The organism is Mesorhizobium sp. B3-1-6 (assembly GCF_006439555.1).
Taxonomy (GTDB): Bacteria; Pseudomonadota; Alphaproteobacteria; order Rhizobiales; family Rhizobiaceae; genus Mesorhizobium.
In genome coordinates, this window is record NZ_VFTM01000032.1 from 1 (window position 1) to 57,671 (window position 57,671).

Here is a 57,671-nt window from a genome sequence, read left to right on the forward strand (position 1 = left end):
GCCGCCGATGCTGCCAAAGTCCCCATCAGCCATCGCATCAAGAAATGCGCCTGGAACGACGACTATCTCATCAATGCAATCACTCATATGCGATAGCCCTGGGCTGGCAGGTGATGAAGTCGCTCGGCCTGGCGGAAAAGCACGGCTACCCGCGCTATGTCGCGCATCAGGTCTACTATTCGCTGGTCGGCCGCGACTATGAGTGGGAGCTGATGCCGCTCGGCCTCGACCAGGGCGTCGGCGCGCTGGTATGGAGCCCGCTCGGCTGGGGCCGGCTCACCGGCAAGATCCGCCGCGGACAGCCCTTGCCGGAAAAGAGCCGGCTGCACGACACCGCCAGCTTCGGTCCGCCGGTCGAGGACGAGCATCTTTTCAAGGTGGTCGATGCGCTTGAAGCGGTCGCCGCCGAGACCGGCAAGACCGTGCCGCAGGTCGCCATCAACTGGCTCTTGCGGCGGCCGACCGTGTCGTCGGTCATCATCGGCGCGCGCAACGAGGAGCAGTTGCGGCAGAATCTCGGCGCCGTCGGCTGGGCGCTGACGCCTGAGCAGATCAAGGCGCTCGATGAAGCAAGCGCCGTGACCGCGCCCTATCCTTACTTCCCCTATCGGCGCCAGGAAGGCTTTGCCCGGCTGAACCCGCCAGCGGTTTGACCACGTGTCGACCCGTCCCTATTAGGGCGAGCGTGAACGCTTGCGATTAGCGGCCGCCCTCCGAGCTTCGTCATCCGCGGGCGAAGCAGCCGCGAAGCGGCGTCGCGAAGACCCGAGGATCCATGCCGTTACCTTGATCGCAGAGCGCGGCGGAGCAGAATTCTGGATCGCCGCAACGTTTCGAAGTCACGGAATGGATCCTCGGGTCTTCGCTACGCCGCTTCGCTCCTTGCTGCGCCCGTGGATGACGAAGCGACGGGCATTTCCGCCAATCACTGACGATCGATAAAACCTGCACCTAATGCACCAGGAACTCCCCATCCACCTTCCGCCATTCATTCGGCGCGATCAGCTTGTGATGCGTGTAGGTGACCGAGTGCAGCGGTCCGTCGAGCTTGGTTTTCCAGAATTCGATGAAGCGGATCAGCACCGGGAATTTCGGAGCTATGTCGTAATCCTGCCAGACAAAGCTTTGCAGCAGGTGCGGGTGGTCCGGGTAGTGGTAAAGGATCTTGGCCGTGGTCAGCCCATACCCCTTGAGCATCAGGTCCATTTCGGAATTGTCGCGCATTGCGTTTCCTTGGTTGATTCTCCTTCCTCCCAACGCTGAATTGTGCGCACGGTTGCTTAACTGTCTATGGATTTTTTCGAGCTTCTTAAAAATTTTTGCCGTTAAAACAGGCGGTTAGCAGCCGTGAAGCGAGAGTGCTAATAGCTTTAGCGCTTGACCCCGCGTCATCCCGCCGCGCGAATCCAACGTCTAATATTGCCGTCACGTCGGAACTGTTAATAATGCCTCGAATTCGCGGCCGCTTCGCCGCGATGCCGTCGGCGTTTCAAGGCGGCGGAACGGTCCCGGAGGAAAGCTGAAAAATGTCCGATGTGCATGTCCACCGCGTCCAGCCGGCGTGGAAGAAGAACGCGTTGATCGACAACGATACCTATCTCAAATGGTATGCCGACAGCGTGAAAAATCCGGACAAGTTCTGGGGCAAGCACGGCAAGCGCATCGACTGGTTCAAGCCTTTCACCAAGGTCAAGAACACCTCCTTCAACGGCAAGGTCTCGATCAAGTGGTTCGAGGACGGGCTGACCAACGTCTCCTACAATTGCATCGACCGGCACCTGAAGAAGCGCGGCGACCAGACCGCAATCATCTGGGAAGGCGACAACCCCTACGACGACAAGAAGATCACCTACAACGAGCTTCACGCGCATGTCTGCCGGCTCGCCAATGTGATGAAGAAGCACGGCGTCAAGAAAGGCGACCGCGTCACCATCTACATGCCAATGATCCCGGAAGCCGCCTATGCGATGCTTGCCTGCACGCGCATCGGCGCCATCCATTCGATTGTCTTCGGCGGCTTCTCGCCGGACGCGCTGGCCGGCCGCATCGTCGACTGCGAATCGACCTTCGTCATCACCGCCGACGAGGGCCTGCGCGGCGGCAAACCGATCCCGCTGAAAGAGAACACCGACAAGGCGATCGAAATCGCCGCCAAGCATCATGTGCGGGTGAAGAACGTGGTCGTCGTACGCCGCACCGGCGGCAAGGTCGGCTGGGCGCCCGGCCGCGACGTCTGGTACCACGACGAGATCGCCACGGTGAAGGCCGACTGCAAGCCGGAGAAAATGAAGGCGGAAGACCCGCTTTTCATCCTCTACACCTCCGGCTCGACCGGCAAGCCGAAGGGCGTGCTGCACACCACGGCCGGCTATCTCGTCTATGCCTCGATGACGCACCAATATGTCTTCGACTACCATGACGGCGACATCTACTGGTGCACGGCCGATGTCGGCTGGGTGACGGGCCACAGCTATATCGTCTACGGGCCCTTGGCCAACGGCGCCACGACGCTGATGTTCGAAGGCGTGCCGAACTATCCCTCGCAGTCGCGCTTCTGGGAAGTCATCGACAAGCACAAGGTCAACATCTTCTACACCGCGCCGACGGCGTTGCGCGCGCTGATGGGCGCCGGCGACAGCCATGTGAAGAAGACCTCGCGCAAATCGCTGCGCGTACTCGGCTCGGTCGGCGAGCCGATCAATCCGGAAGCCTGGGAGTGGTATTTCAAGGTCGTCGGCAACGGCAAGGTGCCGATCGTCGACACATGGTGGCAGACCGAGACCGGCGGCATCCTGATCACGCCGCTGCCCGGCGCCACCGATCTCAAGGCAGGCTCGGCGACTCGGCCCTTCTTCGGCGTCAAGCCGGAACTGGTCGACGGTGAGGGCAAGGTGCTCGAAGGAGCCGCCGACGGCAATCTCTGCATCACCGATTCCTGGCCCGGTCAGATGCGCACCGTCTATGGTGACCACGACCGCTTCGTGCAGACCTATTTCTCGACCTACAAGGGCAAGTACTTCACCGGCGACGGCTGCCGCCGCGACGAGGACGGCTACTACTGGATCACCGGCCGCGTCGACGACGTCATCAACGTCTCCGGCCACCGCATGGGCACGGCGGAAGTCGAATCGGCGCTGGTCAGCCACGAGAAAGTGTCGGAAGCCGCCGTCGTCGGCTACCCGCACGACATCAAGGGCCAGGGCATCTACAGCTACGTCACCCTGATGAAGGGCATGGAGCCGAGCGAGGAGCTGCGCAAGGAACTGATCGCGCATGTCCGCAAGGAGATCGGCGCCATTGCTTCGCCCGACAAGATCCAGTTCGCGCCCGGCCTGCCGAAAACCCGTTCCGGCAAGATCATGCGCCGCATTCTGCGCAAGATCGCCGAGGACGATTTCGGCGCGCTGGGCGACACCTCGACGCTCGCCGATCCGGCCGTGGTCGACGACCTGGTCGCCAACCGGCAGAACAAGAAGGGCTGATGACCGGCGATCTCGGCACCGTCAGCCAGCTCTGGCGCTACCCGGCGAGCTCGCTCGCCGGCGAGCGGCTCGATGCCATCTCCGTCGGGCTGAAGACCGTCGACGGCGACCGGCTGTTCGGACTGGTCGATGCATCCGACGGCGAGATCGCCAGGCCCGACCGCGAGGCCAGATGGCATAAGGTGCCGCTGATCCGCACCCGGTTGGGCGAGGACCCGATGAGCAAGGAATGGCGGCTCGAAGTGGCCGTGCCCGGCGGCGGCTGGCTGCCGGCGCCAGACCCTCGAAGCGACCGCGCGGTATCCGCCTTCCTCGGCTTCGAGGCCGCGATCCGACCATTCGGCGCGCAGAACGCGGCGCCCTCCTATGCCGGTCCGCTGACCGAGGCCCGCTACGCCAAGGCGCCGATCCATCTGCTCACCACCGCCTCGCTGTCCCGGCTGAAGGCGCTGCATCCCGAGGGCACACCCGATCCGCGCCGCTTCCGCCCCAACATCGTCGTCAATATGGACCCGGTCGAAGGCGCCTTTCCGGAGACGGAATGGATCGGCAGGAAACTCGCGGTCGGCGATCTCGAGCTCACCGTCTCCGAGCCCTGCCGCCGCTGCGGCTTCACCATCATCGCCCAGGACGGTTTCGACACCGATCCCGGCATCCTGCGCAACCTGGTGCGCCACAACGCCCACAATCTCGGCGTCTACTGCACCGTCGACCAGCCGGCGCGGATCGAACTCGGCGCGCCGATGCGCTTGATGGACTGAAGCGGGCCGGGTCTACCTGTACAAATCCGCCCGTGTCGGTGGCAGGCCGCTCGGGCCGCGGGCGCGCCTGGTGGCGACAGTCTGAAAAATCTGCGCCGAGGCGCGCTGGAAGGTGATCGAGCAACCCGTCAGATAGAGCAGCCACAGCCGCGCCTTGGGCTCGCCGACCTCGGCGACCGCCTCGTCGAAGCGCGCATGCAGACGCTCCGCCCACAGGCGGCAGGTTTGCGCATAATGCTCGCGCAGGTTCTCCACGTCATAGACGAGGAAGCCGTGCGCCTCGAGATTGCCAAGCGTCATGCCGATCGTATCGAGCTCGCCGCCAGGAAAGATGTATTTGATCAGGGCCTTGTATTCCGGCCCCTTGCGCAGCGTCTTGCGGATGTCGCCCTTGCTGCGCCTGGTGATGGCGTGATGCAGATAGATCCCGCCGGGTTTCAGCAGGCGATGGACGGTCGAGAAGTAGGCGTCGTGATTGGCGAGCCCCAGATGCTCGAACATGCCGATCGACGATATCTTGTCGAACGTGCCTGAGAGTTCGGCATAGGATTTTATCTCGATGGTGATGCGATCCTCCAGCCCCTCGGCGCGAATGCGCTCGCGGGCAAGGTCGGTCTGGGCTTGCGACAGCGAGACGCCATGGCCGAAGACGCCGTAATTCTTCGCCGCATGGATAAGCATCGCGCCCCAGCCGCAGCCGATGTCGAGCAGCCTTTCGCCGGACTCGAGCCTGAGCTTGCGGCAGATGTGGTCGAGCTTGTCGACTTGCGCCTGGTCGATGCCATGGCGAAATCGTGGAAATAGCCGCAACTGTAGACCATGCGCTCGTCGAGGAAGAGTCGGTAGAAATCATTCGAAATGTCGTAATGGTGCTGGATCGCCTCCTTGTTCGATCCGCTGACGAAAGGCTTGCGGCCGGAAAGGTCGCTGCGCGCCGTCATCTGCTTGCGCGAAAACAGCACAGCCGGCAGGTCGCGCAGGATCGCCAGCTTGGGCAGGGATTTGAGCTTCGTCTTGAGCTTGCCTTGCGAAGGCAGAGCATAGAAATCGAACAGCGTGCCCTCTTCGATATCGACGGTCTTGGAAATCCACATCTCGACCAGCGTCGAGAAGGTCGGCCGGCGAACCAGTTGCCAGACGATGTCCTGATCGTTGATGGCAAGCACCGGACCGCTGGCGGGTCCGATCCGCTCGCCGGTCCACAGCCGGACCGCAAAACCCGGCTTCAGCGTTTCGACGACCTTTCGTACGATCCGCGCGGCTCTGTCGGCGGCGTCCATTCCCACCTCCCGATATGTCGCCCCCAAAGCCGCACTGTCGTCCACCGACCTGTAGACCGCAATCCCGATCTGTTGCGCAAAAGCACCGCAAGAGCAGTTTCCCGGCTCGTGGCACGACCATTCCGTGGCGTCATCTTGTCTTTTGCCGCGGCGCACCCCATCATCTGAGTGTGTTCAACGAACTGAAAGGAGGTGATCCGATGTCGAGTGATTTCGTTTTCCATAACGTGAGCTCTGCGGATTGCACTTCCGGGAAGCAGTCTTCCCGTTAAGGCGCGAGACGCGCGGCGGGTAGCCCGATGGGGTTGCCGCCAGAAGCCGCGTCATGGACGGAAACACGGAAGGCCGCCGGCTTCGTCAAGAAGCGGCGGCCTTTTCCGTTTGGGGCATCGAGCAGAGGCTTCCAGCTACCTGGCGCTACATGGCGCCCGCTATTTGGTGATTGAGAGATTGTCGATGTTGCGCACGATATCCTGAAACGCCTGGTCGAGCTCGGTACCGTTGGCCGCCTGATAGAAATGCTTGTTGTTGCCGCTATCGGGGCTGGCGCAGGATTGCAGCGTCGACTTGGCGTTCTTCTCCGTAAGGGCAAAGCCGATGGTGAATATCTCGATGCCTTGGTCGCGCATCGCCGCGCAGAGCGTCGTCGCCGCCGTGCGTGTCTCAACCTTGCCGGCGTCGTTATAAACCTGATCCGGGCCGTCGGCGTCGAAATAGGACAGGTTGAATTCGCCATCCGTCATCAGGATCACGTATTTTGCGACCTTCTTCGGATCCATCTTCGCCGGCCGTTCCGAGGCCTTCATCACGCTGCCCCAGTTTTCGGAGAGCATGTACCAGGCCCACTGCACGCCGATATGGCCCGCCGTGCCGCCGGAGGCATCGAGGTCCTTGATGACGTTGTTCAGAGCCGAGGCATCCGTGGTCAGCGGCTGTATTGACGCGACCGGACAGGCTCGTGTGCGGGACTGCTTGGCGAAGTCGGACAAGTAGAGGTCGCGGTTGACCATGCTGACGTCCGGCCCGGCATCGGAATACTGGTAGGCGCCCTTGCGCTCGGTGGCGCAGTTGTCCGGCCGCGTCGACGCCGAGACATACTTCGGATCGTCATTGCCGGGCGCCTGCTTGCGCTCGCTGGCCTTGGTCTCGACAAAGACCGTGCTTGCGGCGAGCGGGCCGACATTGACCGAATTGGCATAAGGCACGATCGCCACCCGCACCCGCGGATTGGCGGCGTTCTGGCCGGTGAGGAAGGAATTGACCGCGTTGCTCGCCGCTGTCCTCAGGTCCTTGATCTTCTGGCCGGCCATCGAACCGGTGACGTCGAGCATCATCGCCACCTCGACCGTCTTGTCCGAATAGAGCGCCGTGGTCGAGGACGTCACCCGTTGCATGTCGCCGATGCTGAACAGGGGGAAATAGAGGCTGAGATCGGTGTGCACATCCGCCTTCACCGTGCTGGCCGTCCTGTCGACGGTGAGTTTGTCCAGCACGATCCGGTTGGCCTGCAGGATGCCGGCCGTGCTGTTGGCGTCGAGAAACGCCTGCACCGTTTTGTCGGCATCGGTTTCCGTGATGACGCCGAGAGTGAGATCGCGGGCCGTCGAGGTCACAGCGGCATCGACGACGCCCTGCAGGCTCGACCTCGCATTGTAGAGTTGCGAGATATTGACCGCGAATCCCACCCCCAGCGCGAGGACTGATGCGGCAGCTCCGAACAGAACCGCGAAATTGCCTTCGCGGTTGCGGGCAAAGCCGTCCACCTCACGAACGACGCCTCTGAACTGCCGCATCCTTCCGCCTCCACTGTCCTCGGCACCGTGCCGCTCGGCAGAGGCGTTGCAGGATTTCGGCCAGACCCGGCCGGTAGCCGCCGAAAGACGCTTAACAGGCAGTTAACCGATTGTTTTTGCTAGCTTTCGAAAAATTTGAAGGTGAACGCGAAGTAAACGAAAATGCCTTGGAAACGCGACCTTCATGAAGCGCTTACCATAGTCTTGAAGACTGTCGCGGTCGTTCTCTCTTCGGCACAATCGAACTGTGCCGAAGCGGGTCAGCGGCAGCCATGAAACAGGCGCAGCGCAGGGTCTGTTGAGATAGAGGTCAGGCCGGTATGAATATCAAAGGAGCATCTGCGCGCTGACCGTCCGATCGATGCCATGATGCGGAGGATTGAAGCGGTTGCCTTCCTGCTCGTAGGTCCAGACCTTGAACAGGCTGAGCTGGTGCGGACCGAAACTGTGCAGCAGCGGCACGTCGGTGGCGTCGCGGCCGCGCGCAATGACGACGCGGCCGATGCGCGGACAGTTGTGGCGCGGATCGAACGTGTACCATTTGCCGTCGAGAAAAACTTCCATCCAGGCCGAGAAGTCCATCGGTGCCGGATCGGCCGGCACGCCGATATCGCCGAGATAGCCGTTCACGTAGCGGGCCGGAATGTTGATGCATCGGCAAAGCGCGATCGCCAGATGCGCGAAGTCGCGGCACACGCCGACGCGCTCCTCATGCGCCTGGGCCGCCGTGCGCGTGGCGCGCGCATAGCCGTAGCCGAAGGAAAGCCTACTGTTGACATAATCGACGATCGCCTGCACCCGCGCCCAGCCAGGCGGCAAATGGCCGAAAAGCTGCCAGGCGATGTCGCTGAGGTGGTCGGTCTCGCAGTAGCGGCTGCCGAGCAGATAGACCAGCACGTCGTCGGGCAGTTCCGCGACCGGCGTTTCGCGCGCCAATGTATTGACTTCGTCGGTCTCGCCGCTGTCCTCGATCGCCGCATCGTAGAGGATGCGGAAGCTTCCGGCGGGCGCCGTGAAGCGACGGCAGATATTGCCGTGGCGGTCGCGATAGGTCCGGGTCGGCACCGAGGGCGAGGTCAGAACCCGCGTCTGCCGCTTGATGTCGGCATGCCGTTCGGCATGAATGTCGAGAAGCGAGATGATCGGCGTCACCGCCGCGCATTCGATGGCGATTTCATAGCCGAGCCGGATCAGCATCGCATGCCCCCCTTCGTGATTTTGGAAAGACTGCCTGTTCAACGCCGCGAGCCGGGGCTGGTTCCGGCGCCGAGTCGAAATGGCGGCGTCTGGAGCAATTCAGGAAAAGTGCGCAGGGGTCTTCCGTCCGCAATTGCGTAAAAACAAGGAGAAGGGAGCAGGTCAGCGTTCTATCAACGCTGACCTGCTCCCTTCTCAGGCGGTCCTGCCCAGTCTAAACTGCGCTTTGCGTTTCGCCCCTCCCCCAAAACGATTCTCCAGGACATCCGATGTTTGCAGGCTCAAAATTCGCCGCCTTTCTGTTCGACATGGACGGCACGGTGCTCAACTCGATCGCCGCGGCGGAACGGGTGTGGACGGCATGGGCAAACAGGCATGGCCTCGATGTGGCGGCTTTCCTGCCAACGATCCATGGCAGGCGCGCGCGCGAGACGATCGCCGCGCTGAGGCTTCCGGGTGTCGATCCGCTGGCGGAGGCGGATTTGCTGCTCAAGGCCGAGGCGGATGACCTCGAAGGCATCGTCCCGATCCCCGGCGCCGTTGCGTTTTTGCAATCGCTGCCGCTGGAGCGCTGGGCGATCGTCACCTCGGCGCCGCGCGAGCTGGCGCTGCTGCGCATCAAGGCGGCCGGCATCCCGGTTCCCGCCATGATGGTGACCGCCGAAGACGTCACCCATGGCAAGCCGGCGCCGGACTGCTTCCTTCTGGCGGCAAGGCGTCTCGGCGTCGAGGCGCGCGACTGCCTGGTCTTCGAGGATGCGCCGGCGGGCATAGCGGCGGGCGAGGCTTCCGGCGCCTCGGTGATGGTGATCAGCGCCACGCATGTCCACCCGCTCGTCACGTCGCACCCGACAATCCGTTCCTACGACGAAATCGCCATCGCGACGGACGACAATGGCTGGATCGCCTTCGCGCCCGAGCGTGCCGTTGCTTAAAAGTCGCTGGTGAGACCCTTGACTTCCCAGTCGCCGTAGCGGCCAGGTTCCTTGCCGCCGCGGCCGCCGATTTCCTTCGGCAACTGCGCTTCCGCCGCTCGATACTTTTGACGACGCGCTTCAGCCTCTGCTAACGCCCGCTGTGCTTCGGGCGTCAGCGCTTTTCGCAGCTCTTCGGTCGTTGCAACTGCTCCGGTTTTGCTTGGCTCTTCGGTCATGCGATACTCCCGCCGATTGAAACGAAGACCGGCCTCTCCCATCATATAGCCATGATACCAGAAGGATCGACCGCTATTAATGGGCATCGGAATACTCCGGAAACCGGATTCCACTTTTCGGTCCGATGCTCTGGCCCCCTCCGACATCACGTCAGACGGATGAAACGATGAACACGCTTCGCACCACCATGCTTCTTGCCGCGATGACGGCGCTGTTCATGGGCGTCGGCTATCTGATCGGCGGCTCGGGCGGCATGGTCATCGCGCTTCTGATCGCCGCGGGCACCAATCTGTTCAGCTATTGGAACGCCGACAAGATGGTGCTGTCGATGAACCGCGCCGTCGAGGTCGACGAGAAGAACGCGCCGGAATATTACGCGATCGTCCAGGCGCTGGCCAAGCAGGCCGGGCTGCCCATGCCGAAGACCTATCTGATCGACAACCCGCAGCCCAACGCCTTCGCCACTGGCCGCAACCCCGAGAATGCCGCGGTGGCGGCGTCCACGGGCCTGCTCGAGCGGCTCTCCCATGAAGAGGTCGCGGCGGTGATGGCGCATGAGCTTGCGCATGTGCAGCATCGCGACACGCTGACCATGACGATCGTGGCGACGCTCGCCGGCGCCATCTCGATGCTCGGCAATTTCGCCTTCTTCTTCGGCGGCAGCCGCGAGAACAACAATCCGTTTGGCTTTGTCGGCGTCCTTGTAGCGATGATCGTTGCGCCACTCGCCGCAATGATCGTGCAGATGGCGGTGAGCCGCACCCGCGAATACGAGGCCGACCGGCGCGGCGCCGAGATCTGCGGTAACCCGTTGTGGCTGGCTTCGGCGCTCAACAAGATTGCGCGCGGCGCCGAACAGATTCCCAATGAGGATGCCGAGCGCAATCCGGCGATGGCGCATCTTTTCATCATCAATCCTCTGCATGGCGAGCGCATGGACAATCTGTTCTCGACCCACCCGAGCACCGAGAACCGCATCGCCGCGCTGCAGGAGATGGCGCGCGCGATGGGTGGCGCATCGCCGGCCACCCGGCGCCAGGCTTCTCCGCCACCCATCCAGCCTGAGGAGCCGTCGGCGGGGCCGTGGGGCAAACCGGCAGACGCGGCCCCAGAGGCTGAGCCGGCGCCGCCAAAGCCCAATCCCTGGGGCCGCAACCCGACCGGACCGCGCAATGTCCGGCCGAAGGGTCCCTGGTCGTGACGCCGCCGAGGCGCGGACAGCCAGGCAATCCGCAACACAAGAATGGCGACGAGAACGTCGCCGGCCTTGCCGCGCGCAAGGCGGCCGCGCGCCTGCTTGCCGCCGTCATCGACGCGCATACGCCGCTCGATGGCCTGACCGACAACGAGCACGGCCACCCGCAATACAGGGCGCTGGACGGCCGCGACCGGGCGCTGGTGCGCGCCATCCTGGTCACCGCGCTGCGCTATCGCATGACCATTGCCGGGCTGCTGGCCAGGCGGCTGGAAAAGCCGCTGCCGGCCAATGCCACCGCGCTCTCGCATATCCTCACCGTCGCCGCCGCGCAGATCCTGTTCCTCGATGTTCCCGACAGCGCCGCCGTCGACCTTGCCGTGACCCACGCCAAGTCCGATCCGCGAGCACTGCGCTTCTCCGGCCTCGTCAACGGGGTGCTGCGCTCGCTGGCGCGCGCCAAGGAGGCCGAGCTTGCCCCGGCGCTCGCTGCGACCAGCGAGGCGCCGCAATGGTTTTCGCGGCGGCTGACCGCCGCCTACGGAGCCGACAAGGCGCGCGCCATTCTTGCCGCGCATCGTCATGAGGCGCCAGTCGATTTCACGGTCAAGGCCGATCCGGCGGTCTGGGCCGAGCGCCTGGGCGGCATCGTGCTGCCGACCGGCACGGTGCGTGTCGAAAAGCTCTCCGCCAATGTCATCGATCTGCCCGGTTTCGCCGACGGTGCATGGTGGGTGCAGGATACCGCGGCAAGCCTGCCGGCGCGCCTGTTCGGCGACATCCGCGGACAGCGCGTCGCCGACCTGTGCGCCGCGCCCGGCGGCAAGACGGCGCAGCTTATCCTGGCCGGCGCCGAGGTGACCGCGGTCGACACCTCGAGGAACCGGCTGGCGCGGCTCAGTCAGAATCTCGAGCGCCTCGGCCTGACCGCCGAACTCGTCCAGACCGACCTTCTGGATTGCCGGCCGGCGCAATTGTTCGACGCCGTGCTGCTCGACGCGCCCTGCTCCTCGACCGGCACGGTGCGCCGCCATCCCGACGTGCCCTGGACCAAGACCATGGCGGATGTCGAAAAGCTCGCCGATCTCCAGCGCCGGCTGCTTGCCCATGCCGTCGACCTCGTCAGGCCCGGCGGCCGCATCGTCTTTTCCAACTGCTCGCTCGACCCGATCGAAGGCGAGGAGCTCTATCGCGATTTCCTCGCCGGGAACCCCGGCGTGGACGCCGATCCGATCCGGCCTGGCGAAATTGCCGATATCGACCCATTCCTGACGCCGGAGGGCACTCTGCGCACCACGCCCGCGGACCTCGCGCTGGAATCGCCCGGGATTTCGGGCTTGGACGGCTTCTTTGCCGCGCGGATGAGACGGACCGATTGAAACGTTATCTCATAAAACTTGCTGACTTTTTTAGGGAAGACCCGGCCGCGGCCGCGTGAATTGGTTCACTTCGGCGAAATCCGCCTTCGCATAAGTTCTTGAATCGCATAAGCTTGTGCTCGGGTTATGGGGACATCAGGAGGGCTATTGGCACTTGTTGCCGGCAGCACGACGCGTCTATGGACGCTTGTCGCGAGGGAGTTCTGGCGCAAAACGCGCCGGCGCCTCCGCGCCGGTCCCGTCTATCGCTGGCGCTATTCCGGCCGCACGCCCGAACGTGTCCTGATCGCGCCTCCAGACCTGCGGCTCGCCGATCCGCAGATCGCGCTGGAGATCTATTACGGCCGCTACCCGCTGTCCGGCCATCTGGTCGAGACCGGCGGCACATCGCCCTTCCAGCTCGACGTGCCCAATCGCGGCTGGCAGAAATCGCTGCATGGCTTCCGCTGGCTGCGCCACATGCGCGCCACCGGAACCGAGCTTGCCGCCGCCAACGCCAGGGCGCTCGTCACCGACTGGATCGCCATGCACGGCAACCAGATATCCGGCATCGCCTGGGAGCCGGGCACGACGGCCAAACGGGTGATCGCCTGGCTGCAGCATTCCTCGGTGGTGCTGCAAGGCGCCGAATTCCCCTTCTATCGCGCCTTCCTGAAATCGCTCGCCGTGCAGATCCGCTATCTCCGCTCGATGGCGCGCGAGATGCCGGATGGCGAGGCCAGGCTGCGAGCCCGCATCGCGCTCGCCTTCGCCGCGCTGTCTCTGCCGGCGCCGGCCTCGGCGCTGCGCGCCGCGACACGCAACCTGGCCGAGGAGCTGGAACATCAGATCCTGCCCGATGGCGGCCATATCTCGCGCAAGCCGATGGCGGTGCTGGAGCTGCTGGCCGACCTTCTGCCGTTGCGCCAGACCTATGCCAACCAGGCCGAGGCGCCGCCGTCGGCCCTGATCGGCGCCATCGACCGCATGTTGCCGGCGCTGCGTTTCTTTCGCCACCAGGACGGCAGCCTCGCCCGCTTCAACGGCATGGGCGCCACCATCCACGACCGCATCGCCACCATCATGCGCCATGACGACACGGCGGGCGCGCCGCTGCTGCACGCGCCGCACTCCGGCTACGAGCGCCTGTCGATGGGCGGCGTGACGGTGATCGCCGACACCGGCCTGCCGCCGCCGGTCGACGTCTCCAACGCCGCGCACGCCGGCTGCCTCGCCTTCGAACTCTCCTCCGGGCGCCAGCACTTCATCGTCAATGCCGGCATCGACACCTACGGCGCCCCGGAATTCCGGCCGCTGGCGCGCGCCACCGCCGCGCATTCGACCGCTACGCTCAACGACACCTCGTCGGCGCGCTTCAGCCATTCGCTGCGCGTCAGCGACCTGCTGGGCTCGCCGCTGATCGGCGGCCCGCAGCACGTGCCCTGCAAGCGCCTCGACCAGAAGGGCGTGCACGGCTTCGTCGCCCGCCACGACGGCTATGCCCAGCAATTCGGTTTCCTGCATGAGCGCGAGCTGAAGCTGACCACGAACGGCAACGTGCTTGCCGGCCGCGACCGTTTCCTGCGCCCGGGCAATGCCGCGATCCGCAACAACGGCCGCGACTTCGTCACGGTGCGCTTCCACGTCCACCCCGACATCAGCCTGCTGCAGGACGACCACGACCGCCTGACGCTCGCAGCCGCGCAGGGCGACACCTGGGTCTTCACCTGCGCCGAAGTGGTGCCGGAGGTCGAGGAATCGATATACTTCGCCGGACTGAGCGGCCCGCGCCGCAGCCGGCAGATCGTGCTCTCCTTCAAGGCCTCGGAGGTTGCCGAAGTCCACTGGCAGCTGACCCGCACCGGCATTGCCGGCCATCCCGAGAACAACTGAATTCCCGACAAATCCGGCCGCGCGCTTGATTTCCGAGACTCACTTGATTTCCGGGGCTCATATGCTAGGGCCGGCCAACGTCCCGTCCAACAGCTCTGAAAGGCCGCCCGCCCATGGCCGTGCCCACGAAAAACATTCCGGCGCCCGATCTCGTTCCGGTGCGCCGTGCGCTGCTTTCCGTCTTCGACAAGACCGGGCTCATCGACTTTGCCAGGGCGCTCGCCGCCGCCGGCGTCGAGCTGGTTTCGACGGGCGGCACGGCGAAGGCCATCGCCGAGGCGGGCCTGGCGGTTCGCGACGTTTCCGAGCTCACCGGCTTTCCCGAGATCATGGACGGCCGGGTGAAGACCTTGCATCCGTCGGTGCATGGCGCGCTGCTCGGCATCCGCGACGATGCCGAGCATGCCAAGGCCATGCGCGACCATCGCATCGAGCCGATCGACCTTGTCGTCTCGAACCTCTACCCGTTTGAAGAGGTCCGCCACTCCGGCGCCGGCTATGCCTCGATCGTCGAGAACATCGACATCGGTGGACCGGCAATGATCCGCGCCTCGGCCAAGAACCACGCCTATGTCGCCATCGTCACCGATCCGGCCGACTATGCGCCCGTCGTCAACGCGCTGGAGATGAATCTTGGCTCGCTGTCGCTCGACTTCCGCAAGATGCTTGCGGCCAAGGCCTTTGCCCGCACCGCCACCTATGACGCCGCGATCTCCGGCTGGTTCGCCGAGGCGCTGCAGATCGAGCATCCGACCTGGCGCGCCTTCGGCGGCCATCTCGACCAGGTGATGCGCTATGGCGAGAACCCGCATCAGAACGCCGGCTTCTACCTGTCGGGCGACAAACGGCCGGGTGTGGCGACGGCAAAGCAGCTGCAGGGCAAGCAGCTCTCCTACAACAACATCAACGACACCGACGCGGCCTTCGAGCTGGTCGGCGAGTTCGATCCCGCCCGCTCGGCGGCGATCGCCATCATCAAGCATGCCAACCCTTGCGGCGTTGCGGAGGGTGAAACGCTCAAGGCGGCCTATGCCAAGGCGCTGGCCTGCGATCCAGTCTCGGCCTTTGGCGGCATCGTCGCCATGAACCGCATCCTCGACGCCGAGGCGGCGCGGGAGATCGTGAAAACCTTCACCGAGGTCATCATCGCGCCCAACGCGACCGACGAGGCAGCCGCGATCGTCGCCGCGAAGAAGAACCTGCGCCTGCTGGTCACCGGCGGCCTGCCCGACCCGCGCGCCGCCGGCACGATGGTCAAGTCCGTCGCGGGCGGGCTGCTGGCGCAGAGCCGCGACAACGCGGTGGTCGACGACCTCGAATTGAAGGTGGTGACGAAACGCGCGCCGACGCCGGCCGAACTGGCAGACCTCAAATTCGCCTTCCGCGTCGCCAAGCACGTCAAGTCGAACGCCATCGTTTATGCCAAGGACGGCGCCACGGTCGGCATCGGTGCTGGCCAGATGAGCCGCGTCGATTCCTCGCGCATCGCCGCCCGCAAGGCGCTCGACGCGGCGGAAGCCGCCGACCTCGCCGAACCGCTGACCAAGGGCTCCGTCGTTGCCTCCGACGCCTTCTTCCCCTTCGCCGACGGCCTTCTCTCGGCGATCGAGGCCGGCGCCACGGCCGTCATCCAGCCCGGCGGCTCGATGCGCGACGAGGACGTCATCGCCGCCGCCGACGAGCACGGCATCGCCATGGTGTTCACGGGCGTACGGCACTTCCGGCATTGATGCTCAGCGCGGAGATGCTTCAAGAATTCGCTCCGCTGAGTCGATTGGTGCGGTTTTCGAGAACCGGAGCGGAGCGGACATTCAGGTCCGTGAGCACCGGAAGCGCAGAAAACCGCGGCAAGCGGCCAGCGGAGTAGAATTATCGAAGCATCTCTTTCGGCTTGTCCGCCGGATAGGGCGTCCCCACCAGGATCGCCATGCCGATGCCGAGGAACAGGATGATCGCCGCCATGCCGAGCCGTGGTGAATCGCTCATTGTGGTGATGGTCGCCACCATGAACGGCGCCAGGAAGCTGGTCGCGCGTCCCGCAAGCGCGTAGATGCCGAAATAGCGGCCCGACTCGGCGGCAGTCACGCTGCGCGCCATGTAGGAACGCGACGATGCCTGCACCGGCCCGAAAGCGAGCCCGATCAGCAGGCCATAGAGGATATAGGCCTTTTCGGCCGCGGTGCCGAACAGGCCGCCGGAATCCGCGGTCGACAGCGGGATCAGGCCGAGCAGCGTGAAGCCCGGACCGGTCGAGACGACGCCGATCGTGGCGACCGACAGCATCACCAGCGCGATCATCACCACGTGCTTCGAGCCGAGCGCGGTATCGAGCCGCGCGGCGATCCAGCAGCCGAAGATGGCGACGACGTTGAGGATGATGCCGAACAGGCCGATCTCGGTGATCGACCAGCGGAACATGCCGGCCGCGAAGGTGCCGCCGAGTGCCAGCAGCGCATTGACGCCGTCCTGATAGATCATGCGCGCCAGCAGGAAGCGCAGGATGCCGCTGCGCTGGCGCACTTCCACCAGAGTAGACTTCAACTCGGACAGGCCCTCGCGCACCGCCGGGCCGATCGGGATTCCCTTGCTGGCGTCCGGCGTGAAGAAGAACATCGGCAGGATGAACAGGAAATACCAGCCGGCGGACATCGGCCCGGTGAAGCGCGCGTCCTCCCCGAGTTTCGGATCGAGTCCGAACAATGGATCGAGGCCGATGAGCGTCTTGCCGGTTTCGAGATTGCCCGCCAGGAACAGCACCACGAAGATCAGCGCGATCATGCCGCCGAGATAGCCGAGGCCCCAGGCCATGTTGGATATCCGGCCGATCTCTTGCTTCGGCACCAGCCGCGGCATCATGGAGTCGTTGAACACGGTGGAGAATTCGGCCGCGACCGAGGCCAGCGAGAACAAGAGCACGACCAGGAAGAGGTTCGAGCCGGGAGCGGCGAACCACAGCAGGCTGAGGCTGACGATCTTGATCGTCGCGAAGAAGGCGATCCACGGCTTGCGCGGCCCGGTCTGGTCGGCGATCGAGCCGAGCACCGGGGAGAGCACCGCGATGACCAGGCCCGCGGCGGCGATGCCATAGCCCCAGGCGGCCTGCCCGGCGGTCGGATCGCTGGCCATGCGCGAGACGAAATAGGGCCCGAAGATGAAGGTGGTGACGACGGTGAAGAAGGGCTGCGCCGCCCAGTCGAAGAACATCCAGCCCCAGATGCCGCGCCCCGATGCCCGCTGCACTGTCTCTACCGCCACCATGCTGATTCCCCTGGCACCGCTCGCGTCGGGCGCCATGTCTGCATGTTTTCAAGCAGCGATGCAAATGAACAAGCAGGCGCCAATTCCTCGCCCACAAAGGCGGCTACGCGATGCACGCATCTTCTGGCGTGACCGATCAGGCCGAGGCTTGATTGCCAGGTGGTTCCCCCAATCCGTCGCTGCTTCGCAGCGCCACCTTTCCCCCCTCCGGAGGGAAAGGAAGGGAGCGTTGCTGGACGAGCATTGACGGCAAAAAGCTTGGCGCCTTTCCACCCCGTCGATCGGGGGAGAGGTGGCTCGGCGAAGCCGAGACGGAGTGGGGTCGACCAGCGCAGCATAGGATAACGCAAGCGCCAAGCTGCCATGCGCGCTATCGCCAAAGACCAGCCGCTTTGGCAGGGGCGAGGAACTTCACATCCCCGTCAGGTCGCTCATCAGGCCCGACGCCACCGAGAGCCGCGACACGGTGATGTCGCCGCCTTCGGTCAGCGCCTGCAGCCGCTCGCGGATGCGCGCGACGCGTTCGCCGCCGGCCTCGAGCCATGCCCCGACCGGATCCGCCGCCGTGCCGTGCGCGGTAAGCGCCGCCACCGCGATGCCGCGCCGCGCCACGCCGATCGTGTCGGTCGCGCGCGACAGCGCCAGCTGGTCGTAATAGTCGGGCGGCATGATCGAGCGCGCGGCCTCCTCGACGCGCGGGATGCGGAAGGCATCGCTGACGGCGAAGAACGCCTTGGCCGCGCTGACGATGTCGGCATTGGCCGTGCGCGCGGTGAGCGCGACATCCGGGATCAGCTCGGCCACTTCGGCCAGGGCGAGCTGCCCGGCGAGTTTTTCCGGCGCGCCGCCCTTGAACAGGCCATGTCCCCGCTCCTCGATACGCTCGCGCGAGAAGGCCGGCAGCAGCGACGCCAGCTTCGGTTCGAGCGCCTTGCGCGCGTCCTGCAATTCGGCGATGCGCTGCCCCAGCGGCGCGGAGCCCGCTTCGTTCTTCAGGGACCAGCCGCTGGTCACGAAGATAAGCCGGCTGACCGACTGATAGAGATCGAGCTGGATCTGGCCGTCGATCTGGTTATCGAGCGCGTCGATCTCCTTGTAGAGCGCCGGCAGCGCGAAGCCATCGCGGATCACCGCGAAGGTGCGCACGACATCGGCCGCCGTGCGGCCGGTCGCTTCCTGCAGCCGGTTGACGAAGGACGGCCCCCCGCGATTGACCAGATCGTTGGCGACGACGCGCGCGATGATCTCGCGCCGCAGCCGGTGGTCGCGGATCTCTCCGGCGAATTTCTTCGCCATGCGTTCCGGGAAATAGCCCATCAGGTCGCGGTCGAAATGTTGCTCGTCCGGCACGTCGCTGGCGACGATGTCGGAGAACAGCACGATCTTGGCATAGGCGAGCAACACGCCGAGCTCGGCCCTGGTCAGCGGCTCGCCACGCGCCTCGCGTTCGGCAAGCGCCGCCGGCGAAGGCAGCGTCTCGACCGCGCGGTCGAGCAGGCCGCGCGATTCCAGCGCCGTCATGAAACGGGCCTGGTGCGCGATGTCGGCAAGGCCGCGCTTGCGCGCCAGCGAGAGCGCCAGCGTCTGCTGATAGTTGTTGGAGAGCACCAGCGCGCCCACCTCGTCGGTCATCTCGGCGAGCAGCTTGTTGCGCGCCGGCCGCGTCAGCGAGCCCTTGCGCATGGCGGAAGCCAGCGCGATCTTGATGTTGACCTCGACGTCGGAGCAGTTGACGCCGCCCGAATTGTCGATGGCGTCCGAATTGCAGCGGCCGCCATTCAGGCCGAACTCGATGCGCGCCCGCTGCGTGACGCCGAGATTGGCGCCCTCGCCGATGACTTTCGCCCGGACATCGAGCGCGGTGACGCGGACGGCGTCGTTTGCCCGGTCACCGACATCCTGGTTGCTCTCGCCCGAAGCCCGCACATAAGTGCCGATGCCGCCGAACCACAGAAGGTCGACCGGCGCCTTGAGGATGGCGTTCATGATCTCGACCGGCGTCGCCGTTGTCTTGGCGAGGCCGATGGCGGCGGCAGCCGCCGCCGGCAGCGTGATCGATTTCTGGTTGCGCGAGACGATGACGCCGCCTTCCGACAGCTTCGACTTGTCGTAGTCCTGCCAGGACGAGCGCGGCAGCGCGAACATGCGCACCCGCTCGGCCATCGATGCGGCCATGTCCGGATCGGGGTCGATGAAGATGTCGCGATGGTCGAAGGCGGCGATCAGCCTGGTCTGCGGCGACAACAGCATGCCGTTGCCGAACACGTCGCCCGACATGTCGCCGACGCCCACCACGGTGAAGGGCGAGGTCTGGATGTCGCGGTTGATCTCGCGGAAATGCCGCTTCACCGCTTCCCAGGCGCCCTTGGCGGTGATGCCCATCTTCTTGTGGTCGTAGCCGGCCGAACCGCCGCTGGCGAAAGCATCGTCCAGCCAGAAGTGGTGTTTTTCGGAAATGGCGTTGGCGGTATCGGAGAAGGTCGCGGTGCCTTTGTCGGCGGCGACGACGAAATAGGGATCGTCAGCATCGCGCCGCACCACGCCGGCCGGCGGGATGACGCCGTCGACGCCGATATTGTCGGTGATCGAGAGCAGGCTGGAGACGAAATTCTTGTAGGCCGAGGTGCCGGCTTCGAAGATCGCGTCGCGCCCGGCGCTCATCGGCAGCTTCTTCGGGTAGAAGCCACCCTTGGCGCCGACCGGCACGATGACCGCGTTCTTCACCTGCTGCGCCTTCACCAGGCCCAGCACCTCAGTGCGGTAATCCTGGGCGCGGTCCGACCAGCGCAGGCCGCCCCGCGCCACCGGACCGAAGCGCAGATGCACGCCCTCGACCTCGGAGCCGTAGACGAAGATTTCGCGCCATGGCCGCGGCGCCGGCAGGCCCTCGACCGCCTGGGAGTCGAGCTTGATCGCCAGCGACTGCCCTTTCTCTTTCGTATCGGTTGCGAAATGATCGGTGCGCAGCGAGGCTTCGATGAGGTTCAGATAGCGGCGGATGATCGTGTCGTCATCGATATTGGGCACCTCTTCCAGCGCGTCCTTGATCTTGGCCTTGAGGTGCTTGGCGGCGACCGCGCCATCGCCCTCCGCCGCCGGCCCGAGCCGTGCGACGAACAGCGCATGCAGGCCGCGCGCGATCTCCGGATAGCGGTTGAGTGCCGCGGCGATGAAATCCTGGCTCTGCGGAATGCCGGCCTGCTGCAGATAGCGGCCATAGGCGCGCAATATGGTGATCTCGCCCGACCACAGGCCGGCGGTCTGGGCCAAGCCGTTATAGCCGTCATTGTCGACATCGCCGCGCCAGACCGACAGGAACGCGTCCTCGAACAGCGCGCCGCCATCGGCAAGGTCTATTCGCGCGCCGTAGCTGTTCTCCAGCTCCATGTCGTGGATGAACACCCGGTCGGCCGGATCGTCGCCGACCTCGAAAGTGCGCTCGCTGATGACGCGGAAGCCGATGTTTTCCAGCACCGGCACGCGCCGCGACAGCGCCACCGGGCTGCCGAAATGATAGATTTTCAAAGCCGCCTGTTGCGGCTTCTGGTCGGCATGGCGGTAATAATCGATGGCGATCGGATTGACGGCGCTGATCTTCGCAATGCGCCCGGCATCGGCCAACGCCACGGCGGCCGAGAAGGAGTCGCGATAGCTTTCGGGGAACCGCGCCGCGATCGCCTTCAGCGCCGGATCGCTGCCGGCCGCTTCCGCGGCTTCGGAGAGCGCGTCCTCCCAGGTGCGCACGATGTCGCGGATCGCCGCCTCGATCGTCGACTGCTCGACCTTCGGCGTCTTGCCGCCGGAACGGCCGATGATGAAATGCACGCGCGCCAGTCCGCCTTCCGGAAAGGCCGGGTAATAGGCCGACAACCGGCCTTCGAACGCCGTCTTGAGATAGGTGCCGACCTTCTCGCGCACGACGCTGTCGTAGCGGTCGCGCGGCACGAAAACGATGATCGAGACGAAGCGATCGAACTGGTCGACGCGCACCAGCGCCCGCACGCGCGGCCGCTCGATCAGCCCGAGTATGGCGACCGCGTGCTTGCGCAGGATGGGAATGGGAACCTGGAACAGCTCGTCGCGCGGATAGCTTTCCAGGATGTTGATCAGCGCCTTGCCGGAATGATCGTGCGGATCGAAACCGGATTTCGAGATCACGGTCTCGGCCTTGGAGCGCAGATAGGGGATCTTCATCACCGAGCGCGTGTAGGCGGTCGAGGTGAACAGGCCGACGATGCGCAGCTCGCCCGCGAGCGCGCCTTTCGCCGTGTAGGTCTTGATGCCGATGTAATCGAGATAGATGCGGCGATGCACCGACGACTTGGCGTTGGCCTTGGTGACGATCAGCGGCTCCGGCCCGTGCAGGAAGGCGCGGATCTCCGGCGTCGTCGTCACCGCCTCGGTGCCGCGCCTCAACACCAGCACATCGGGATCCGAAAGGATGCCGAGCCCAGGCTTTTCGGCGCGCTCCAGCGAGCCGCTTTCCTCGCCGCCGGTATATTTGAACTCGCGCATGCCGAGGAAGGTGAAATTGTCGTCGCGCAGCCATTCGAGGAAGGCGATCGCCTCGGCGACGCTCTTCTTATCGAGCGGCACCGCCGAATAGCGGAATTCGGAAATCGCCTGGTCGAGGCGGGCGAGCATGCGCTTCCAGTCGGCGACGGCCGCCCGGACCTGCGAAAGCATCTTGCGCAGCCGCTCGGTGAGGCTCTTGGCCTGCTCGGCGTTCAGCCTTGGAATGTGGACATGGACGACACTCAGCCTGTCGTCATCCTCTTTGCCGCCATCGCCAAGCACCTCGACCACACCATCCTTGCCGTGGCGGACGGTGACGATCGGATGGGTAACCAACGTCGGCTCGCCGCTGATCTCGGTGATCTCGCCGAGGATGGAATCGAACAGGAACGGCATGTTGTCGTTGACGACGGTGATCACCGTGACCGGCCGGCCATCGCAGGCGACGCCCGAATCGGCCTCGACGGCGACGACGCTTTCGCCTTTCCGGTGGCTGGCGACCGCTTGCGCGGCGAGCTCGCCGGCGCGTTCGAGGTCGGTCACGTCATAGGACGCGATGTCCTCGGCGGGCGCCCGTGCCAGCAGATAGTCGGCAAGCCGTGCGGGTTTCTCCTCCGCTTTCGCGGCGGCGGCTTTCTTCTTCGGCTTGGATTTCACGCTGGCCATGACGCTTATTGCCTCCCGTGGCATGCTTTTGCGACTATGGTAGCCAGATGACTGCGGTTTGGCGACAAAGGTTTGACGACGCTTTAAAAAATTCGAACCGACGCCATCGCCGCGCGAGGAGAACGACCATGACCGGCAAAATAACCGCGCTCGACCTTGTCCAGGCGGAGCTCAGCGAGGCCACGAAAGCCTATTTCGACAAATGCCGGGAGAAGCTCGGCCTCGTACCCAACGTGCTCACCGCCTACGCCTTCGACGAGAAGAAGCTGCGCGCCTTCACCGACATGTACAACGATCTGATGCTGGGCGATTCCGGTCTTTCGAAGCTGGAGCGCGAGATGATCGCCGTGGTCGTCTCCTCAATCAACCACTGCTTCTATTGCCTGACCGCGCATGGCGCGGCAGTGCGCCAGCTGTCGGGCGAACCGGCGCTCGGCGAGATGATGGTGATGAATTTCCGCGCCGCCGAGCTGTCGCCGAAACAGACAGCGATGCTCGAATTCGCGGTCAAGCTGACCGAGGAGCCGGCCACGATCGTCGAGGCCGACCGCGCCGCCTTGCGCCAGGCCGGCTTCACCGATCGCGATATCTGGGACATCGCCTCGACCGCCGCCTTCTTCAACATGTCGAACCGGGTGGCCGCCGCGGTCGACATGCGGCCCAACCCCGAATACCACGCCATGGCGCGGTAGCGGCGGCTTTACATTAGCAATATCGAATTTTTCGTTGCCCATCCCGCCATTTGGTCCGATGATCAAGATTGCGGCATAGCCGCATATCCGACTGCGGCGCAGCCTCATATTGCAAGCGGCGTGGCCGCATGCCGGTTCGACGCCGCCGACAAGGGAGGAGAACATGGCGAAATTTCTCTATGTCTATCACGGCTCCGGCAAGATGCCGACCGACGAAGCCGAACGCAAAGCGGCTATGGATGCCTGGACCGGCTGGTACGACAAGCTCGGCACGGCCGTGGTCGACGGCGGCAATCCGGTCGGCATGTCGAAGACGGTGCTGCCGAGCGGCAAGATCGAGAACAATGGCGGCAGCAATCCGACCGCCGGCTACACCATCGTCGAAGCCAGGGACATCGACGACGCCGTCGCCAAGGCAAAGGATTGCCCGATCCTGATGGACCCAGCCTTCAGCGTCGAGATCGCGCCGATCATCGAGATGATGTAGCGCCTAAGCGTTTGATGCATGTCGTTATCCCAAAACCGCGGTGCACTTTTGGCCGACATGCATTAGGAACGCGCCGCGATTGCCGCGGCCGCGCCCGCCATGGTCGTGGCGCTGACGCGGTTGGCGATCTTCATGGCACGCTTGCTCTTCAGGAGCCGGCGCGCCTGCGATGCCGCCAGCACCCAGGCGAGGTCGATGACCACCAGCACGATAGCCATGGTCAGCGTCAGCTCGACCCAGCCGACAACGCTGACCGAGGCAAGATCGATGATGGTCGGCAGCAGCGCCAGATAGAACATCATGATCTTCGGGTTGCCGAGCGTCACCGCCATGCCGGCAAAGAACAGTTTCAAGGGCGAGTCCTCGCGCGGCATCTCGCCTTCCTTCGCCTCGACCGGCGCCGTCCACATCTTGAACGCCAGATAGGCGAGATAGGCGACGCCCACCCATTTCACGACGACGAAAGCGTAGTGGAAGGTCTGCGCCACGACGGCGAGCCCGAACACCGCCAGCGACAGCCAGACGGCTTCACCGATCCACATGGCCAGCAGGAACGGGAAGACATCGCGGAACCCCTTCGAGATCACCCGCGCCACGAGTGCTGCGATCGACGGGCCGGGCGAGCCGGCGGCGACGAACAAGGCGGCGGCGAAGATCAGCAGCGAGGCGAGATGCATGGCGGACCTCTTGTGGTGAAGAACTTGAGCCCACGAGACTAGCGCAACCGCCGGGATGGCGAAAGTCGGACGGCTTGCCGGCTGGACGCCATGCGGTTAGAAGACCCACCCCGATAGCCATTTTCGAGCATCACTTTGCCTCAGTAACCGCCGGTCGCGCCAACTCCTCTGAATGCACCGCAGGCGCAGCCATTGGCGCGTCTGCTTTCATCTCACGTGTTCTTCAGGCGGCGGTTCGAGACCGGTTTGGCATTGCTGAGCCGCCGCGTGTGACCCACGCCGACGCCTGACGCACGCAGCCTTCGCCACGCCGTGCCCGCACGAGCATGATGCCGAAAAGTGGTACCCGGTTTTCGGAAAAGATCATGCTCAACAAAAAGGGGCATCTCGGACATTGCCGGCCTGACGGACTTCCCGACGGGAAGGGCCTGCCGGCATGTCTACCTTGCGTGTCCACTGGACGATCGCGCCCGCAATCGCGCCTCGACCTCTGATCAACTGCAATCGCTGCGGTGGCGTCAAACCGTATCGATGCGGCGAAAAATTCCGCGTCAACGCCAACGGCAAGCGCATCGACGTCTGGCTGATTTATCGCTGCGTCGACTGCGACAACGCCTGGAACTTCGCCATCCTGGAGCGGCAAAACCGCCGCGAGATCGAGCCGGCGCGGCTTGCGGCGCTCGAAAGCAACGATCCGGCGCTTGTGCGCCGCTTTGCTTTCGATGCCGCCGCGCTGCGCGACAGAGCCGGCCGGATCGAGGAATCTCCCGATGTCACGGTCCGAAAGGAGTTTCTGGACGGCGAGCCGGAACGCGCGGTCGCGCTCGCGCTCGACCTTCGTCTCGATGGCACGACACCTTTGCGGCTTGACCGCCTGCTTGCCGGCGAACTCGGCCTTTCGCGGTCAAGGCTTCAGGCCCTGGACGACCGAAGGCGACTGACCATCGAACCGGATGGCGCCAAAGCCTTGCGCAAGCCGGTTCGCGACGGCTTGGCGGTGCGCATCGATCTGGCTGGAGAGGCGGATTGCAGCGCTATCCTGTCTGCCGCGTGCCGCTGAAACGAAAAGAGGGAGCACCGGCTCCCTCTTTGAACTTCATCTGGAAGCTTACGCCGCGCCCATCACCTTGGCGGCCTTTTCGAAACGCTTGCGCTCGTTCGGGTCGAGATAGAGCTTGCGGAGGCGAATGGTCTTCGGCGTCACCTCGACCAGCTCGTCGTCCTGGATCCAGGCCAGCGCCCGCTCCAGCGTCATGCGGATCGGTGGGGTCAGCTTCACCGCCTCGTCCTTGCCGGCGGCGCGGATGTTGGTGAGCTTCTTGCCCTTGAGCACGTTCACTTCGAGGTCGTTGTCGCGCGAATGGACGCCGATGATCATGCCCTGGTAGACCTTGACGCCCGGATCGATGATCATCGGGCCGCGGTCTTCGAGGTTCCACATCGCATAGGCGACCGATTCGCCCTGCTCGTTGGAGATCAGCACGCCGTTGGTGCGGCCGGGCAGCTCGCCCTTGTAAGGCTCATAGGCGAAGAACAGGCGGTTCATCACGGCGGTGCCGCGCGTGTCGGTCAACAATTCGGACTGGTAGCCGATCAGGCCGCGCGTCGGGGCGTGGAAGACAAGGCGCTGGCGGTTGCCGCCGGACGGGCGCAGCTCGACCATTTCGGCCTTGCGTTCCGACATCTTCTGCACGACGACGCCGGCATGCTCCTCGTCGACGTCGATGACGACTTCCTCGACCGGCTCCAGCAGCTGGCCGTCGTCGCCCTTCTGCATGACGACGCGCGGACGCGACACGGCAAGCTCGAAACCTTCGCGGCGCATCGTCTCGATCAGCACGGCGAGCTGCAACTCGCCGCGGCCGGAGACGAAGAAGGAGTCCTTCTCCGCCGATTCCTCGATCTTGAGCGCGACATTGCCCTCGGCCTCGCGCAGCAGGCGGTCGCGGATGACGCGGCTGGTCACCTTGTCGCCCTCGGTGCCGGCAAGCGGCGAGTCATTGACGAGGAAGGACATGGTGACGGTCGGCGGGTCGATCGGCTGCGCATGCAGCGGCTCGCTCACCGCCGGGTCGCAGAAAGTGTCGGCGACGGTGCCCTTCGACAGGCCGGCGATGGCCACGATGTCGCCCGCCTGGGCTTCGTCGATCGGCTGGCGCTCGAGACCGCGGAAGGCGAGGATCTTGGAGACGCGGCCGGTTTCGATCTGCGTGCCGTCATGGTGCAGCACCTTGACCGCCTGGTTGGCCTTCAGCGTGCCGGATTCGATGCGGCCGGTGATGATGCGGCCGAGGAACGGGTTGGCTTCGAGGATGGTGCCGATCATGCGGAATGGGCCGGGATGAACGGTCGGTGCCGGCACATGCTTGACGACCAGGTCGAACAGCGGGGCGAGACCCTGGTCCTTCGGGCCCTCGGGATTTTCCGAAACCCAGCCGTCACGGCCAGAACCATAGAGGATTGGGAAATCGAGCTGCTCGTCGGTGGCGTCAAGCGCCGCGAACAGGTCGAACACCTCGTTGACCACTTCGATGTGGCGGGCGTCCGGACGGTCGATCTTGTTGATGACGACGATCGGTCGCAGTCCGACCTTGAGCGCCTTGCCGACCACGAACTTGGTCTGCGGCATCGGGCCTTCGGCGGCGTCGACGAGCACGATCGCCGAATCCACCATAGACAGGATGCGCTCGACCTCGCCGCCGAAATCGGCGTGTCCGGGCGTGTCGACGATGTTGATGCGGGTGCCGTGCCAGTCGACCGAGGTCGCCTTGGCCAGGATCGTGATGCCGCGTTCCTTTTCGAGGTCGTTGGAATCCATGGCGCGCTCGGCGACGCGCTGGTTGTCGCGGAAGGCGCCGGACTGTTTCAGAAGTTGGTCGACCAGCGTGGTCTTGCCATGGTCGACGTGCGCGATGATCGCGATATTGCGGAGGTTCATTTTTCTGGTCTCGGGAACGTTGCAGGCAGCAGGCCCAAAAGCGCCGCCTTTTTCGGTTGCGCGGCTCATACAAGGTTTTTCGCAATTGCGAAAGGGGAGGCACGACCCCAAATAGATGGTCACTGATTCTTAAACGTCTTGGTGTGAAATGATTCTGTTAACCAAGGCGGAACCTTTGAGGGGCCGGACAGTTCGATGTTCATGACCGATCATATGCCCAGATTGCGTCCGGTTTTTGTGTGGGCGGCGCTTGGCGTGCTTGTAGCGGCAGGCGCCGCGCAGTCGGCGGCCGCGCTGCGGGAAGCCGACCCGATCACGCCGCCCGACGCCAGGACAGTACAGCAGATGTTCGCCGACGCCCCCGACGGCGTCGACCCGATCGTCACCGGCCCGGTCAGCGCCGCCTTCAAGCAGCGCCAGAAGGATGCCAACTGCGACACCGCGGTCTGGCCGAACGTTCCACGGGCTTGTTATCCCGACTGACGCTCTTCATTGCATTTCCGGATTGGTTCTGGACCGCCGCAGCGAGAACCGAAGCGGAGCGTACTTAAAGTACATGAGCACCGGAAGCGCGGGAAACCATCGTTCGCGGGCCGGCATCACCTGGATATCAACGCAGCCTAAGCCGACCGCACCGGATCGAGCGTCACCTTGTAAAGCTCGTTGTCGTCGCGATCCATCAGCCGCACGGTGAGCTGCTCGGTCGCGCCGGAAATATCGACCAGGCCGAAGAACTGCAGCCCGGCCGACGGCGGCAGGTTCTGGCCCTGTTCGGCGGTCGGCGCCTTGATGAATTTCAGCTCCGGCCCGAAGGTCATGTCGAGGTCGTTGGGGCCGAAGGTGCCGGCATGGATCGGGCCGGAGACGAATTCCCAGAACGGATTGAAATCCTGGAACTGCGCCTTGTCGGGGTTGTAGTAATGCGCCGCGGTGTAATGCACGTCCGCGGTCAGCCACACCGTGTTGGTGATGCCGGCATTCTTGATGAAGCGCAGCACGTCGGCGAATTCGAGCTCGCGGCCCTTCGGCGCGCCATTGTCGTTATTGCTGACGGCTTCGAAACCGACCTTCTTCGCCGCGTCGTCCCAGACGACGAGGCTGAGCGGCATGTCGGCGGCGATGACCTTCCAGGTCGCCCTGGAATTGGCCAGCTCGCGCTTCAGCCACTTGGACTGCTCCTCGCCGATCATGCGCGACTTCGGCGTCAGCGTTTCTTCCATGTCGGGGCCGTTCGGGCCGCGATAGGAGCGCATGTCGAGGAAGAACACGTCGAGCAGCGGCCCATGCGAAATCTTGCGGTAGACGCGGCCTGGCTCCGACGGCTCGTAGCGGATGGTCGTCATCTCATGGAAGGCACGCGCCGCCCGGGCCGCCAGCACATGGATCGACTTTTCCTTGTAACGGTCGTCGGCGGTCAGGTCCTTCGAATCCGACCAGTTGTTGAGCACCTCGTGGTCGTCCCACTGGTAGAAGGTCGGACAGATGGCCGACAGGCCAAGCACATGCTTGTCCATCATGTTGTATTTCCACTGGTCGCGGTACTCGTCCAGCGTCTCGGCGACCTTGCGCTTGCCGTCGAGCATGACGACGTTCTTCCACTTGCCGCCGCCGGGCAGGTCGACCTCGTCCTTCAAGGCGCCGTCGGCATAGATCGTGTCGCCGGAATGCAGGAAGAAGTCCGGCGTGTGCTTGGCGATGGTCGAATAGGTCTTCATGCCGGTCTCGTCGATGCCCCAGCCCTGGCCGGCCGTGTCGCCCGACCAGGCGAAGCGCACATCGCGCTTCGAAGATGGCGCGGTGCGGAAGCGGCCGACGATCGGCTCGGAGACGGCGTTGATATCGGAGAGATCGGCGGCCACCATGCGATAGAAAATGTCCTGGTCGGAGGCGAGATCGGTGAGCAGCCGCTTCACCGTGTAGTCGCTGGCCGGCGAGGTGTCGAGCGGCGCGAGCCGCGTCGCATTGGCGAAGCTTTCGGTCGTCGACACCTCATACATGACGCGCGCCGGACGGTCGGTGCGGGTCCACACCATGCCGGAGGTGGCGTCGACGTCACCGGACTGGACGCCATGCGTGAAGGCCGGGCGCTGGCTGGCGCGGGAATAATACGGCAGCGCGAGACCGGAGGCGCCGACAAGGCCGAAGGCGCTGGCCGAGGTGACGAAAGCGCGGCGGGTCAACGAAAGCTTGTTCATGGCTGTCTCCGGATGGCGTTGAACGGGACCGCCAAGCTCTCGCCTCAATGTTTCAGGCGCATTTCGGAACCATGAAGTTTTGATAACAGTTCATCTTTCCCCGTCTCCCTTTGTGGAGAACGGGAAACCTGCGCCGGGAGGCGTGTCGAGATTCGGGTCAGGACGAGCCGAAAACGGCGGTCTCCGAGAACCGGAGCGGAGCGTACTCAAAGTACGTGAGCACCGGAAGCGCAGGAGACTGCTGTTTGCAGGCCGGCCTCACCCGAATATCGACATGCCTCAAGCCGCCTGCGCCTCCGGCTCGAAAGCCGGCCTGTCGGTGTTGATCAGCAACGAAATACAAGCCGCCGCGATCCCGGTCATCCCGGCAATCAGGAACGCCAGCTCGTAATTGCCCTGCAGCTCGCGCATCGTGCCGCCGAAGGCGGCGGCCGCCGCGGCGCCCACCTGGTGGCCGGCGACGATCCAGCCGAACACGATCGGTCCGCTGCGATCGCCGAACGCCTCGTTCGCAAGCCTCAGCGTCGGCGGCACGGTGGCGATCCAGTCGAGCCCGTAGAGCACGGCGAAGATGACCAGGCTGGTCGCCGAGAAGCCTGAATAAGGCAGGTAGATCAGCGACAGGCCGCGCACCGCGTAATAGACGCCAAGGAGCTTGCGCGGATCGAAGCGGTCGGTGAGCCAGCCGGACAGCGTGGTGCCGATCAGGTCGAAAATGCCCATCATCGACAGCAGTCCGGCAGCCTGCACCTCGCCGATGCCCATGTCGCCGCAGAAGGCGATGAGATGCGTGCCGACGAGGCCGTTGGTGGTGAAACCGCAAACGAAGAAGGTGGCGAACAGATACCAGAACACCCGGGTGCCGGCAGCCCGCCGCAGCGTGTTCAGCGTATGCGCCAGGAAATTGCCTTGCGATGCGGGCGACACCGGCGGCACGTCATCGGCATCGGCGCCGTAGCGCACCTGGCCGATCGAAGCGGGGCGCTCGGGCACCAGCAGCAGGACGAACGGGATCAGCGCCGCCGTCGCGATCGCCACGGCGATCGCCACCGGCTTCCAGCCGCCGCTCTGCGCCAGCGAGGCGATCACCGGCAGGAAGATAAGCATGCCGGTGGCGCTGGAGGCCGACATCAGCCCCATCATCAGACCGCGATTGGTCTTGAACCAGCGGTTGACGATGGTGGCGCCCAGCACGCTCGCCACCGCGCCCGAACCGATGCCGGAAAACACGCCCCAGGTGAGGAAAAGATGCCAGGGCTCAGTCATCAACAGGCTGAGCGCGGTCGATCCCGACATCACCACTAGCGCGCCAAGCAGCGTGCGGCGCAGCCCGATGCGCTCCATCAGCGCCGCGGCGAACGGCCCGGTCAGGCCGTAGAGCAGGATGCCGACGCTGGCGGCCCAGGAGGTCACGTCACGGCGCCAGCCGAAGCTTTCTTCCAGCGGCACCATCATCACCGACGGCGCGGAGCGAAGCCCAGCCGCGATCAAAAGGCAGAAGAAGATGACGGCAACGACGACGAATGCGTAGCGCTGGCCAAACGGGCGGGACTGAGCTATCATGTTACTGACCGGTACGTTGCAATGGGATGAAGCCATACATACGTACCGGTCAGTAACATTGTCAAGCGAGTTGTTTGCATGCCATCGGACAATAAAATTGAAGCGTCGTTGAGCGATGCCCCCGCTCCCAGGGCGGCGGACAAGATCCTGGACGTCGCGCGCGACCTGTTTTATCGCGAGGGCATCCGGGCGATCGGCGTCGACGAGATCGTCAAGCGCGCCGGCGTCACCAAGCCGAGCCTCTACCGCAGCTTCCCGTCCAAGGACGAGCTTGCCGCCTCCTATCTGCGCAAATACGACCTTGAGTTCTGGGAGCGCTTCGACGAGGCCGTCGACGCGCATCCAGGCAAGCCGCGCGCGCAGATCATCGCTTTCCTGACCCGGGTCGGCAAACGCACCCAGAAGCCGGATTATCGCGGCTGCGGCATGACCAACGCGGCGGTCGAATATCCCGAGCGCGGGCATCCCGCGCGGGTGGTGAGCGAGAACAACAAAGTGGAGCTGCGCCGGCGCCTGCGTGCCATGGCCGCCGCGATGGGCGCCGCCGATTCCGATACGCTGGGTGACGGTCTGCTGCTCCTCATCGAGGGCGCCTATATCAGCGGCCAGCTGTTTGGCCTGGGCGGACCGGCGGCCGCCGTCGCCCGCAACGCCGACCTCCTGATCGAAGCCAGCTTGAAGAAATAGCAATTGAAGCTACGCTTTCGGCAACTCGAACGGAGTTGTCAGCCATGCGTGCTCTTCTGATCCCGCTTGCCCTCGCCGGTTTCTGCCAAACGGCCCAGGCCGGCGAAATCTCCAGCGCCTACACCGATCTCGACTGGAAGAAGGACTGCGTGACCTATGCCCAGGCCGCGGAAGGCGACGGCGACTGGGCGAGCCTGGTCTGCTCGGGCTATCGCGGCTACCCGGTGCTGATCGGCTACGACGACGCGCGAGAGTCTCTCTATTACGGCTTTCCATCCGACGACATGACCGCGGTCTGGGAGAGCTTCACCGCCTTCAACGGCTCGGGCCCGAAGGTCGAGTGGCGCATCGAAACCAATGGCGATGTCGCCATTCCCTTCGCCGCCATCCACCGCCGCTCGATCAGCGACCCGCAGGACGAGAAGAAATCGACCGACGTGCTGGTCGTCGCCAAGGTGGCGCAACCGGAAGAGCATCAGGGCTGCACCGTCGGCCTGGTTCTAGCCACCGGCAACCCGCAGGCCAACGACCAGGCGCGCAAGCTCGCCGACGACAAGGCGAAGACCTTCGCCTGCCGCAAGGACAAGCGCGAAGTGATCGGCGACGTGCCCGCGTTCGGCCGGGTGGACAACTAACCGCGACCGGGCTTGGTCAGCCTTTCCCGGCCTCCAGATGCCGGCTCAGCATCAGCCGCAATTCCTCCAGCACGCCGTCGCGCAGCCGCTTCTCGCCGATCAGCGTCAGCGGAATGCGCATCAGTTGCGGCACGATCACCGCCAGCCTTTCGGCCTGTCCTGCCGGCAGCGGCGGATCGGCCGCGGCGAACAGCGTCGCGATCTGGCTGCGACGGTGCCCTCGCATGGCGCGCCGCCAGCCGTCGTCACCCGGCAGGTCGAGCAGCGCCGAATAGGCCGGATGCCCGGCCATGAAGTTCCCGAGCCGCGCGAACAGCCGGTCGGCGATCGCCGCCGCGCTCATCCCCTGCGTCCGGTCGCGCAGGTCGTCGAGCTCGGCCGAAAGCGCCTCGGCATTCTGGGCCAGGATCGCTTGCGCCACCGCCTGCTTGGTCGGGAAGAACAGATAGAGCGTGCCGATGGCGGCGCCCGCCTTGGCGGCGATCTCGGTCATGGTCGTCGCGTCGAAGCCCTTCTCGACGAACAGCTCCGACGCCGCTGCCATCAGCGCGGCGACGCGGTCGCGGCCTCTTTTTTGCTGCGGTGCGCGCGGCTGCGGCACAGTTACGCTTGATTTTTCCGAGGCCATCCTCATACTCCAAACCTGAGACCATCCTCATATATAGCCTGCCGGCCCTCGACGCGCCAGCAGCGCCGGATTTGGACGCCATGACCAGACAGGACCGCCCGCAGAGCCACAAATGGATGGTTCTGAGCAACACCACGCTCGGCATGCTGGCCGCAGCCATCAACGGTTCGATCCTTTTGATAAGCCTGCCGGCGGTGTTTCGCGGCATCGGCCTCAAGGCGCTCGACCCCGGCAACATCAATTACCTGCTCTGGGCGATCATCGGCTACATGATCGCCACCGCCGTGCTGGTCGTCGCCTTCGGCCGGCTGGGCGATCAGTTCGGCCGGGCGAAGATGTACAATCTCGGCTTCGCCATCTTCACCGCCGCCTCCATCGCGCTCAGCCTTCTGCCGGGACAAGGCGATTTCGCCGTCATGTATCTGATCGGCGTCCGCATCATCCAAGGCATCGGCGGCGCGCTGATCATGGCCAATTCCACGGCGCTGCTCACCGACGCCTTCCCCGAGAACGAACGCGGCTTCGCGCTCGGCATCAATGTCGTGGCGGCGATCGGCGGCCAGTTCATCGGCCTTTTGATCGGCGGATTGCTCGCCGACACCGACTGGCGGCTGGTGTTCTGGATCAACGTGCCGTTCGGGCTTGTCGGCACCATCTGGGCCTATCTCAAGCTGCACGAAGCGCCGAACCGCTCCAGCCACACCATCGATTGGCTGGGCAATATCAGCTTCGGCCTCGGCCTGGTCATGATCCTCACCGCCATCACCTATGGCTTGCAGCCCTATGGCGACCAGGTGATGGCCTGGACCAGCCCGAAAGTGCTGACCTTGTTTGGCATCGGCATCGTCTCGCTGATCGCCTTCGTGATCGTCGAAAACCGTGTCGCCAAGCCGATGCTAGACCTGTCGCTGTTCCGCATTCCGGGCTTCGCCTATGGCAACATCGCCAATCTTGCGTCGGGCATCGCGCGCGGCGGCCTGCAATTCATGCTGATCGTCTGGCTGCAGGGCATCTGGCTGCCGCTGCACGGCTATTCCTTCGAGCAGACCCCGCTCTGGTCGGCGATTTTCATGCTGCCGCTTACAATCGGCTTCCTGATCGCCGGGCCGATCTCGGGCTATTTCTCCGACCGCATCGGCGGCGTGCCTTTCGCCGTTGGCGGCATGGTCGCGGGCGCGGCCAGCTTCGTCGCGCTGATGCTGCTGCCCGCCGACTTCTCCTACATCGCCTTTGCCGGCCTGCTCTTCCTCAACGGCCTCGGCTCCGGCCTGTTCGTGGCGCCGAACTCGACGCAGATCATGAATTCCGTGCCGGCGCGCGAGCGCGGCCAGGCGTCGGGCATGCGCGCCACCACCACCAATGCCGGGCAGGTGCTGTCGATCGGCCTGTTCTTCAGCCTGATGCTAGCCGGGCTCGCCGCCAGACTGCCGGCGACGATGGAAGCCGGCCTTCTGGCGCAACATGTGCCGGAGGCGATCGCGCACCAGGTCGCCAACATGCCGCCGGTCGCTAGCCTGTTCGCCGCCTTCCTCGGCTACAACCCGATGGGCGAACTGATCCCGGCCGACGTGCTTCACGCTTTGCCGCCGGCCAACGCCGCGACACTGACCGGCAACCAGTTCTTCCCCGAGCTGATGTCGGGGCCGTTCAAGCACGGGCTGGTCTTCGCCTTCACCTTCTCGGCGATCCTCTATCTGGTCGCCGCTTTCGCCTCCTGGCGCGGCGGCCGCGGCGCCGAGGCGGAGTTTTCAGAGAACCTGGCCGCCGAGGCAGCAAGTCGACGTTAAACGGTCAAGCGTTAGGCCAGCGCTGCATCGGGTTCCCATTCAGGTCGCTGCCTAGTAAACCCTTGCGCGATTGCAGCCGGTCTCGGGAGGTTCCGCTTGTCCAGTTTTGTCAGCGTCGCGAACGAAAACGGCGTGGCGGTGGTCACCATCGACAACCCGCCGGTCAATGCGCTGAGCTTTCACGTCCGCAAGCCTCTCCACGAGGCGCTCGCCGCTTTGCGCGACGATCCCGCCGCAAGCGCGATCGTCATCGCCTGCGCCGGGCGCACCTTTGTCGCCGGCGCCGACATCACCGAATTCGGCAAGCCGGTCCAGCAGCCGGAACTGCGCGCCATCATCGCCTTGCTTGAAACCATCGCCAAGCCGACGGTCGCCGCGATCCACGGCACCGCGCTCGGCGGCGGGCTGGAGCTGGCATTGGGCTGTCATTTCCGCGTCGCCGATCGCGGCGCCAAACTTGGCCTGCCCGAAGTGAAGCTCGGCCTTTTGCCGGGCGGCGGCGGCACCGTGCGACTGCCACGCCTTGTGGGTGCTGTGAAAGCGCTCGGCATGATCGTTTCCGGAACGCCGATTTCGGCCGACGAAGCCAAGGCCACCGGATTGGTGGATGCGGGTTTCGATGGCGATCTGATTGTTCAAGCAATTCGTTTCGCCAGCGAAATGGTCGAGCAGGGCGGCCAGTTCACACCGGTGCGCGACCGCAACGACCGCCTTGCCGGGACCGATTTCGCCGCCTTCGACGCCCAGAGGGTGGAACTGGCCAGGAAGGCCCGCGGACTTGAAGCGCCGCTTGCCTGCGCCGAAGCCGTCCGCAACGCGATCACGTTGCCGTTCGACGAGGCGCTCGCGGCCGAGCGGCAGCTTTTCCTGAAACTCGTTTCCGGCGACCAGTCCCGGGCGCAGCGGCATCTGTTCTTCGCCGAGCGCGAGGCGGCCAAGATTCCCGGCAAGGACCTGCGGAAGCGCCGGATAGAACGCATCGGCGTCATCGGCGCCGGCACGATGGGCGGCGGCATCGCCATGGCTTTCGCCAATGGCGGTCTGCCGGTGACTTTGGTCGAGACCAGCGAAGAAGCGCTGCGGCGCGGGCTGGCGACAATCGACAAGAACTATGCCGTTTCGGTCAGCCGCGGCTCGTTGACGGACGAGGCCAAGCAGAAGCGGCTCGGACTGTTCAAGGGCAGCACCGACTATGCCGATCTCGCCGATTGCGATCTGATCATCGAGGCCGTGTTCGAGGACATGGCGGTGAAGAAGGAGGTGTTCGGCAAGCTCGCCGCGGTCGCCAGGCCTGGCGCCATCCTCGCCACCAACACCTCCTATCTCGACGTGAACGAAATCGCCGCCTCGACATCGCGTCCAGGGCACATGCTCGGCATGCATTTCTTTTCGCCGGCAAACGTCATGAAGCTCCTGGAGATCGTGCGGGCCGAAAAGACCGCGCCCGACGTGCTGGCGACGGTCACCGATCTCGCCCGGCGCATCGGCAAGGTAGCGGTCGTCGTCGGCGTCTGCCACGGTTTTGTCGGCAACCGCATGCTGGCCGCGCGCGGCGCGGAGAACGAAGCGCTGTTGCTCGAAGGTGCAACGCCCGCCCAGGTCGACAAGGCGTTCACCGATTTCGGCTGGCCGATGGGGCCGTTCCAGATGGGCGATCTCGCCGGCCTCGACATCGGCTGGCGCAACCGCAAGGCGCGCGGCCAGACGGCGGTGATCGCCGATACGCTTTGCGAGCGGGGCCATTTCGGCCAGAAGACCGGGCGTGGCTGGTACCGCTATGAGAGCGGCGCGCGGGAGCCGGTTGCCGATCCGGAGGTCGAGGCGTTGATCCGCGCCAAGGCGAAAGAACTGAGCATAGCGCGGCGCCAGATCGGCGCCGACGAGATCATCGAGCGCACGCTTTATCCGCTGGTCAACGAGGGCGCGAAGATTCTCGAGGAAGGCATCGCCGCGCGGGCGTCCGATATCGATGTCCTCTGGGTCAACGGCTACGGCTTCCCGATCGGCAAGGGCGGACCGATGTTCTGGGCCGGACTGGAAGGTGCGGCGAAGATCGTCGAGCGGTTGGAGCATTGGCATGGGCGGACCGGCAGGGCGATCTTCGAGCCGGCGCCGGTGCTGAGAAAGTTTGCCGAGACTGGGGCTTGGGAAGGCGCGGGCGACGCCCCATAACTTCGTCATTCCAGGGCGAAGCGAAGCGTAGACCCGAGGATGACGAACGCGAGGCGGCACAACAAATTTGACCATGTGGACAAATCTCAACCACCGTTCCATAGTCTCTCGTCTGACATTTTTTTGAACGGCCGGCTCGACACGGCTGTCGAACAGAGGGGCACTTCAATGGAAAACGAACGTAGCAAGACGCAACGCGCCGGCCTGTCGCGGCGCAACGTGCTGGAACTCGGCGCGCTCGGCCTCGCGGCGACCATGCTGCCCGGCGCGGCCTTCGCCAAGGACAAGAAGCTGAAGGTGGCGGCGATCTTCGCCACGCCGATCGAGGAGCCGTGGGATAATCAGATCCATGTCGCCCTGCAGAAGGCCGAGAAGGAACTGGGCATCGAATACAAATGGTCGGAAAAGGTGCAGACCGCCGACTTCAGCCGCGTGATGCGCGAATATGCGCAGGGCGGCTACCAGTTGGTGCTGGGCGACGCTTTCGCCGCCGAGCGTGAATCGCGCCGCACGGCAAAACAATTCCCGAAGACGGCGTGGCTGTTCGGCTCGGGCGCTGGGCCCGCCGAGCCGAATTTCAGCGTCTTCGACAACTGGATCCACGAACCCGCCTATCTCTCCGGCATGATCGCGGGAAAGATGTCGAAGTCGGGCACGGTCGGCGCCGTCGCGGCCATGGGCATTCCGGAAGTCAACCGGCTGGTCAACGCCTTCTTCGCCGGCGCCAAGGAGGTCAATCCGAACGTCAAGAAGAAGGTCGCCTTCATCGGCTCCTTCTTCGATCCGCCCAAGGCCAAGGAAGCGGCCGTGGCGCAGATCGATGCCGGCGTCGACGTCATCTATGCCGAGCGCTTCGGCGTCATCGAGGCGGCGGTCGAGAAGAAGATTTTCGCCATCTCCAACATGTCCGACCAGTCGAGCCTCGGGCCCGATACGGTCATCACCGGCCCGGTCTGGGACATGTACCCGACGGTCGAGCAGGCGATCAAGCTGGTCAAGGCCAGCGTCTTCACCGCGCAGGACTATGGCGATTTCTCGCGCATGGCCAAGGGCGGCTCGTATCTGGCGCCCTTCCACAAGTTCGACAAGACGCTGCCAGCCGACGTCAAGGACCTGGTCGAGAAGAAGAAGGCCGAGATCCTCGAAGGCAATTTCCGCGTCGACGTCGACGAGAACACGCCGGTTTCGGATTGACGCCTGGTTGAGGGGCGGCGCTAGGCCCCCCTCTCTGTCCTGCCGGACATCTCCCCCTCGAGCGGGGAGATTGGCAGTTCCGTCGACGGCGCTCGATCTTTCAACATTGAAAGTTGGCGAAGGCCGCCGTGACATCTGATCTCCCCCGTGAGGGGAAGATTGCCGGCCGGCCAGAGAGGGGGTGCAGCGCTGCCCTCCATGGTTGGCCGGATCGCAAATCCAGGAGCACCCTTGTCCGCCCCACTCATCGAAATGCGCGGCATCACCAAGAGCTTCGGCGCCGTCAAGGCGAACGAGGCCGTCGACCTCAGCGTGGCGCCGGGCGAGATCCTCGGCCTGCTTGGCGAGAACGGCGCCGGCAAGACGACGCTGATGAACGTGCTGTTCGGCGCCTATGCGCCGGACGCCGGCGAGATCCTGGTCGAAGGCAGGCCCGTCGCCATCCACAATTCGGCCGATGCGCTCGCCGCCGGCATCGGCATGGTGCACCAGCATTTCCACCTCGCGCCGCGGCTGACGGTGCTGGAAAACCTCCTGATCGGCATTCCCGGCAAATCCGGCCGCATCGACCGTGCGCGCGGGCTTGCCCGCCTGGACGAAATCAGCCGGCAGTATGGGCTGAGCCTCGACCCAAGCCTGCCGGTCTCGGCGCTGTCGGTCGGCGAGCAGCAGCGGCTGGAGATCATCAAGGCGCTGTTTCGCGGCGCCAGGCTTTTGATCCTCGACGAACCGACGGCGGTGCTGGCGCCTTCTGAGGTCGATGGCCTGTTCGCCGCCCTGCGCTCGATGGCGGCGCAAGGGCTCGGCATCATCTTCATCTCGCACAAGCTGAATGAAGTTCGCGCCCTCACCCATCGCTGCGTGGTGCTGCGCCACGGCAAGGTCGCCGGCCGCGTCGACCGTCCGGCGCAAACGACCTCGGCCGAGATGGCGAAGCTGATGTGCGGCCACGAAATCGTGCCGCCGGTCAAGGAGGCTTCGGCGCCCGGCGCCGCCGCGCTGACGCTCGACGGCATTTCCACCTCCGGCCATGCCGGCACGCCGCTGCGCGACGTCTCACTTTTCGTCCGCGCGGGCGAGATCCTGGGCATCGCCGGTGTCTCCGGCAACGGCCAGCGGGCGCTCGCCGATGTGATTTCCGGCATGCTGCCGCCCAGGGCCGGCGCGATGACGATAGCCGGCAAAGCGGTTGCGCAGTTTTCGCCGCGCGAGTTGCAGGCGCTCGGCCTCGGCCGCATACCGGAAGACCGGATGACGACCGGCCTCGTCACCAATCTGCCTTTGGCCGACTCCATGGTGCTGCCGCGTATCGGCACCGAGGCCTTCAGCCGCCAGGGACTTCTCAATCCAACTGCGATCCGTGCCTTCGCTGAAGCGCAGATCAAGGCCTACGATATTCGCTGCCCCGGCCCGATGGTGCGTGCCGGCGCGCTGTCCGGCGGTAATCTGCAGAAGGCGCTGCTGGCCCGCGAGCTCGCCTTCGACCCGAAGGTGCTGATCGTCTCGCAGCCGACGCGCGGGCTCGATATCGGCGCCGCCCGCTTCATCCACGAGAAGTTCCTGGCCATGCGCGCCAAGGGCTGCGGCATCATCGTCATCGGCGAGGACCTTGAGGAATTGCTGATGCTCTCGGATCGCATCGCGGTGATGTATGAGGGCCGCATCGCCGGCACGCTTCCCAGCGCGCATGCCACCGTCGCAAGGCTCGGCCTGATGATGACCGGCGCAGGGCACACCGAGGAGGCGGCCTGATGTTTCGCCTCGAAGCCCGCACCTCGACACCGGCCTGGTTCAATCTCGCGCTGCCGCTCTTGGCCATCGCCGCGACGCTCATCCTGTGCAGCGGCCTGATTGCCATCGCCGGCGCCGGCGTGGTCGAAGCCTATGGCGTGATGCTGTCCGCCTCGCTCGGCGACAGCTACGCCATCACGGAAACCCTGGTGCGCGCTGCACCGATGATCTTCACCGGCCTTGCCGTGGCCATCGCCTTCCGCGCCAAATTCTGGAACATCGGCGCCGAGGGGCAGCTTCTCGCCGGCGCGGTGGCAAGCTGCTTCGTCGGCGCCATCCCGATGCCGGGCTATCTCGCCATGCTGTTGATGGCGCTGGCGGGCGCCGCGGCAGGTGCGCTCGTTGCGCTGGTTCCCGCCACTTTGCGCGTAAAATTCAAGGTCGACGACGTGGTGAGCTCGCTGCTGCTCAACTCGGTCATCTATTACGCGCTGATGGCGCTGATCGAGGGACCGTGGAAGGACACGTTCAGCGGCTACCCGATCTCGCCGCCGATCGAGGACGCGGCCAATTTCCCGGTGCTGATCGAAGGCACGCGCCTGCATCTCGGCGTCGTCGTGGCGTTGATCGCGGCACCGCTGTGCTGGTTCCTGATCGCGCGCACCACGCTCGGCTTCCGCATCCGCGTCACCGGCGAGAATCCTGAAGCCGCCCGCTATGCCGGCATCTACGTGCAGCGCGTGCTGCTGTCGACAGCTCTGCTCTCGGGCGCGCTGGCGGGACTCGCCGGCGTTGGCGAGGTCGGCGGCGTGCACTTCCAGGTGATGAGCGACATCTCGCCGGGCTATGGCTATTCCGGCATCGTCGTTGCGATGCTCGCCAGGCTCAATCCGCTCGGCGTGGTGCCGGCGGCGATCTTCCTTGCCGCTGTCATGACCGGCGCCGAGGCGATGTCGCGCGCGACCGGCGTGCCGGCCTTCCTCAGCGAGGTCATCCAGGGCACGGCGCTGCTTGCCATGCTGGTGGCGCTGCTCTTCACCGCCTACCGCATCCGCCGCGTGGGAGCGCAAACATGAGCGCGGTGTTCGAGCAGATTTTTCAGGTCGGCTTCCTCGCCGCCATCATCCGCATCGCCACGCCGCTCGCCTTCGCGACGCTGGGCGAAATGTTTTCCGAGCGCGCAGGCGTGCTCAATCTCGGCATCGAGGGCATCATGCTGCTCTCGGCGATGGCGGGCTTCACAGCTGCCAGCCTGAGCGGCAGCCTGTGGCTGGGCGTGCTTGTCGCGGTGTTGACCGGCATGCTGATGGGGGCGCTGCATGCGCTGTTCACGGTGGCCCTGGGCCTCAGCCAGCATGTCTGCGGCATCGGCGTGACATTGTTCTCATCCGGCCTTGCCTATTTCCTCTATCGGCTGATCTTCGGCCAGCAATCGGTGCCGCCGAGCATTACCGGCTTCAAGCCGGTGGCTATCCCGCTGCTCTCGGACATTCCGGTTCTCGGCCCGGCGGTGTTCAACCAGTTCACGCTCGTTTATCTCGCCATCATCGCCGTCCCGCTCGCTGCCTTCGTGCTCTACCGCACGCCATGGGGGCTGTCCGTGCGCATGGTCGGCGAGAACCCGCGCGCGGCGGACTCGGCCGGCGTCAGCGTGATCGCCAGGCGCTTTCAGGCGGTGATCCTCGGCGGCGCGCTGATGGGCCTTGCCGGCGCCTTCCTCACCATGGCGCAGTTCAACGCCTTCACCTTCGGCGTCGTCTCCGGTCGTGGCTGGGTGGCGATCGCGCTGGTGGTGTTCGGCCGCTGGGATCCCTGGCGCTCGGCGGGCGCCGCACTGCTCTTCGCCTTCGTCGACGCGCTGCAGCTCAGGATGCAAGCGAGCGGCCTCGGCCACGTCCCTTACGAAGCGTTCCTGATGCTGCCTTTCATCTTCACCATCGTTGCCATGGCCGTCATGTCGCGCAACGCTGTGGCGCCATCGGCGCTGCTGAAGCCGTTTCGACGGGAGGAGCGGTAGACGAGTAGGCGCCCTTTCCTCTCCCTCCGGAGGGGGGAGAGGTGGCGCTGCGAAGCAGCGACGGAGTGGGGGAACCACCTTGCAACCGTCGCCAACGAATATTGAAATGGGGCCCAGGCGCAAGAGTATTTCGGCACCGCGCCAAGGGTCGACCCCCACTCCGTCGAGCTACGCTCGACACCTCTCCCCCGATCGACGGGGGAGAGGAAGGCGCCAAGCTGGCCTCAGATCGCCGTAAACCCATTGTCCACGAACAGATGCGCGCCGTTGACGAAGCTCGATTCGTCGCTGGCCAAAAACAGCGCCGCCTTCGCCACTTCCTCCGGCTCGCCGATGCGGCCCTGCTGCGCGGCCATCGCCGCGTCCGAGACGTCGACGCCGAGCTTGCCGAGATCGGCCACTTCGCGCAAGCCATGCGGCGTGCGGATGAAGCCCGGGCAGACGGCGTTGCAGCGGATGTTGCGGTCGCGGAACTCCACCGCGATGGCGCGGGCAAACATGTGGCAGGCGCCCTTGGTGGTGTCGTAGAGCACTTCGTTCGGCGTCGCCGCCACCGCCGAGATCGACGAGGTGCAGACGATCGAGCCGCCGCCGGCGGCGATCATGCCCGGCAGCACCGCGCGCGTCATCAGGAACATCGAGCGCACGTTGACGGCATGCAGCCAGTCCCATTCCTGCAGCGTCGTTTCCAGGAAGGGCTTGATGACGATCGTGCCGGCGTGATTGAACAGCACCGTGACCGGGCCGAGTTTTTCCGTCGCCGCCTTCACCGCCGCCTCGACCTGTGCTTCGTCCGAAACGTCGGCCACGAAATGCTCGGCGACATGGCCCCGCGCCCGGATCGCCGCGGCGGTCTTGCCGGCCGCCTCGCCGTTGCGGTCGATGATCGCCACCTTTGCGCCTTCGGCGGCAAACAGCTCCGAAGCCGCCCCGCCCATGCCCGTCGCACCGCCCGAAACGATGGCGACCTTGCCCGCCAGCCTTCCACCCATTCTTATTGCTCCTTCAGTGCCGCCGATATCGGCCCAAGCGATGCTATCCGTCATGCGCGAGGCGGCCAAGGCCGTTCGAGCGATTGGATATTGTGCCTGTGAACGCCGCGAAAACGGCTGATTTTCAACCTGTTCGGCCAGATTGCCCATGTTCCGATATCGGCTACATCGCCTGCGCTGCGAGTATGAAAAACCACGATCCGCCCTCTTTTAAAAAATCATTCCAGGAATCGCTCGAAAATAACAATCGACAAAGTCTACTAACTTTATAGATTAATGGCCGTGACGGAGGTCGATATGTCCTATAGCCAGAATGCCCAGACCGCCCGCAAGGGGCAAAGGCTGACTGCCGATCAAAGCTGGAGGCCCGCCTATGGCGGCACCTTCGCCTATCTCGTCTTCGCGCTTGCGTTCGTGTTCACCGGCGCGGTGATCCTGGGGCTGATCCCCTGATCCAAGGCGGGCCGAGATCCGCCGTCAAACAATCTGAGTCGAGCAATCGGAGTGGAAAACTGGCCGGGCGCCAGGGCGTCGTCGCGCGCCAGCGTCTCAGGTCTGGTTAGAAGGCTTTTGAAGCGGGGCGACCCAACGTGATGGAGGAGATGGCAATGCCGATCGAGTTCACGCATGTTCCAGGCAAGCCTGCCAATGGCAGCTTCTTCTACGACTTCGCCGAAACCGCGACCAGACTGTCGCTGATCGAGGACGCCGGTTTCCGCAGGCTGGTGGTGGACGATCCGGCCGGGCTGCTCACCAATATGGACATCGCCGCGCAGACGCTCGACCGCACCGGTTCGCTCGAAGTCGTCTTGACGCATTGGGCCGGCGTGATCGAGCCGACGGTGGCGGCAAGGCAGCTCGCGGCGCTCGACCGCAAAAGCGGCGGCCGCTTGTCGCTTCGCATGCTGAGCGAACCGCTGGAAGACGGCGACGCCGAGGCCCGGCCCGTTGGTCACAGCGTGGTGTGGCAGCGCATCGACGAATATCTGGTGCTGTTGAAGCGCCTGTGGTCGAACGACAGGCCCTTCGACCATGAAGGCGCCTTCTACAGCGTCAAAGGCGGCTTCGTGCCGCGCAAGGCCCCGCATGGCGCCGACCTCGCCATCCGTCTCGGCGGGCAGTCCAGCACGGCCTTGAAGGTCGTCGGAAAGCATGCCGATGTCTTCGAGCTGGCCGGCGGCTCCCCGGATGAGGTCGCGCAACTGATGCAGCGCGCGCGCGGCGCCGCGGCGGAACATGGCCGCGCCGGCAGGTTGCGCTTCGCGCTGCCTGTCCGCATTCGCCCGGACGGCTGGACGGGCACTTCGGATCACAAGGCGATCGAGCTTGCCGGGCCGCCGGCGCGGATTGCCCTGGCACTGCTGCCCTACGCGGCGCTTGGCATCGAGGAATTCATGATCGGCGGCATCGACCGCCCAAGCGAGATCGCCCGCATCGGGCGCGAGACGATAACGCTGGTCGCGAATTCGCTGGCGCGGCGCGAGGTGGAGGTTCCGCAACCGGGGATGCTTGCGTCCCAGACCTTCCCTGAGATCCACCTTCGCTAACGCCGGCCTCCCTACGGCTGGGATGAGTAATCCAGGCCGTCCATGACGTAATCCGCGAACAGGAAATCGCGGATGCCGGCGATCCGGCCGTCCTCCCAATCGATGAGGATGAAGTAGCGCGGCGGCCCGCCCGGACGCTCCGGACTGGTGACCAGGATGGCGGGCCGGCCTTCGACAAGGCCGGTCGTGAAATGCCAATGCGTTTCGTCGGCATAGCGGCCGAAGTAATTGCCGACATATTCCTTGCCGTCGGCGTGCAGGCGGTTGACCAGCTCGAGCTTCACGTCCTCGGCCAGCAGCCCGCGCAAGGCATCGAAGTCCCTGGCGTTGAAGGCGGCCACATAGTCGCCGAGGCGTCGCACGTCCTGCCGGTCGAGCGCCGGGCGGGGCGGCGCCATGCGCGGCGCGGCCGCCAGCTTGCGCAGGCTCTCGCGGCCCCGCTGCAGCGCGCCCTTGATCGCCGTGTCGGAGGTTTCGAGGATTTCGCCGATCTCCTCCAGGCTGTGTCCCAGCACATCCTTCAGCACGACCGTGCATCTTTGCGCCGGCGGCAGTTGCATCAGCTCGGCTAGGCTCGCCTCGGCGGCCATGCGCGCATCCAGCGCCGAATTCTCGTCGGCGATCATGTCGAGCTCGACCTCGCTTTCGCGCCCCCGCAAGCGGGTCCGCTTGCGCAGGAAATCGAGGGCCGCGTTGTGCGCGATGCGAAACAGCCAAGGCTCTGTCTTGTCGGGCATGTCGCCATTCCTGATCGCCACGAAGCCTTTGGCCAAAGCCTCCTGGACGATGTCTTCGCCATCGATGACGGATCCGACCATGCGCGAACCGTAGCGGTGCAGCTTGGCCCTCAGGCCGGCGGCCTCGCGCTCGAAGGCGCGAAGCCTGGTTTCGGTCGCCGCAACGGACTGATCCTGCAAACCGGTCACGCGTCCTCCTAGTCTTCGATCCCGCCCGTATGGGAATAGATCGTGTGACCCATCATGCTCTCGCCGGCGGCCAGCTCGACGATGCTCTTCATGTAATCGGCGAAGCGGGGATCGCCGCGGAAGGCGGCGATGTCCTCCGCCGAACGCCATTGCGAGATATTGGCGACCTTGCTGCCGTCGTCGCCGACGACCACCGACGACGACAGCGAGCCCGGCTGCTTGCTGAAGAAGGCCCTCGTTCCCTCGGCAAGCGTGTTGGCGAGTTCCTGCTGCTTGCCCGGCTTGGCGGTGAAGACGTTGATCAGGGTCACTGTGGTCGACATGGCTTGGCTCCGTTTGTCCTGATGGCGGAGGCCGTCGCGGCTCCCGCATCTGTTACGACCCTCAAGACGAAGCCGGAATCGAAAACGGAACGGTGCGGGTGAAAAAAATTTCGATGGAACCACGAAATCCTCAGCCCATTGCGCCCGCGAGCTGCCGCAAGGCGGCAATGACCACCGCCGAATCCGCCAGCGCGCCGAAGACGCCGTCCTCGACCGTCACCATATGCAGCGCGGCTTCATGCGCATACTGGTCGCCGCTGGCGCAGGCGTCCGCAATCGTCAGGCACTGGAAGTTGCGGTCGCAGGCCTCGCGCAATGTGGTGTGCACGCAGACATCCGTCGTGCAGCCGGTGAACAGGAGATGCGTGATGCCACGCGCCCGCAAAACAAGCTCCAGATCCGTATAGGTGAAGGCGCTGTTGCAGGTCTTGTCGATGATGATGTCCTGCGGCGCCACGTCGATGTCCGCGGATATCTGGAAGCCCGGGCCGGAGCGCAGCAGGACATCGGTGCCGTCGAGGCCAGCCCGCTTGCGGCGCCATTTTTCGTAGGGCGTCATGTCGGCCATGTCGGCGCGATAGCCCTGCCTGGTGTGGATGATGGTTAGGCCGGCGGTTCGAGCGGCCTCGATCAGCCGGTTGACCGCCGGCAGGATGGCTCTCAGCGGCGATGGATCGTAGCCCTTCCTGGCGAAGTAGCCGGTCGGCGACAGGAAATCCTCCTGCAGGTCGATCACCAGCAGCGCCGTGTGCTGCGGCACCAGCCTGCCGTCATAGGGAAAGTCGAAGGGTATCGCCTTGATCATCGGCCGCCTGCCTTGGTTGTTGTGCGCGCATCGTGCCCAGCAACTGCCATGCCGTCCAGACCTTGCAGCGTGCCGAACCGATATTGGGGAACGCGTTGCAATTGTTGATAACCGCAGTCACCTTTATAGTTGACTTGCAAAGTCATGTTTCATAGTCAACCGGCATTGGCCGCCTGGCACCTGCCTTGGATGGCGGCCGCTGCGTTGGAGGCAGATGTTGGCCGGAGCGGGGACAGGCTTTCATGTCGACGCCGTGCGCTTCGCCGTCGACGGACGCACGCTGCTCGGTCCGGTCTCGCTTGAGCTGCGCCGTTCCCGCGTTTACGGCCTTGTCGGCCACAACGGCTCGGGCAAGTCCACCCGTCCAGCCGATCGGATATGTGCAATGATGAAGCAAGGACGAGCCTTGTCCCGAAACGGTCTTTTCGCGGCGCTGGCCGCGTCCCTCATTCTTTCGGCCGGCCTCGCCAAGGCGCAGGAACAGCCGGCGGCGCCCACCGTGCAGGCCCCCCTCGAGCAGGCTCCGGCAGCGCAAGCACCGGTCGCTCCGGCCCTGCAAATGCCGGCGGCGCCGGCGCCAGTCGCCACGCCGGTGGAACCGGGCATCCAGCCGGCCCCGAACAGCGCCACAGGCGAAGAGCGCTCCATCTCGCTGGCACTGCCGCATGACCTTTCGCCCTGGGGCATGTTCATGAATGCCGACATCGTCGTGAAGGCGGTGATGGTGGGGCTGGCCTTCGCTTCCCTCGTCACCTGGACGATCTGGCTCGCCAAGTCGCTGGAGGTCTTGGGCGGCAAGCTGAGGGCCCGCCGCGCCGCCGATGCGATCGGCAACGCCGCGACGCTGATGCAGGCCGGCCGGGAGCTTGGCCACAGCGGCGGCCCAGCCGCGCTTCTGGTGCGGGCGGCGGAAGAAGAAAGAGCGCTTTCGGCCGGCGCGCTCGACCATGCCTCCGGCGATGGCCTGAAGGAACGCGTCGCCTCGCGGCTTTCACGCATCGAGGCGGCGGCGGCCCGGCGCATGTCGCGCGGCACCGGCCTGCTCGCCACCATCGGCTCGACGGCGCCCTTCGTGGGCCTGTTCGGCACCGTCTGGGGCATCATGAACGCCTTCATCGGCATCTCGCAGGCGCAGACCACCAATCTGGCAGTCGTGGCGCCCGGCATCGCCGAGGCGCTGCTTGCCACCGCTATGGGCCTTGTCGCGGCCATTCCGGCAGTCGTCATCTACAACGTCTTCGCGCGCTCGATAGCCGGCTACAGGCAGATCCTGGCCGACGCCTCAGCCGGCGTCGAGCGGCTGGTCAGCCGCGACCTCGATTTCCGCACTGTGCCGCCGGCAACGGCCATGGCTGCGGAGTAACGGCGATGGCGGCGCGGATTCGCGAGACTGCCGGCGACGATCTCGAGGAAAGCCACGACATCAATGTCACGCCGTTCATCGACGTCATCCTGGTGCTGTTGATCATCTTCATGGTGGCGGCGCCGCTGGCGACCGTGGACGTCAATGTCGACCTGCCCGGATCGACGGCAACGCCGGCGCCGCGACCCGAGACACCGCTGTTCTTGACTTTGAAAACCGATCTCACGCTGGCGATCGGCAATGACGGCGTGCCCCGTCCAGCCTTTGCCGGCGTGCTCGACAACCGCACCAAGGGCGACAAGCAGACACGCATCTTCCTGCGCGCCGACAAGACGGTCGGCTATGGCGACCTGATGGAAGTCATGAACCTGCTGCGCCGCGCCGGCTATCTCAAGGTCGCGCTGGTCGGCCTCGAAACAGCTGGCGATGCCGGCGGGCGGGCCGTGCCCGAAATGCCCGCGGCCGGCGCGAACCTCGTCCCGGCGCCGGGCGGAAACTCGGCGCCATGACGGTCGCCGCCCTTTCCCGGATTTCCCAGCCGCGCTTCGGCGCGCGTGAGGCCGGCCTGTGGACGAGCGCCGCCGCGATCATTCTGGCCGCCCATGTGGCGGTTGCCTATGCGGTGCAGAACCTGAGTTTCGCCGAAATGCAGGATGGCGGTCCGCCGCCGGCGCTGGCGGTCGAGATGGCGCCGCTGGTCATCGCGCCCGCCGTGCCGGAAGAGGCGGCGATGCTGGACATGGTGACGCCGGAGCCGCCCGATGCGGCGGACACGGAAAAGCCCGTCGAGGTAAAACCGGTGACCGACCCGGCGCCGGCGGTGGAACAGGCCGAGCCGGTGACCGAACAGCCATCCGATGGCGACGATACGCAAGAAGCCGAGCAGACCGCGCCGGCGGAACAGGCCATTGCCGCGCTGAGCGAGCAGAAGCCGCTGGACGAGGCCGTGCCGGACCCTGTCGAGGCGATCGCCCCGGACGTCGTCATTCCGCTGCCGCAACCGAAACCGGTGGAAGCGGAGGTGAAGGTGCAAAAGCCGGCAGAACCCAGGAAGAAGGCCGAGAAGAAACCGGTCGGAAAACCGAAAGAACGAGTCAGGAAGGAAAGGGCGCCTCCACCCAGGGCGACGACCACCGCCAGCATCGACGCCAAGGCGGCGGCGAAGGCGGCAGCACCCCGGTCCTCGGATGCGGCGCCGCGCTCCAGCGTCAGCCCGTCGCGCTGGAATTCCACCCTGGCTGCATGGATCAGGCGGCACACCCGCTATCCGAGCGCGGCGCGCTCAAGGCGGGCCGAGGGCACGCCGAGCGTGACCTTCACGGTCGACACCTCCGGCAGGGTGGTCTCGGCCCGACTGGCGCGATCCTCGGGCGACGGCGATCTCGACCGCGCGGCGCTCGGCGCCTTACGGGGCGCCTCCGTGCCGGCCCCCCCGGCCGGACTCGGCGCGCGCGTCACCCGCACCGCGCCCTTCGTCTTCAGCCTGCGGGACTAGATGGCCTTCAACTTTCAGGCTTGACTGACGGACGGTAGGGAATAGGGTAGCTCGACGAAAATACCGGCTTTGGTCGCCGGGCGGCAAGAATGCCTCGTATGCCTCGCCCATCCGGCGCTGGCTGCGAGGCTTTTTCATTTTTGGGGCCTTGCTTGAAACGACGTATCGAGATCGGCATCCTCTATTCCCGGTCAGGCAGCTATCAGCTCGTCTCCGACGCCTGCCGGCTGGGGGCGATGCGCGCGATCGCCGACATCAACGCCGATCGCGCGCAAAGCATCGAGCTCGTCCCGATCGAGCGCGATCCGCAAAGCAACGCCGACCGCTACGCGACGCTCTGCGAAGACATCTTCCGCACCAGCAGCGCCCGCCATGTCGTCGGCTGCATCACCTCCTGGAGCCGCAAGGAGACCATTCCCGTGCTGGAGAAGGCGGGCGGCATGCTCTGGTATGCCTGCCCGTATGAAGGCTTCGAGGCCAACGAGCATGTCGTCTACATGCATGCCTGCCCGAACCAGCATCTGGTGCCGCTGATGGCTCATGTCGCGCCGCGTTTCGGCGCCAACGGCTTCCTGCTCGGCTCGAACTACATATGGGGCTGGGAGATGAACCGCGTCGCGCGCGACCTGATCGCCGACGCCGGCGGCAAGGTGCTCGGCGAACGCTATCTGCGCATCGGCGAGACCGGCGTTTCGCGCCTGATCGACGAAATCCGCGTCACGCGGCCGAATTTCATCCTCAACAACCTGATCGGCACCTCGTCCTATGCTTTCCTCGCTGCCTATCGCGACCTGGGACGAGAGGATGCGGCCTTCAAGCCTGGCGCCTGCCCGGTGATTTCGTGCAATCTCACCGAGGGCGAGCTGCCGGCAATCGGCGAAACGGGCAAGGGCCATCTGTCGGCCGGGCCTTATTTCGCGCCGCGCCCGGCCGCCTTCGCCTCGTCCTTCGAAGCCTCCGCCTATGCCTCGGTGCAGGTGATGGCGGACGTGCTTGCCGGCAACCCGGACGCCGGCCCGGCGGAATTCTCGAAAGCCTTCGCCGAGCGCCGCTTCGCGACCCGCCTCGGGCCGATCGCCATCGATCCGCACACCCAGCATGCGACCCTGCCGGTGATCATCGGGCGTATTGCCGACGGCTTCTTCGAGGTGGTGAGCCGCGAGGAAGAGGTGGCGCCCGACCCCTATCTTTCGCGCTACGATCCGGCCAAAGTCTTCGGCCGTCCGCGGCTCAGGGTGGTGTCGTGAGCCGCGCCGCGCGCATCCCCAATCTCGGCGGCGCCAAGGCCTTCGTGCTGCATCGTCCGCACACCACGGTGCAGGCGATCACCAGGCAGTTGTCGGCGATCGGCCTCGCGGCGGTCGAGTGCTGGCCGCATCTGCCGGCGGAGGCGCTGGCAGCGGATTTCGTGTTCTTCGACGCCGACCTCGGCTTCGACGAGCAGTTCCCGTGGAAGCCCGGCGAGGCGCCGATGCCGCTGGTGGCGCTGATCGGCTCGGAGGCGCCGGGCCGTATCGAATGGGCGCTGTCGCACAAGGCCGATGCGCAATTGCTGAAACCGGTCGGGACCGCCGGCGTCTACAGCGCGCTGCTGATCGCCCGGCAGAGTTTCGAGGCGCGCAGGCAGCTTGCCGGCGAGATCACGTCGTTGCGCCAGCGGGTCGGCGAGCGCCAGACCATCGTGCGTGCGGTCGCGGCTTTGTCGAAAGGCAGCGACGACGACCGCGCCTACGCGCAGCTCAGATCGCTGGCGATGAACTGGCAGATCAGCGTCGAGGAAGCGGCCCGGCGCATCGTGGCGATGACCGAAGCGGAGGGCGGCGATGACCAATCCCATCGCGCCTGACCTTTCGACGGGCCGGATGCCGGCAAAGCCGCGCGCTGGCGTCTGGCGCCGGCTGGTCAGGCGGCCGCTGGCGCTGCTCGGGCTGTTCATTATCGCCATCGTGCTCGCCGGCGCCATCCTCGCCCCATGGCTGACCGGCTACGATCCCAACGAGCAGATGTTCGACGGCCTGACGCTCGAAGGCTCGCCGCTGCCGCCGAACGCCAAGTTCTGGCTGGGCACCGACCTGCTCGGCCGCGACCTGTTGACCCGCATCCTGTTCGGCGCGCGCACCTCGCTGATCATCGGCATCGTCGCCAACGGCGTGGCGCTTCTGATCGGCACGCTGGTCGGCGTCACGGCGGGCTATTTCCGGGGCTGGATCGGCAGCGCGCTGATGCGCTTCACCGACCTGATGATGGCCTTTCCCGCGCTGCTTTTAGCCATCTGCCTGGCGGCGGTGTTCGAGCCGAGCCTGTGGATCGTCGCCATGGTGATCGCGCTGGTCAACTGGGTGCAGACCGCGCGCGTCATCTACACCGAAACCTCGTCGCTCTCCGAGCGCGAGTTCATCGATGCCGAGCGCACGATAGGGGCGAGCGCGCCGCGTATTCTCAGCCGCCACATCCTGCCGCATCTCCTGCCGACCATCATCGTCTGGGGCACACTCGGCATCTCGACCACGGTGCTGCTCGAAGCCACGCTCAGCTATCTCGGCATCGGCGTGCAGCCGCCGACGGCGTCGTGGGGCAACATCATCTTCGAGAACCAGACCTATTTCCAGGCGGCGCCCTGGCTGGTGTTCTTCCCCGGCGCGGCGATCCTGGCGCTGGCGCTGGCCTTCAACCTGATCGGCGACGCGCTGCGCGACATCCTCGACCCGACGCAAAGAGGGCGGGAATAATGGGGGGCCGATCATGATTGCCTATCTCGGCCGCCGGCTCATCCAGTCGCTGCTCATCCTGCTCGGCGTCTCGCTGATCACCTTCGCGCTGCTCTATCTTTTGCCGGCCGATCCGGTGCGCCAGATCGCCGGGCGCAGCGCCACCCCCGAAACGGTGGAGAACATCCGCCGCCAGCTCGGCCTCGACCAGCCCTTCATCGTCCAGTACTGGCACTATCTCACGAGGCTCGTCAGTGGCGATCTCGGCCGCTCCTACATCCAGCGCTCGGAAGTCACCGAACTCATCGTCTCGCGGCTGCCGGCCAGCCTGCTGCTGATGGTCGGCGCCATCCTTTGCGAGCTGGCGATCGGCCTCACCATGGGGCTGATCGCCGCCGTCAGGCGCGGCACCGCCACCGACCAGACCCTGATGGTCGCCTCCTTCGTCGGCGTCTCGGCGCCGCAATTCGTCGTCGGCCTGCTGCTGCTCTACGTCTTCGCCGTCAGGCTCGGCTGGTTCCCGATCGGCGGCTACGGCGGCTGGCGCCACCTCGTGCTGCCGTCGCTGACCATGGGCATACTCGGCGCCGGCTGGTATGCGCGCATGATGCGCTCGTCGATGATCGACGTGCTGCGCCAGGACTATATGCGAACCGCCCGCGCCAAGGGCCTGGCGCGCGGCGCCATCCTGTTCCGTCACGCGCTGCCCAACGCCATCCTGCCGGTCGTCGCCATGATCGGCATCGACGTCGGCATCTTCATGGGCGGCATCGTGGTGGTCGAAAGCGTGTTCGGCTGGCCGGGCATCGGCCAGCTCGCCTGGCAGGCGATCCAGCGCGTCGACATCCCGATCATCATGGGCGTCACCCTGGTCTCGGCCTTCGCCATCGTGCTCGGCAACCTTTTGGCCGACATCATCGCCCCCTTCATCGACCCCCGGATTAAACTCAGATGAAAATGAAAACCGAACAGAGAAAGGGAACATAAAAATGAAAAAGTTTCTCGCATCCACCGTCGCGGCATCGGCGCTGGCGCTGATGCTCGGCATGGCAAACGCGCGCGCCGAAGACGCGGTCGACCCGAACATCAAGCAGGGCGGCGCCATCACCATCACCTACAAGGACGATGTCGCGACCCTCGACCCGGCGATCGGCTATGACTGGCAAAACTGGTCGATGATCAAGAGCCTGTTCGACGGGCTGATGGACTATGAGCCCGGCACCACAAAGCTCAAGCCCGACCTCGCCGAGAGCTACGAGATCTTGCCGGACGGCAAGACCTTCACCTTCAAGCTGCGCCATGGCGTGAAGTTCCATAACGGCCGCGAGATGACCGCCGACGACGTCAAATATTCGCTCGACCGCGTCACCAACCCGAAGACGCAAAGCCCTGGCGCTGGCTTCTTCGGCTCGATCAAGGGTTACGACGATGTCGCCGCCGGCAAGGCCGACAGCCTCTCCGGCGTCACCGTGGTCGACCCCTACACGATCAAGTTCGAGCTGACCCGGCCGGACGCCACCTTCCTGCATGTCATGGCGATCAACTTCTCGCATGTCGTGCCGAAGGAGGAGGTCGAGAAATACGGCGCCGACTTCGGCAAGCATCCGGTCGGGACCGGCGCCTTCAAGCTCGCCGAATGGACGCTCGGCCAGCGCATCGTCTTCGAGCGCAATCCCGATTACTGGCACAAGGGCCTGCCGCATCTCGACAAGATCACCTTCGAGATCGGCCAGGAGCCGATCGTGGCGCTGCTGCGCCTGCAGAAGGGCGAGATCGACGTCCCCGGCGACGGCATTCCGCCGGCCAAGTTCCAGGAGGTGATGAACGATCCTGAGCAGAAGGCCCGCGTCGTGGTGGGCGGACAGCTGCACACCGGCTACGTCACCATGAACACCACCATGGCGCCCTTCGACAATGTCAAGGTGCGCCAGGCTGTCAACATGGCGATCAACAAGGGCCGCATCGTCCAGATGATCAACAATCGCGCGGTGCCGGCCAACCAGCCGCTGCCGCCCTCGATGCCCGGCTACGACAAGGCGTTCAAGGGTTATGCCTATGACGTCGCCAAGGCCAAGGCCCTGCTCGCCGAGGCCGGCCATCCCGACGGCTTCGAGACGCAGCTCTTCGCCATGAACACCGATCCCAATCCGCGCATCGCCCAGGCGATTCAGCAGGATCTGGCGGCCATCGGTATCAAGGCCAGCATCCAGTCGCTGGCCCAGGCCAATGTGATCGCCGCCGGCGGCGACAAGGCCGGCGCGCCGATGATCTGGTCGGGCGGCATGGCCTGGATCGCCGACTTCCCGGATCCCTCCAATTTCTACGGCCCGATCCTCGGTTGCGCCGGCGCTGTGCCCGGCGGCTGGAACTGGTCGTGGTATTGCAACAAGGATCTCGACGCCAAGGCGGCCGAGGCCGATTCCGTCGTCGACCCGGCCAAGTCCGAGGAACGCGAGAAGATGTGGAGCGCGATCTATGACAAGATCATGGAGGACGCGCCCTGGGCGCCGGTCTTCAACGAGCAGCGCTTCACGCTGAAATCAGCCCGCATGGGCGGCGCCGACAATCTCTATGTCGACCCGGTCCATATCCCGATCAACTACGACAATGTGTATGTGAAAGATGTGCAGTAACTGCGACTACACCATCCACGGGCACCATCACCATTTCGGCTGGGACAATTCCTTCGCCCCGGCCGAACGGGTGGCGCCCGGTTCAACGATCGAGTTCCAGTGCCTAGATGCGGCGGGTGGCCAGCTCCAGGCCGACAGCACGGTCGCCGACGTGGCCCGGCTCGACTTCTCCAAGGTCAACCCGGTGACCGGGCCGATCTTCGTCGAGGGTGCCGAGCCCGGCGATGCGCTGAAGGTGACGATCGAGATGTTCAAACCGTCCGGCTTCGGCTGGACGGCGAACATCCCGGGCTTCGGCCTGCTCGCCGACGACTTCAAGGAACCGGCGCTCAACATCTGGACATACGACGCCGGCTCGCTCGAGCCGGCGTTGTTCGGAAAGAACGCCCGCGTGCCGCTGAAACCGTTCGCCGGCACCATCGGCAACGCGTTGGCCGAGATGGGCCTGCATTCGGTGGTGCCGCCACGGCGTGTCGGCGGCAATCTCGACATCCGCGACCTTGCCGCGGGCACCACGCTCTATCTGCCGGTGGAAGTGCCGGGCGCGCTGTTCTCGGTCGGCGACACTCATGCCGCGCAAGGCGACGGCGAGGTATGCGGCACGGCGATCGAGAGTCCGATGGACGTCGTGCTGAAGCTCGACCTGGTGAAGGACGCGCGGCTGAAGACGCCGCGTTTCACCACGCCCGGCCCGGTGACGCGGCATCTCGACACCAAGGGCTACGAGGTGACGACGGGCATCGGACCGGACCTGATGGCCGGGGCCAGAGAGGCAGTCAGCCAGATGGTCGACCTGCTGTCCGCCCGTTACAAGCTCGACCCGGTCGATGCCTACATGCTGGTCTCGGTCTGCGGCGATCTCAGGATCAGCGAGATCGTCGACATGCCGAACTGGGTGGTGTCGTTCTACTTCCCGCGCTGCGTCTTCGAATGAGCGCAGCCGTGGTCGACGAACACGCTGACGCCGCCGCAAAGGCGGCCGCGGGGCCGGTGCTCGAAATCACCGACCTCTGCGTCGGCGTGCGCGGGGAGGACGGCGAGCGCGAAGTCGTGTCCGGCCTGTCGCTGTCGCTCAGACGCGGCGAGACGCTGTGCATCGCCGGCGAGTCCGGTTCCGGCAAGTCGATGACGGCGCTGGCGATCATGCAGCTCCTGCCGCAGCCGGCCGGCCGCATCGCTTCCGGGACAATCCGGCTCTTCGACAAGGATGGCAGTGCCATCGAACTGACGGCGCTCGACGAGCGCCGCATGCGCGACATTCGGGGCGATCGCATCGCCATGATCTTCCAGGAGCCGATGACCTCGCTCAATCCGGTGCTGTCGATCGGCCGGCAGCTCACCGAATCGATCGAAGCGCATACCGGCCTTTCCCACGCCGAGGCGCAACGGCGCGCGGTCGAGGCGCTGAAGGCGGTTCGAATTTCCGAAGCCGAAAGCCGGCTGAAGCAGTTTCCGCACGAATTGTCGGGCGGCATGCGCCAGCGAGTGATGATCGCCATGGCGCTGGCGCTGGAGCCCGACGTGCTCATCGCCGACGAGCCGACGACGGCGCTCGACGTCACGGTCCAGGGCGAGGTGCTGGAGCTGCTGCGCGACCTGCAGCGCCAGCACGGCACCAGCGTGATCCTCATCACCCACGACATGGGCGTCGTCGCTGAAATGGCCGATAGGGTCATCGTCATGCGCAACGGCCGCATGGTCGAGGAAGGCGCCACCGCCGACATTTTCGCCAGGCCGCGGGCCGCCTATACGCAAGAATTGCTGGCCGCCGTTCCGCGCATCGGCTCGGGCGCTGGTCGGCGCGTCACGGGAGGGGCAGCCGGCGCAACCGGTCAGGACAAGGTGGCGGTGGTGAACGACCTCCATGTCCGCTTCGACCTGCGCGGCGGCTTCTTCGGTCGCGTCAACCGGCGGGTCCACGCCGTCGAGGGCGTCAGCTTCTCGATCGCGCCCAACGAGACGCTGGCGCTGGTTGGCGAATCCGGCTGCGGCAAGTCCACCACCGCCAAGGCGCTGGCCGGCCTCGTGCCCTATACGGGCGGCGTGACGATCGGCGGCCGCGAGCTCTCCGGGCTTGGCGGCGACGCGCGCAAGGCGGTGCGCCGCGACGTGCAGATGGTGTTCCAGGATCCTTACGCTTCGCTCGATCCGCGCATGCGCGTCGGCGATCTGGTGGCCGAGCCGCTTCTGATCCACGGCATCGGCTCACAGCAGGAACGTCAGAGCCAAGTGGCTGCCCTGTTCGAGCGGGTCGGCCTGTCGGCAGCACAGATGGAGCTCTATCCGCATGAATTCTCTGGGGGCCAGCGCCAGCGCATCTGCATCGCCCGGGCGCTGGCGCTAAGGCCGAAGCTGATCATCGCCGACGAGAGCGTGTCGGCTCTCGATGTCTCGGTGCAGGCGCGCGTGCTCGATCTTTTGAAGGAGCTGCAACGCGAATTCGGCGTCGCCTATCTCTTCATCTCGCATGACATGGCGGTGGTCGAGAACATCTCGGACCGCGTCGCCGTCATGTATCTCGGCCAGATCGTCGAGATCGGCAGCCGCGACCAGGTCTTTTCCAACCCGCGCCATCCCTACACGGGGCGGCTTATCGAGGCGGTGCCGGTTCCCGATCCGTCACGACGCCGGACACGCTTTTCCCGTCTCGACCGCGAAATTCCAAGCGCGACCCGGCGGATCGGCGAAACCGTGCCGAAACTTGTGCTCAAGGATTTCGGCGGCGGGCATCTCGCCGCCGTCGGAGATTGATCGGAGCCACGCAGCTGGCCGCATTCCGGCCTGTGACCGATCTTGCTTGCGGGCGGCGATCTGTCCGTTTCGGGATGTGCCCGAATGATGATAAGGCCTGAGACCGCCACTCATCTGTTTCGGGATTCCAATGTCGGTCCTCACACGCCGCAAACTCCTGCAGGGCGCCGCGG

Annotated in this window: 47 protein-coding genes and 2 pseudogenes (1 of these 49 running past the window's edge); 33 read left to right on the plus strand and 16 right to left on the minus strand. The window is 65.1% G+C overall.

Annotated elements, in window-relative coordinates; genetic code table 11:
* Positions 1-101: 101 nt before the first annotated feature.
* Positions 102-653 (plus strand): annotated as a pseudogene (locus FJ414_RS24700) (aldo/keto reductase); the annotation flags it as partial.
* A gap of 298 nt (positions 654-951) precedes the next feature.
* On the opposite strand, the gene FJ414_RS24705 reads toward FJ414_RS24700, so the two are convergent.
* Positions 952-1,224, minus strand: a complete 273-nt coding sequence (locus FJ414_RS24705) for an usg protein (RefSeq protein WP_140646989.1) — start codon at positions 1,222-1,224, stop codon at positions 952-954.
* Between the two features lie 302 nt (positions 1,225-1,526).
* On the opposite strand from FJ414_RS24705, the gene acs reads away from it, so the two are divergent.
* Complete coding sequence (acs, locus tag FJ414_RS24710) at positions 1,527-3,482, plus strand: acetate--CoA ligase (RefSeq protein ID WP_140646990.1); 1,956 nt, start codon at positions 1,527-1,529, stop codon at positions 3,480-3,482.
* Positions 3,482-4,243 (plus strand): MOSC domain-containing protein, encoded by a 762-nt coding sequence (locus FJ414_RS24715; RefSeq protein ID WP_140646991.1) that lies wholly within the window; start codon positions 3,482-3,484, stop codon positions 4,241-4,243. The genes acs and FJ414_RS24715 overlap by 1 nt, the downstream gene beginning before the upstream one ends.
* 12 nt (positions 4,244-4,255) lie before the next feature.
* Here FJ414_RS24715 and FJ414_RS24720 read toward each other — a convergent pair.
* The 3 genes and pseudogenes from FJ414_RS24720 to FJ414_RS24730 form a co-directional block, all read right to left on the minus strand.
* Positions 4,256-5,523 (minus strand): annotated as a pseudogene (locus tag FJ414_RS24720) (cyclopropane-fatty-acyl-phospholipid synthase family protein).
* Positions 5,524-5,954: 431 nt separating this feature from the next.
* Complete coding sequence (locus tag FJ414_RS24725; RefSeq protein ID WP_140646992.1) at positions 5,955-7,316, minus strand: pilus assembly protein; 1,362 nt, start codon at positions 7,314-7,316, stop codon at positions 5,955-5,957.
* Positions 7,317-7,643: 327 nt separating this feature from the next.
* Complete coding sequence (locus FJ414_RS24730) at positions 7,644-8,513, minus strand: transglutaminase family protein (protein WP_140646993.1); 870 nt, start codon at positions 8,511-8,513, stop codon at positions 7,644-7,646.
* Positions 8,514-8,782: 269 nt separating this feature from the next.
* On the opposite strand from FJ414_RS24730, the gene FJ414_RS24735 reads away from it, so the two are divergent.
* Complete coding sequence (locus tag FJ414_RS24735; RefSeq protein ID WP_140646994.1) at positions 8,783-9,448, plus strand: HAD-IA family hydrolase; 666 nt, start codon at positions 8,783-8,785, stop codon at positions 9,446-9,448.
* Here FJ414_RS24735 and FJ414_RS24740 read toward each other — a convergent pair.
* Entirely contained in the window at positions 9,445-9,666 is a 222-nt protein-coding gene (locus tag FJ414_RS24740) for a DUF1674 domain-containing protein (RefSeq protein ID WP_140647051.1), read from the minus strand. The two genes, FJ414_RS24735 and FJ414_RS24740, sit on opposite strands and share 4 nt — an antisense overlap.
* A gap of 167 nt (positions 9,667-9,833) precedes the next feature.
* Here FJ414_RS24740 and htpX point away from each other — a divergent pair, with 167 nt between their 5' ends.
* The 4 genes from htpX (at position 9,834) to purH (ending at position 15,843) form a co-directional block, all read left to right on the plus strand.
* Positions 9,834-10,868 carry a zinc metalloprotease HtpX gene (gene htpX / locus FJ414_RS24745; RefSeq protein WP_140646995.1) on the plus strand — a complete coding sequence of 345 codons (1,035 nt, stop codon included), beginning with the start codon at positions 9,834-9,836 and terminating at the stop codon, positions 10,866-10,868.
* Positions 10,859-12,241: an RsmB/NOP family class I SAM-dependent RNA methyltransferase gene (locus tag FJ414_RS24750; RefSeq protein WP_181181709.1), complete on the plus strand. Its 1,383-nt coding sequence runs from the start codon at positions 10,859-10,861 to the stop codon at positions 12,239-12,241. The genes htpX and FJ414_RS24750 overlap by 10 nt, the downstream gene beginning before the upstream one ends.
* Before the next feature lie 147 nt (positions 12,242-12,388).
* Positions 12,389-14,113: a heparinase II/III family protein gene (locus tag FJ414_RS24755; RefSeq protein WP_140646997.1), complete on the plus strand. Its 1,725-nt coding sequence runs from the start codon at positions 12,389-12,391 to the stop codon at positions 14,111-14,113.
* 113 nt (positions 14,114-14,226) lie between these two features.
* Positions 14,227-15,843, plus strand: a complete 1,617-nt coding sequence (purH, locus tag FJ414_RS24760; protein WP_140646998.1) for a bifunctional phosphoribosylaminoimidazolecarboxamide formyltransferase/IMP cyclohydrolase — start codon at positions 14,227-14,229, stop codon at positions 15,841-15,843.
* Positions 15,844-15,982: 139 nt separating this feature from the next.
* On the opposite strand, the gene FJ414_RS24765 is transcribed toward purH, so the two are convergent.
* A complete protein-coding gene (locus FJ414_RS24765) occupies positions 15,983-17,371 on the minus strand; it encodes an MFS transporter (RefSeq protein ID WP_246672497.1) in 1,389 nt (462 codons plus the stop codon).
* Positions 17,372-17,782: 411 nt separating this feature from the next.
* The gene (locus FJ414_RS24770) at positions 17,783-22,552 is read right to left on the minus strand and encodes an NAD-glutamate dehydrogenase (protein WP_140646999.1); all 4,770 of its coding nucleotides are present in this window, start codon (positions 22,550-22,552) and stop codon (positions 17,783-17,785) included.
* A gap of 128 nt (positions 22,553-22,680) precedes the next feature.
* On the opposite strand from FJ414_RS24770, the gene FJ414_RS24775 reads away from it, so the two are divergent.
* Both FJ414_RS24775 and FJ414_RS24780 read left to right on the plus strand, forming a co-directional pair.
* Positions 22,681-23,244, plus strand: coding sequence for a peroxidase-related enzyme (locus FJ414_RS24775; RefSeq protein ID WP_140647000.1), 564 nt, complete (start codon positions 22,681-22,683; stop codon positions 23,242-23,244).
* Between the two features lie 163 nt (positions 23,245-23,407).
* Complete coding sequence (locus tag FJ414_RS24780; protein WP_140647001.1) at positions 23,408-23,731, plus strand: YciI family protein; 324 nt, start codon at positions 23,408-23,410, stop codon at positions 23,729-23,731.
* A 62-nt stretch (positions 23,732-23,793) separates the two neighbouring features.
* Here the strand turns inward: FJ414_RS24780 and FJ414_RS24785 are convergent, their stop codons facing one another.
* Positions 23,794-24,408, minus strand: coding sequence for a LysE family translocator (locus tag FJ414_RS24785; protein WP_140647002.1), 615 nt, complete (start codon positions 24,406-24,408; stop codon positions 23,794-23,796).
* A gap of 436 nt (positions 24,409-24,844) precedes the next feature.
* Between FJ414_RS24785 and FJ414_RS24790 the strand changes: the two genes are divergently transcribed.
* Positions 24,845-25,468: a DUF1062 domain-containing protein gene (locus tag FJ414_RS24790; protein WP_140647003.1), complete on the plus strand. Its 624-nt coding sequence runs from the start codon at positions 24,845-24,847 to the stop codon at positions 25,466-25,468.
* Positions 25,469-25,516: 48 nt separating this feature from the next.
* Here FJ414_RS24790 and typA read toward each other — a convergent pair whose 3' ends face one another.
* Positions 25,517-27,346 (minus strand): translational GTPase TypA, encoded by a 1,830-nt coding sequence (typA, locus tag FJ414_RS24795; protein WP_140647004.1) that lies wholly within the window; start codon positions 27,344-27,346, stop codon positions 25,517-25,519.
* Positions 27,347-27,541: 195 nt separating this feature from the next.
* Here typA and FJ414_RS24800 point away from each other — a divergent pair, with 195 nt between their 5' ends.
* Complete coding sequence (locus FJ414_RS24800) at positions 27,542-27,829, plus strand: hypothetical protein (RefSeq protein ID WP_246672498.1); 288 nt, start codon at positions 27,542-27,544, stop codon at positions 27,827-27,829.
* A gap of 137 nt (positions 27,830-27,966) precedes the next feature.
* Here FJ414_RS24800 and FJ414_RS24805 read toward each other — a convergent pair whose 3' ends face one another.
* Entirely contained in the window at positions 27,967-29,541 is a 1,575-nt protein-coding gene (locus tag FJ414_RS24805; protein WP_140647005.1) for an alkaline phosphatase, read from the minus strand.
* 279 nt (positions 29,542-29,820) lie between these two features.
* Positions 29,821-31,104 (minus strand): MFS transporter, encoded by a 1,284-nt coding sequence (locus FJ414_RS24810; RefSeq protein WP_140647006.1) that lies wholly within the window; start codon positions 31,102-31,104, stop codon positions 29,821-29,823.
* Positions 31,105-31,182: 78 nt separating this feature from the next.
* Here FJ414_RS24810 and FJ414_RS24815 point away from each other — a divergent pair, with 78 nt between their 5' ends.
* Both FJ414_RS24815 and FJ414_RS24820 read left to right on the plus strand, forming a co-directional pair.
* Positions 31,183-31,791, plus strand: coding sequence for a TetR/AcrR family transcriptional regulator (locus FJ414_RS24815; RefSeq protein ID WP_140647007.1), 609 nt, complete (start codon positions 31,183-31,185; stop codon positions 31,789-31,791).
* Positions 31,792-31,835: 44 nt separating this feature from the next.
* Positions 31,836-32,426 carry a hypothetical protein gene (locus tag FJ414_RS24820; RefSeq protein ID WP_140647008.1) on the plus strand — a complete coding sequence of 197 codons (591 nt, stop codon included), beginning with the start codon at positions 31,836-31,838 and terminating at the stop codon, positions 32,424-32,426.
* 16 nt (positions 32,427-32,442) lie between these two features.
* Here the strand turns inward: FJ414_RS24820 and FJ414_RS24825 are convergent, their stop codons facing one another.
* The gene (locus tag FJ414_RS24825; RefSeq protein ID WP_181181707.1) at positions 32,443-33,054 is read right to left on the minus strand and encodes a TetR/AcrR family transcriptional regulator; all 612 of its coding nucleotides are present in this window, start codon (positions 33,052-33,054) and stop codon (positions 32,443-32,445) included.
* A gap of 80 nt (positions 33,055-33,134) precedes the next feature.
* Between FJ414_RS24825 and FJ414_RS24830 the strand changes: the two genes are divergently transcribed.
* The 6 genes from FJ414_RS24830 to FJ414_RS24860 all read left to right on the plus strand — a co-directional run bounded on the left by FJ414_RS24830 (position 33,135) and on the right by FJ414_RS24860 (position 41,955).
* On the plus strand, positions 33,135-34,841 hold the full coding sequence (locus FJ414_RS24830) for an MFS transporter (RefSeq protein ID WP_140647010.1): 1,707 nt from the start codon (positions 33,135-33,137) through the stop codon (positions 34,839-34,841).
* A 96-nt stretch (positions 34,842-34,937) separates the two neighbouring features.
* Complete coding sequence (locus FJ414_RS24835) at positions 34,938-37,013, plus strand: 3-hydroxyacyl-CoA dehydrogenase NAD-binding domain-containing protein (protein WP_140647011.1); 2,076 nt, start codon at positions 34,938-34,940, stop codon at positions 37,011-37,013.
* 168 nt (positions 37,014-37,181) lie between these two features.
* Positions 37,182-38,207 (plus strand): BMP family protein, encoded by a 1,026-nt coding sequence (locus FJ414_RS24840; protein WP_140647012.1) that lies wholly within the window; start codon positions 37,182-37,184, stop codon positions 38,205-38,207.
* A gap of 231 nt (positions 38,208-38,438) precedes the next feature.
* A complete protein-coding gene (locus tag FJ414_RS24850; protein WP_140647014.1) occupies positions 38,439-39,959 on the plus strand; it encodes an ABC transporter ATP-binding protein in 1,521 nt (506 codons plus the stop codon).
* Positions 39,959-41,014, plus strand: a complete 1,056-nt coding sequence (locus FJ414_RS24855) for an ABC transporter permease (RefSeq protein WP_140647015.1) — start codon at positions 39,959-39,961, stop codon at positions 41,012-41,014. The genes FJ414_RS24850 and FJ414_RS24855 overlap by 1 nt, the downstream gene beginning before the upstream one ends.
* Positions 41,011-41,955 carry an ABC transporter permease gene (locus FJ414_RS24860; RefSeq protein WP_140647016.1) on the plus strand — a complete coding sequence of 315 codons (945 nt, stop codon included), beginning with the start codon at positions 41,011-41,013 and terminating at the stop codon, positions 41,953-41,955. The genes FJ414_RS24855 and FJ414_RS24860 overlap by 4 nt, the downstream gene beginning before the upstream one ends.
* 224 nt (positions 41,956-42,179) lie before the next feature.
* On the opposite strand, the gene FJ414_RS24865 is transcribed toward FJ414_RS24860, so the two are convergent.
* Positions 42,180-42,947: an SDR family oxidoreductase gene (locus FJ414_RS24865; protein WP_140647017.1), complete on the minus strand. Its 768-nt coding sequence runs from the start codon at positions 42,945-42,947 to the stop codon at positions 42,180-42,182.
* Between the two features lie 297 nt (positions 42,948-43,244).
* Here FJ414_RS24865 and FJ414_RS24870 point away from each other — a divergent pair, with 297 nt between their 5' ends.
* Both FJ414_RS24870 and FJ414_RS24875 read left to right on the plus strand, forming a co-directional pair.
* Complete coding sequence (locus FJ414_RS24870; RefSeq protein ID WP_140647018.1) at positions 43,245-43,400, plus strand: hypothetical protein; 156 nt, start codon at positions 43,245-43,247, stop codon at positions 43,398-43,400.
* A gap of 155 nt (positions 43,401-43,555) precedes the next feature.
* Complete coding sequence (locus tag FJ414_RS24875) at positions 43,556-44,494, plus strand: LLM class flavin-dependent oxidoreductase (RefSeq protein WP_140647019.1); 939 nt, start codon at positions 43,556-43,558, stop codon at positions 44,492-44,494.
* A gap of 11 nt (positions 44,495-44,505) precedes the next feature.
* Here FJ414_RS24875 and FJ414_RS24880 read toward each other — a convergent pair whose 3' ends face one another.
* From FJ414_RS24880 to FJ414_RS24890, 3 genes are all read right to left on the minus strand, one after another.
* Positions 44,506-45,420 carry a sigma-70 family RNA polymerase sigma factor gene (locus FJ414_RS24880; RefSeq protein WP_348640022.1) on the minus strand — a complete coding sequence of 305 codons (915 nt, stop codon included), beginning with the start codon at positions 45,418-45,420 and terminating at the stop codon, positions 44,506-44,508.
* A gap of 8 nt (positions 45,421-45,428) precedes the next feature.
* Positions 45,429-45,743: an antibiotic biosynthesis monooxygenase gene (locus FJ414_RS31905; RefSeq protein WP_140647021.1), complete on the minus strand. Its 315-nt coding sequence runs from the start codon at positions 45,741-45,743 to the stop codon at positions 45,429-45,431.
* A 130-nt stretch (positions 45,744-45,873) separates the two neighbouring features.
* Entirely contained in the window at positions 45,874-46,548 is a 675-nt protein-coding gene (locus tag FJ414_RS24890) for an isochorismatase family cysteine hydrolase (protein WP_140647022.1), read from the minus strand.
* A 406-nt stretch (positions 46,549-46,954) separates the two neighbouring features.
* On the opposite strand from FJ414_RS24890, the gene exbB reads away from it, so the two are divergent.
* The 11 genes from exbB to FJ414_RS24945 all read left to right on the plus strand — a co-directional run.
* A complete protein-coding gene (exbB, locus tag FJ414_RS24895) occupies positions 46,955-47,911 on the plus strand; it encodes a tonB-system energizer ExbB (protein WP_140647054.1) in 957 nt (318 codons plus the stop codon).
* Between the two features lie 5 nt (positions 47,912-47,916).
* Positions 47,917-48,420 (plus strand): TonB system transport protein ExbD, encoded by a 504-nt coding sequence (gene exbD, locus FJ414_RS24900; RefSeq protein ID WP_140647023.1) that lies wholly within the window; start codon positions 47,917-47,919, stop codon positions 48,418-48,420.
* Positions 48,417-49,406 carry an energy transducer TonB gene (locus tag FJ414_RS24905; protein ID WP_140647024.1) on the plus strand — a complete coding sequence of 330 codons (990 nt, stop codon included), beginning with the start codon at positions 48,417-48,419 and terminating at the stop codon, positions 49,404-49,406. The genes exbD and FJ414_RS24905 overlap by 4 nt, the downstream gene beginning before the upstream one ends.
* 152 nt (positions 49,407-49,558) lie before the next feature.
* On the plus strand, positions 49,559-50,653 hold the full coding sequence (locus FJ414_RS24910) for a transporter substrate-binding protein (protein WP_140647025.1): 1,095 nt from the start codon (positions 49,559-49,561) through the stop codon (positions 50,651-50,653).
* The gene (locus FJ414_RS24915; protein ID WP_140647026.1) at positions 50,650-51,252 is read left to right on the plus strand and encodes an ANTAR domain-containing protein; all 603 of its coding nucleotides are present in this window, start codon (positions 50,650-50,652) and stop codon (positions 51,250-51,252) included. Before FJ414_RS24910 ends, FJ414_RS24915 begins: the two co-directional genes overlap by 4 nt.
* Entirely contained in the window at positions 51,230-52,135 is a 906-nt protein-coding gene (locus FJ414_RS24920; RefSeq protein ID WP_140647027.1) for an ABC transporter permease, read from the plus strand. Before FJ414_RS24915 ends, FJ414_RS24920 begins: the two co-directional genes overlap by 23 nt.
* A 13-nt stretch (positions 52,136-52,148) precedes the next feature.
* Entirely contained in the window at positions 52,149-53,069 is a 921-nt protein-coding gene (locus tag FJ414_RS24925) for an ABC transporter permease (RefSeq protein ID WP_140647028.1), read from the plus strand.
* A 34-nt stretch (positions 53,070-53,103) separates the two neighbouring features.
* Positions 53,104-54,747, plus strand: a complete 1,644-nt coding sequence (locus FJ414_RS24930) for an ABC transporter substrate-binding protein (RefSeq protein ID WP_140647029.1) — start codon at positions 53,104-53,106, stop codon at positions 54,745-54,747.
* Complete coding sequence (locus tag FJ414_RS24935) at positions 54,737-55,681, plus strand: acetamidase/formamidase family protein (protein WP_140647030.1); 945 nt, start codon at positions 54,737-54,739, stop codon at positions 55,679-55,681. The genes FJ414_RS24930 and FJ414_RS24935 overlap by 11 nt, the downstream gene beginning before the upstream one ends.
* The gene (locus tag FJ414_RS24940) at positions 55,678-57,498 is read left to right on the plus strand and encodes an ABC transporter ATP-binding protein (RefSeq protein WP_140647031.1); all 1,821 of its coding nucleotides are present in this window, start codon (positions 55,678-55,680) and stop codon (positions 57,496-57,498) included. Before FJ414_RS24935 ends, FJ414_RS24940 begins: the two co-directional genes overlap by 4 nt.
* A gap of 130 nt (positions 57,499-57,628) precedes the next feature.
* Positions 57,629-57,671, plus strand: the start of a protein-coding gene (locus FJ414_RS24945; protein WP_140647032.1) for a multicopper oxidase family protein. The gene runs 1,352 nt beyond the window's last position; only the first 43 of its 1,395 coding nucleotides appear in the window; it begins with the start codon at positions 57,629-57,631; its stop codon lies off the right edge, out of view.

What these genes read in the sequence shown, in the direction of transcription:
- FJ414_RS24725 (WP_140646992.1), bottom strand. Translation starts at nt 7,316, where the DNA reads ATGCGGCAGTTCAGAGGCGTCGTTCGTGAGGTGGACGGCTTTGCCCGC.
- FJ414_RS31905 (WP_140647021.1), bottom strand. Translation starts at nt 45,743, where the DNA reads ATGTCGACCACAGTGACCCTGATCAACGTCTTCACCGCCAAGCCGGGC.
- FJ414_RS24825 (WP_181181707.1), bottom strand. Translation starts at nt 33,054, where the DNA reads ATGGCCTCGGAAAAATCAAGCGTAACTGTGCCGCAGCCGCGCGCACCG.
- FJ414_RS24805 (WP_140647005.1), bottom strand. Translation starts at nt 29,541, where the DNA reads ATGAACAAGCTTTCGTTGACCCGCCGCGCTTTCGTCACCTCGGCCAGC.
- FJ414_RS24715 (WP_140646991.1), top strand. Translation starts at nt 3,482, where the DNA reads ATGACCGGCGATCTCGGCACCGTCAGCCAGCTCTGGCGCTACCCGGCG.
- FJ414_RS24765 (WP_246672497.1), bottom strand. Translation starts at nt 17,371, where the DNA reads ATGGTGGCGGTAGAGACAGTGCAGCGGGCATCGGGGCGCGGCATCTGG.
- FJ414_RS24905 (WP_140647024.1), top strand. Translation starts at nt 48,417, where the DNA reads ATGACGGTCGCCGCCCTTTCCCGGATTTCCCAGCCGCGCTTCGGCGCG.
- FJ414_RS24890 (WP_140647022.1), bottom strand. Translation starts at nt 46,548, where the DNA reads ATGATCAAGGCGATACCCTTCGACTTTCCCTATGACGGCAGGCTGGTG.
- FJ414_RS24875 (WP_140647019.1), top strand. Translation starts at nt 43,556, where the DNA reads ATGCCGATCGAGTTCACGCATGTTCCAGGCAAGCCTGCCAATGGCAGC.
- FJ414_RS24925 (WP_140647028.1), top strand. Translation starts at nt 52,149, where the DNA reads ATGATTGCCTATCTCGGCCGCCGGCTCATCCAGTCGCTGCTCATCCTG.
- FJ414_RS24830 (WP_140647010.1), top strand. Translation starts at nt 33,135, where the DNA reads ATGACCAGACAGGACCGCCCGCAGAGCCACAAATGGATGGTTCTGAGC.
- FJ414_RS24780 (WP_140647001.1), top strand. Translation starts at nt 23,408, where the DNA reads ATGGCGAAATTTCTCTATGTCTATCACGGCTCCGGCAAGATGCCGACC.
- FJ414_RS24810 (WP_140647006.1), bottom strand. Translation starts at nt 31,104, where the DNA reads ATGATAGCTCAGTCCCGCCCGTTTGGCCAGCGCTACGCATTCGTCGTC.
- FJ414_RS24790 (WP_140647003.1), top strand. Translation starts at nt 24,845, where the DNA reads ATGTCTACCTTGCGTGTCCACTGGACGATCGCGCCCGCAATCGCGCCT.
- FJ414_RS24735 (WP_140646994.1), top strand. Translation starts at nt 8,783, where the DNA reads ATGTTTGCAGGCTCAAAATTCGCCGCCTTTCTGTTCGACATGGACGGC.
- FJ414_RS24770 (WP_140646999.1), bottom strand. Translation starts at nt 22,552, where the DNA reads ATGGCCAGCGTGAAATCCAAGCCGAAGAAGAAAGCCGCCGCCGCGAAA.
- FJ414_RS24865 (WP_140647017.1), bottom strand. Translation starts at nt 42,947, where the DNA reads ATGGGTGGAAGGCTGGCGGGCAAGGTCGCCATCGTTTCGGGCGGTGCG.
- FJ414_RS24940 (WP_140647031.1), top strand. Translation starts at nt 55,678, where the DNA reads ATGAGCGCAGCCGTGGTCGACGAACACGCTGACGCCGCCGCAAAGGCG.
- FJ414_RS24730 (WP_140646993.1), bottom strand. Translation starts at nt 8,513, where the DNA reads ATGCTGATCCGGCTCGGCTATGAAATCGCCATCGAATGCGCGGCGGTG.
- FJ414_RS24840 (WP_140647012.1), top strand. Translation starts at nt 37,182, where the DNA reads ATGGAAAACGAACGTAGCAAGACGCAACGCGCCGGCCTGTCGCGGCGC.
- FJ414_RS24930 (WP_140647029.1), top strand. Translation starts at nt 53,104, where the DNA reads ATGAAAAAGTTTCTCGCATCCACCGTCGCGGCATCGGCGCTGGCGCTG.
- typA (WP_140647004.1), bottom strand. Translation starts at nt 27,346, where the DNA reads ATGAACCTCCGCAATATCGCGATCATCGCGCACGTCGACCATGGCAAG.
- acs (WP_140646990.1), top strand. Translation starts at nt 1,527, where the DNA reads ATGTCCGATGTGCATGTCCACCGCGTCCAGCCGGCGTGGAAGAAGAAC.
- FJ414_RS24775 (WP_140647000.1), top strand. Translation starts at nt 22,681, where the DNA reads ATGACCGGCAAAATAACCGCGCTCGACCTTGTCCAGGCGGAGCTCAGC.
- FJ414_RS24935 (WP_140647030.1), top strand. Translation starts at nt 54,737, where the DNA reads ATGTGCAGTAACTGCGACTACACCATCCACGGGCACCATCACCATTTC.
- FJ414_RS24705 (WP_140646989.1), bottom strand. Translation starts at nt 1,224, where the DNA reads ATGCGCGACAATTCCGAAATGGACCTGATGCTCAAGGGGTATGGGCTG.
- FJ414_RS24785 (WP_140647002.1), bottom strand. Translation starts at nt 24,408, where the DNA reads ATGCATCTCGCCTCGCTGCTGATCTTCGCCGCCGCCTTGTTCGTCGCC.
- htpX (WP_140646995.1), top strand. Translation starts at nt 9,834, where the DNA reads ATGAACACGCTTCGCACCACCATGCTTCTTGCCGCGATGACGGCGCTG.
- FJ414_RS24920 (WP_140647027.1), top strand. Translation starts at nt 51,230, where the DNA reads ATGACCAATCCCATCGCGCCTGACCTTTCGACGGGCCGGATGCCGGCA.
- FJ414_RS24855 (WP_140647015.1), top strand. Translation starts at nt 39,959, where the DNA reads ATGTTTCGCCTCGAAGCCCGCACCTCGACACCGGCCTGGTTCAATCTC.
- FJ414_RS24800 (WP_246672498.1), top strand. Translation starts at nt 27,542, where the DNA reads ATGTTCATGACCGATCATATGCCCAGATTGCGTCCGGTTTTTGTGTGG.
- FJ414_RS24820 (WP_140647008.1), top strand. Translation starts at nt 31,836, where the DNA reads ATGCGTGCTCTTCTGATCCCGCTTGCCCTCGCCGGTTTCTGCCAAACG.
- FJ414_RS24870 (WP_140647018.1), top strand. Translation starts at nt 43,245, where the DNA reads ATGTCCTATAGCCAGAATGCCCAGACCGCCCGCAAGGGGCAAAGGCTG.
- purH (WP_140646998.1), top strand. Translation starts at nt 14,227, where the DNA reads ATGGCCGTGCCCACGAAAAACATTCCGGCGCCCGATCTCGTTCCGGTG.
- FJ414_RS24815 (WP_140647007.1), top strand. Translation starts at nt 31,183, where the DNA reads ATGCCATCGGACAATAAAATTGAAGCGTCGTTGAGCGATGCCCCCGCT.
- exbD (WP_140647023.1), top strand. Translation starts at nt 47,917, where the DNA reads ATGGCGGCGCGGATTCGCGAGACTGCCGGCGACGATCTCGAGGAAAGC.
- FJ414_RS24740 (WP_140647051.1), bottom strand. Translation starts at nt 9,666, where the DNA reads ATGACCGAAGAGCCAAGCAAAACCGGAGCAGTTGCAACGACCGAAGAG.
- FJ414_RS24860 (WP_140647016.1), top strand. Translation starts at nt 41,011, where the DNA reads ATGAGCGCGGTGTTCGAGCAGATTTTTCAGGTCGGCTTCCTCGCCGCC.